The sequence below is a fragment of the Streptomyces lateritius genome, assembly GCF_014649715.1.
GTDB classification, from domain to species: domain Bacteria; phylum Actinomycetota; class Actinomycetes; order Streptomycetales; family Streptomycetaceae; genus Streptomyces; species Streptomyces lateritius.
Window position 1 is genome coordinate 20,416 of sequence record NZ_BMTO01000022.1, and the last position, 57,344, is coordinate 77,759.

The window sequence follows — 57,344 nt, forward strand, 5'->3', positions numbered from 1 at the left end:
GCAGCGTCCTGACGATGACCCGCTCGACGTCCGCATCGGTGATTTTCCGCGGAACACCCGGCCTGGGCTCGTCGGACAGGCCGTCCAGGCCACGTTCCAGGAAGCGCCGTCGCCAGGTGCGGACCGTGTCCGGAGAGACACCCAGGCGGCGGGACACCTCCATGATCGAGTGCCCCTGGGCACACTCCAGCACGATCCGCGACCGCAAGGCCAGCGCCTGAGCTGTCGAGCGACGACGCACCCACCCCTCAAGCACAGCCCGCTGGGCACCGGTCACCGACAACGGCGGAATCTTCGGACCCGGACGACTCATACCGAACCAACGACGAATCTCCGACTCAGGTCACTAGGCTGTTTCGTTCGGATCTTCCGCGGCTTGGCATACTTCCCGCATGGAGATGCAAGCCGAGGAGGCAGCGCGGTGTTGGCTGGCTGATCAGGGCGTCCGCCAAGTGGGCGACGGGTGGGTGAGCGACGAGAAGCCGGACGTGTTGCTCACAGCCAACCAGGTGGCGCAGTCCTGGGCCGGCGATGTGTTCGCCGAAGACCTGGATGCAGCCGACCAGCTGCGGTTGGCCTTCGGGCTGCTGAACCTCCTCGACGACTACTGGGTCACGTGCGAAATCCGGTTCGCGAACGAGAGCGCGGAAGGCCCCCTGCCGGCCGACGTACTGTGGGGCGGCTACCGTCAGCGGCTGGAGGCGGACCGGGACGCCGAGGCCGTCACCTACTCGCTGTGGGTGGACTGGTTCGAGGACCACACCACTTCCGCTATGGCCTTCGCCGAGGTCCTCGGTAACGACATCGACCGAGTGGTGGCCGAGGGATCGGAAACCCTGCTGCGCCGAGCCCGTAGCGTTCTGGAGTGTTCAGGCCCGGTGCGCTGGACGGTGAAGGAGCCGACGTACCGCACCGCCATGCGGCTTCCCGCCCTGCACTCGGCCGTCTTCCGTGGCCTCCTGGCGAGCTTCCACGACGTCTACGGCGACCTGGAACCGGCTGCCGCACTGGCCCTCCTCGACCAGCTGGATCTCCCCACGAACACCCAGCACCTTGCCCAACTGCGCCACGTACTCGCCGCCGGGCACAAGAACCTCTACCGCAGTCCCGGCGCCTGGGAAGATGCGGTTCGCTCCTGCTCCTGAGTCGTGGTCCTGGCAGACCAAAGAAAGATGCCGGCGACGTAGAGTCCGGCCAGGTAGATGGTTGCGGTCTTCTCGTAGCGGGTGGCGATGCCCCACCACTGCTTCAGGCCGCTGTCCCGGCTTTTTGCCCCGCCGGGATCTCTCTGGGTGGGGACGGGCGCTGGGCGGGTGAGAGACGGATGGGTCTCCCCTCTGAGGGGTGCCGGGGTGGGCCACTCGGCTCGGCTGGCTAGACCCGTTCGCCGACCTTTTGGTGCTATTAGGCTTCCGGGCGATGTCTGGATCTCGGATCTAAGGACGTGGGGGCAGGGTGGACGGGAGAGGGCCGCGGCCTGAGGGGGCGGAGGATGCCGGGCAGTTTGTGGCGTTGATGCGGCAGTTACGAATATGGGCGAATCTGAGTTTCCGTGAGCTGGAGCGGCGGGCGGAGTCCGCGGGGGATGTGCTTCCGCGTGCCACGCTGGCCGGCGCATTGAACAGGAGTGACCTTCCCCGGGAGGAGCTGCTGGCGGCATTTGTCCGGGCGTGTGGTGGTGAGCGGTCGGAGGTCGATGCATGGGTTGCTGTCCGTAAGCGTCTGGCGGTGGTGGCCGAGCAGCGCTCCAGTGCCGACGCGTCGGCAGGGCCTGCGGCAGCCGGGTCTTTGGCAGCCCCGCTTCCGTCGGACGGGAGCGACCCGCATAGTCCGACGCGGCCTGCGGCGCAGGACGACTCCTTCGAGGAAGCACGTGATCCTGGGGACGCCGACGCCGACGCCGATGCCGGCGTATCGGCAGGGCCTGGCACTTCTGCTGGCGTGCCGGGTGCGTCCCGCGTAGATTCTTTAGCGCCTGGGGCGGTGTATGCGGCCGCGGCATCGAAGACCAACACGGGTGTGGCCGCTGAGGATCCGGCGGTGCAGGAGGAATCGTCCACGACAGGACCGCGAGCTCACACCGCTGCGGCAGGGCCGGAGAGTGCTGCGGCGCGCCGTTCCGGTTCCGCCGGCCTGCCAGGCAGAGCGCTCGTGGCAGGCGTGGTGGCGGCGCTGCTGTCGGCCGGTGTCACCGGGATCGTTCTGGCGCCCGACGACCATCCCGGCGAGCCGCCCGCGCAACAGACACGCCCGCCTGCCACCGCGACGCTCTCCCCGCCGGCCACGCAAAGTCGGACACCTCACAGCCCCGCCGTCTCGAGCCCCGTGACAGAGCCCGGCGCCACGAACGTTCCCGTCCCGGGTGCCACGCGGCGGCCGCCGCGGTCGGCGCCGCCCTCCAAAAGCACGGCTCGTCCCGGCGAGCCGGGGCCTCGGCCGACTTCGAGGGCACCGGAATCGATCCCCCATGAACCGCCGCCACCCTACGAGCCGCCACCTTACGAGCCGCCGCCGTCCTTCCCGGCATCCTCGCCCCCGCCCGAGGGCGGTGGCGGTGACCCCTTCCCGGAGGAGACCTGCTGGGACGCCAACGACTGCGCCTGACCGGGAGTGCGGGATCCGGTCGAGTGCCGCGAGGCGGCGGTGGGGCAGGCGGATGTGGGGGCGGCCAGCTCTGGGCGCCTCCGTTGCCCACCGGCCGGCGAGCAGTGATCACCTGCAGATGTCGATCGGGGACGGAGTCCTCTCCGCCCCCGCCACAGCAGCATGGTCATGCTCGCACGGGTTCCGGTGACGACGGGCTGATCCAGGGCTGGGGGAGCGGGTGTCTGGAAAGGGTCAGACGGCCCTGTTCTCGTACTGGCTCTTCGCGGGGCCGGTCTTGGCGTCCTTGTGCTGTCCCCGGTCGCTTCGGTCGCCGCGGCTGCTGGTGGTGGTGTCCTTGCTCTTGCCGTTCGACGTCTTGCCGGAGTGCTGCGCCCGGTTGTCGTCCCGGTCCCGCTTGCCCTTGCCGGCGCGGTCCTTGACGGTGTCCTTCGCCTGCTCGGCCCTCAGCTTGCGGGTGCGTTCAGTCACGCAGGTGTCGTAGCCGCCGCATTCGGTGCGGGCTTGGCGGTAGGCGGGGTCGGCGTTGGACTTGCGTGCCTTCCGGGTGGATTCGGCGATGTCCTTGGTGTTCTTGTCCCGCAGGGTGCGGGTGCGTTCGGTCACGCAGGTGTCGTAGCCGCCGCATTCGGTGCGGGCCTGGCGGTAGGCGGGGTCGGCGTTGGACTTGCGTGCCTTCCGGGTGGATTCGGCGATGTCCTTGGTGTTCTTGTCCCGCAGGGTGCGGGTGCGCTCGGTCACGCAGGTGTCGTAGCCGCCGCACTCGGTCCGCGCCTGGCGATAGAGCGGGTCGGCGTTGGACCGGTCGGCCTTCTGCCTCACGGTGTCGAGGGTCTTCTCGACCTTGATCAGCTTGGGTCCGTTCTCCCTCATCTCACCGGGGGTGAACTCCTTTCCCTTGAAGGGCCGGGCGAGCTGCTGGAACGGTCCCTGCGTCTGGTACTCCCGGTGCTCGGCGATCAGCCGAGCCCGCATCTCAGGATCGCTCAGCGCCTTGTCCAGCACCTTCTGGTTCTTACGGCGCAAGTACGCATCGGTTTCCTGTCCGACCAGATCACCCACGGCCTCCGCGGCCACAGAGCCGCGGACCTGGCGCACTTCCCCCGGCGTCCTCACGCTCGGCCCGACAGGCTGCCGCGGTTTCACAGCGGTGATCGTCGGCCCCTTCCGCGGAATCTTCACGTTGGCGGTCGACGGGTCCTTCGTGGTGTTGCTGACCGGCGCCTTCGGCGGAGTCTGCACGTTGGCGGTCGACGGGTTCTTCGTCGTGTTGCTGATCAGCGGCGTCGGCGGAGTCTTCGCGTTGGTGCTTCCCGGCCCCTGCGACGGTGTCTTCGGCTTGGGCTTCACAGGGCGTGTCCCGCCGGTGTCGTCAGGGCCGTCCCCGAACTCCGCGCGCTGCGCCTGGGCCTTCGTGAGCCGCTCGCGCGCGGCATTGATGTTCCGCTGAACCCTGTTCTGCTCGCCCTTATGCTTGACCTTCGCCTTCTTGGTCTCCAGATTCGTGATCTTTTCCTCCAGATTCCGGATCTTGGCCTCGATTTTCCTTATCTCGGCCTTGGTGTCGGGATGCGCTGTCGCCTTGGACTCCCGGAGATTTGCGGCGGCCTCCTTGTTCCAATTCCGCGCCTTCTCTGTCGCCTTGTCTGCCTTCTCCTTCGCTTTGGGAGTCTGGGCCTGCTCGGCGTTCTTCTTCGCCTCATGGACCGCTTCCGAGGACTTCTTCACCTGCTCCCTGGCCCCCTTAGGGGTTTTCATCATGCGCTTCTTGACTTCGTGGTAGTCCTGGTGGAGCCCCGTCAATATGCTGCCGAAACCGGGCTCTTTGCCCTTGTTCATCAGCTTGAGGACGCGTGCGCCGGCGACCTGACCGATCGTCTTCCAGCGAAACCACTTGTCGTGAGTGTCGTGCGCGTCCGGGTTCAGAAATTCGTGCATCTTCCAGTACGCCCAGTCCCAGGGGTTGGGCTTCTTGCCGTCGGAGGAGTCGCCTGCCGCGGGCGGTGGCGGGGCGGTGGCCTCGGCGGCTGTGGTAGGACCGGCCAGCACGAAACTCAGCGCGGCCACGAGAGCCACGAAGGCCAGGCGCCAGGCCGTGGGCCAGCGTCGCTGTGCCCGGGACAGCCACGGAAGGGCAGATGGGTGTTGATGGGTGTGGGACGGAACGCTCATGGAGAATCTCCTTGATCGACTTGTAGGTGATTGCCGGCGGCCAGGGCAGGCCGCGGTAGCGGCGCTGACACGGGAGTCAGGCGCCGGGTGCGGTGCGGGGATGGAAGAAGCGTTGCGGGTTGTCGCGGTGTCCGGCAACGGATTCGGCGTCCGGGACGGTCCGAGCCTGTCCGGCCTGGTCAGCGGCCCTGTCCGGACCCTCCGCGTCTGGCGATGTCGTCACGCACCGTCCCTCGGACGCCCTTCAAGAACGCGCTGAAGCAGCCGGCGGTCGGGACACTCATCGTGCGTCGCACCCGAGAGCGACCTGCCGGCCCTGGGCCGTGTCCGTGAAGTCCCGCCTGGCCCGCGACGCCTGGCACGTACGCTCGCCGTGTTGTCGGGATCACCCGAGTACGCCCGGTACGAGGGCGACCCTCCGCCTTGCGATCGCACGCACCGGACGCCGCGGGCCCTGCCCTGCGGGCAGACGGCACTACTTTCCGGACCTAGCCAGCAGAGCCGCCGGCTCCGGGTGGGCGGCGTCCGGCGTTATGCGGAGCTGGTGCGTCCGGTGTGCCCGGCGCTCGAAGATCGCCAGACTGAGCTCGTTCGCCTCATGAATGAGCAGGAGGAGTCATGGAACCGGCACCCCAGCCGCAGTCGGTCACGACGTCAGCCGAGTTCATCGCGATGCTGCGAAGGCTGCGACGCTGGGCGGGCCTGAGCCTGCGGGATCTGGAACGGCGTGCTGCCGTCCACGGCGGGGCTCTGCCCCGTGTGACCGTCTCCGGGGTCCTCAACCGTACGGAGTTACCCCGCGAGGAGTTCGTCGCCACCTACGTCCGCGCCTGCGGCGGTGACGCGGACAGCGTCGGGATCTGGCTCGCCGCACGCAGGCGCCTGGCCGCCTCCGAACCCCTGCCCGCCCCGCCCACGATCACGGGGTGATCAACGGACGGGCAGACACCAGCGGAGAGCTCTCACAGCGACGGCCCGCTGACCTCGCCCGCCGAAGAGCATGCCACCTCCCTTGTCCCGGACAAGGCGCAGCCTCCCCATGCGGCACACCCCGCGCGGCACAAGCGGCCCCTGCTGATTGCAGGCGCGGCCACAGCCATCGCCGCCCTCACGTTCGGCACGCTGGCGGTGTGGGCGAACGGCGATGACAACAGGGGAAGGCACTCGCCGCCGGCAGCCGGGGCCCGGACGACGACGTCGGCCTCGAAGCCCGGTTCCCCATCACCCTCCTCCCAGAGTCCCTCTCCCCGGCCCCTGCTTGCGCCGGGCACATACCGCCTGCGCACGGCAGACGGCCGATGTGTCGTCGAGCGACGAGAAGAGTCAAAGGAAGTGAAAGCGATCGGCCTCTTCCTGACACCGTGCACCACGAGCCAGAGCGACACCGTGACCATGCAAGCAACGAGCAACGGTTCCTACAGGATCGTCTTCCCCGGAAGACAAGACGAAGATCAGCGATGCCTGCGGGGCTATGACGCATCCATAGAAGACGGAATGGCAGTGGTCATCGACTACTGCGGCACACAAGAGGTGATCGAGGCCGAGCAGTTCCGCCTTGAGAAGACCAACCTCCATGGAGGCGGGTTCCTCCTCAGACCAAACCACCCCCGCTTCGTACCGAAAGACCATAGAAAGGACCTCTGTCTCGGAGCACCGGAAGCAGACCACAAGGAGTGGGCATTCGTCTCGCAACTGCAATGCGTCACCGACTCGCCCCGACAGGTCTTCCGCTTCCTCAAGTAGCTCGACTCCCCGGCACAGCTGCCGCAGTCACCGGGCGCCCGGACTGCACGAAGGGGCAGCATCACCCCGTTGCTGGGCCACGACGGCACAACGACCCACTGGGTGCCGCACCCAGGCGCTTCTCGCCGACACGGCGGAACAGGCCTGAGTCATGGCATCGCCGGAGGGGCCACCACCGCTGACTCCGCAAGGCAACACGAACGCCCCTCATACCCCCGTCCAGAGTGCGGATCGGGGGCATGAGGGGAGGACCGACAGCACTCACCCGAGGGACGCAGCGCCCACTCGACAGAGATAGTCGAAGGCGTTGTCCAGCGCTTCAGTCCCACTGGCCGGATCACCGTTGACGTCCTTCGATCCTCCCGCCCGCGAGAGTCAGAAGCCGCCGCCATACGACGCCCCCGGGGAGGTGGGCCACGAGCCTCCCTGCCACGGGGAAGGGCTCGGCGGAGTGCGTTTCGGGAACGGGGGCGGTGGCGGAAGCGGGTTCGGGCGGCCGTTCTCCTCGGCGATCCGCTCGGCGCGACGGAACAGCTCGCGGTCGTCCTTCCGGGTCAGACCGAAAACGCGCAGGCGGGCACCGTCCGGGTCGAGCGCGTCGTACCGCTCCCACTGCTCGGTGAACCAGCAGAACGAGGCTTCGTCGCCGTCCCAGACCCAGCCGGTCTCCCGTACGATGCTCTGCCCCACCTCCGAGCCCCAGCGTGCCGCATGCCGGCACAGCTCTTCCCGGGCGGGGCCTGCAGGCAGCCCGCACAGGGCGCTGCGGCAGTCGGCTGCGAAGCCGGCCCGGCCGCTGGACTCCGCGGCCCCCTTCAGCAGGGCGCTCACCGTCGGCTCCGGGCCGTGGACGGCCAGATAGTCCGCGATCAGGTCCTCACGCTGTGAGAGGACGGCCAGCAGAGGGCCGGCGCATGCCTCCAACGGGCCGAATTTTGACGGGCCGTGAGGCGGGCGCAGGGGCAGGCGGGGGTTGGCCAGGTGCAGGCGGAGCCGGGGTGAGAGTTCGCCGCCGCTCCACAGCGGCTGCCACTCCCAGCCGGGGGGCAGGGTGTGCAGGGCCGGCAGGTAGAACGTCTTGCAGATGTCGAAGAGCACGACCCTTTCCAGCGCACTCAGCAAGTGCGGTTCGGCGGTCCCGCTCAGGAACGCTCCGGCACGCGCCCGCACTGTGTTGTCCCGGGTCGCGCAAGCCTCCTTGACGAACCAGAAGCTCACCGTCTCCGGGCTCGTCCACCAGTCGGAACGGGGATGGGCGGCGCCCAGGAACGACTCCAGACGGGTCTCGCCCGCCGGTGGGCCGAGGAGGAAGTCCAGGACGCGGACGCCCAGTTCGGCGTTCGCGCCGCCCCGATAGCCTGACCGGTTGATCATGGCGACGAAGGTTGACGCGAGAAGCTCCGGATCACCGCTGACCCGGGGGTCAGCCAGGGTCCGGGCGGCCTGGGCCGCGATGTGCGGGTCGGGTGCGGACCGCAGGATCCGGACCAACTGCTCGACGAGGCCGGAGTCCGACTGGCGGATGGCCTCCGGCCTGCACAGTCGGGCCGCGGCGCGGCGGGCCAGGAACCCGCCCCCGGGCCGTAGAGCCCGCTCCATCAGTACGTCGATTTGATAAGCCGTCAATCGCCGCTCCATGGCCCCATCGTCCGCCCGCCTCCGCCGCAGAGACAAGGGGGCGGCGATCACCGCTGAGCCGCGAAAACCCTCTCCGAGGGGATCCGGAGCCATGCCTCGTCGTGCTCCTTCAGGGATGCCTCGTCGAAGAAGCCGACCTGAGCTGGACGAGCTGCCGGTACTCCCGGACCACCTGGTCGTCGACCTCGTACGCCAGGGCGCCGACCAGCTCGCTCAGGTAGTCGAGGGAGCGCCTCGTTGTGATGCTGAAGGGCTGCGATGGCGGTCGCGGCGCTCCGGCGCGCCCTTCCAGCGGCGGGCCCGGAAGTCATCTGCCAGCGGCTGTCCGCCCGGGGTGTCCACGACGTGGACGACATGCAGCAGCTCCACGTCCGCGGGGGCGATGACCTGCCCCGCTTCTTTCCAGACCTCTCGTCCCATGCACGTGACAGCGGAGTCCTGCTCGCACCAGCCGGCTACGCACTTTAGGGACGACCCGGCCGGGCCGAAGACGGCCATCCAGCAGCCCTCCCCGGCGCCACGGCACGTGCCCATGTGCCTTCGGCGTCCTCGCTCCATGCGGGGTGGTCGGTCTTCAGGATGGTGGTCATCGCGATGCTCCTGGGCTGGGTCGGCGGTCGTTGCGCGACTCGGCATGCCGTTCCTGATCCGGAGGGACACCGACCGGGCCCTCCTGCGCCACAGCGCCGTACCGGAAGGACCGCCAGCGATGGCGGACAGGACCAGCGTGCCGAGTCGGCGTTCGGCGGCCCGGCGTGTGCCGTACTCTGCGCCGGGCGGGCAGCTAACCACCACCCGGCCGGTGCGGTACCGCCCTGAAGGCATGCTCTTGGGAGCGTCTCGCGGGCTGCCGACGGCTGCGGCCTTTCTGCCCGGTCGACGACGCGGACCATGACCAGGCCGTCACCGAGCCCCTGTCGAACGGTCGCGGAAGCGCCCGTCGTCATGGGGCGGATTCGGACACCTCCCGGATGTCGGTTCCATGGCCGAGGCCCTGGGTAGCGGCGGTCGCAGGTCTTGGAGCACGAACGACACACGCGGTTGCGGTCCCCGGTCGGCCGACGCGCGCGAGGGGTGTGGTTCAGGCCAATCGGCATAAGATCTATTGACGATTGATTGACCGTCTCTTTACTTTCGATGCCGATGGTTGATCACCACAAAACCATTTCCTCATGAGAAATGATGCATTCTTGCCACTCCGGGAGGTTTCACCATGGAACAGCTCATCAAGCGCATGACTGAGGAGTCCGTGTGGCGCAAGTGGGTCGCTGTCAACTCCGCCCAGGCCGCGAAGGACGGGTGCATCAGCGCCACGCCCAAGAGCGGCTGCATCAGCGCCGCCCCCAAGAGCGGCTGCATCTCCTGACCCGCTGATGTTCCGCGCTGCCGGCGCGGCTGTCGCCGCGCCGGCAGGTCCCGCTCGCTCCTCCCCGCAGTCGACCCGTCCCGGAGAGCTCCCTTGAACCGCCTGCCGAGCGCCGATGTCCTGGAAAAGGTGCGCGACATCCCGATCTACCGTTCTTCCGTCGAGCTCGGCCACTTCCCGATCCTGGAGAAGCCGGAGATCGCCCGGGGCTTCCCCGACAACTGGATGACCCCGGAGCTGGCCCGCGCACTGGAGGCCGGAGAAGCCGAGTTCGTACTGTCCACCGGTACCAACCACGCTCGCATGCAGCTCATCCGGCCGCCCTACTTCCTGCTCCGCTCCTACTACCGCCTGTGGAGCGAACACCCCGATCTCGGCGCCTCGTGGCACGCGGGCGCCCGGCGGGTCTCACTGACTACCGTCCTCGCCACCGAACACGTGGCGCGGGTGAACGCCCGCAAGCCCGGGGCGACTCCCGGTGAACGCTGGCTCGACGACCGTACGCTGTATCTCAACCTCCGGCTGGACCCTGCCGATTGGGGCCGTGACGAGGTCGAGCGCATGCTCGCCGAGATCCGCAAGGCCGCTACCACCCACTCCGGCGCCGGCTATCTGCTGGACTGCTCCGGTTACCACCTGGCGCACCTGATCCGGAAGGTCTCGGCATGGGGCCTCTGGGACGCGTTTCCCCGCCCGGTCGGCATCGTCCACGCCTATGAGTACACGCCGCTGAACGTCCGCGCCTATCTGCGCGCCCACTTCGACTGCCCGGTGGTCGACCTCTTCGGCAGCACCGAACTCGGCTACCTGTTCTATAGCGATACCGAAGGCGGTTACCAGCCCTACCTGGAGGACATGAGCGTCGAGCTGATCCCGGTGGAACCGGACAGCGGCATCCACAGCCTCATCGTCACCAGCGTCCGCAACCCGTACATGCCGTTGGTCCGCTACCGGTCCGGCGACTGTGTGCGCACCCGCGACGGCAGCGCCGACCCGGAGCGGATCGTCTCCTTCTGCGGGCGGGAGAAGGAACTGCTGCCCACTCCCGGGGGCCCCGTCTCCCAGGCCGACCTGGACGCCCGTATCGCCGGCATCTGCACTCGCGTCTTCCTGTACCAGTTGCACCTGACCGGCGAAGTCGGATCCCATCTGTCGTACGCGACCTTCGACGACGCGCCGCTGTCACCCGGCGAGACGGCCGAGCTGTCGGCGTCCGTCACCGCCTTGACCGGGCGCGCCTGCCAGGTGGAACACCGCACCGGAATCCCCATCGGGCGATCCGGCAAGTACGCCTGGCTGACCAGGTCCGACCCGTCCTGACCCCGTCCGTGCCGGCCCTGCCTGTGCGCGGGGCGTCCGACGCGCCCGGCGACGGCTTCCCGACAGGAGTCCCATGCCCACATCCGCAGCACCCGCCGCCCCCTTGGGCACCCCCGCCCAAGAAGTGCCCGACGTCGAGACATTGCTCGGCCCGGCTCTGCACGAGGAGGTGGTGCGGCACTTCACGGCCAAGCCCGACGCTCCGTCCGCGTCCGTCGTACGGCACCAGGTCCGCGAGTGCCTGCGCTACCTCTATCTCCTCTCCCGCCACCCCGACCGGCTCGGCGGTCTCTTTCTCCCCGTCGAGCAGGACATCGACGAGATATGGCACTACCTGATCCTGCAGACGCGTGAGTACCGCGACCTGTGCGAGCACCGGCTGCCCGGCGGTCACTTCATCCACCACCGGAGCATCTCCTACGACGCCTACCAGGAAGCCCCCGGACGGGAAACCGCCGTCGAGGAGGCCCTGCGCTGGATTCCCCTCTACACGGTCGCGTTCGGCCCCTTCGACGCCGACGCCCTGCCGCACTGGACGATCGTGCGTTTCCTGCACGACGAACTCGGCATGTCCTTGGAGGAGATAGCCGCCCTGGCCGACGACGCACGGACGCCCGACGGCACCGCGGCCCCGGTGGGGACCCACGCGTGACCCAGACGGCCCCGCCGACCCCTGTGCCGGACCTGTCCCGGGAACGGCGCCGCGCTCTGACGGTGCTCGTCGCCTCGCAGATCCTCGGCGGTGCCGGTATGGCGGCCGGCATCACGGTCGGCGCGCTGCTCGCGCAGGACCTGCTCGGCTCGACCAGCCTGGCCGGACTGCCGGCCGCGCTGTTCGCCGTCGGAGCGGCCCTCGGAGCGGCCGTCCTCGGGCGTGTCTGTCAGCGCTTCGGGCGCCGCCTGGGGCTGCTGCTCGGCAATGGAGTGGCCGCGCTGGGCAGCGCGGGCGTGGTCGCCGGAGCGGCGGCGCGCTGGCCCGTCCTGCTCCTGGCCGCACTCTTCGTGTACGGGGCGGGTACGGTCACAGGGCTGCTCGCGCGTTACGCGGGAGCCGACCTCGCCCCGCCCGAGGGACGCGGCCGGGCCGCCGGAACCGTGTTGTTCGCCCTGACACTGGGCGCGGTCGCGGGCCCGAACCTGATCGGCCCCACCGGCACCCTCGCCCACGCCTGGGGCGTTCCGCGGCTGGCGGGGCCCTTTCTGCTGGCGGCGGCGGCCTACACGGCAGCAGCCCTGGTGCTGCTGCCGTGGCTGCGCCCGGACCCGCTGGGCCCGGCCCAGCCCCAGCAACCCGGCAGTACTGTGGCCGAGCCCGGCGCTGGACCCCACGGTTCCGTACGCAGTACCCCTGGTGTCGTCGTCGGCGCCACCGTGATGATCACTGCCCAGCTGGTGATGATCGCTGTGATGACCATGACGCCCGTCCACATGACCGGCCACGGCCATGCGACGCAGGCGGTGGGTCTGGTCATCGCCCTGCACGTGGGCGCGATGTTCCTGCCGTCACCCCTGAGCGGTCTGCTGGCCGACCGGATCGGCGGGCGGCGGGTCGCCGCCACGGCCGGCGTCGTCCTGCTGGGCGCCGGCCTGTCCGCGGGCCTTGCCCCACCGGCCTCCGTCACGCTGCTGGCCTGCGCGCTCGTACTACTCGGCGTCGGCTGGAACCTGGCCCTGCTCGGCGGCACGGCCCTGATCACGGACGCCACCTCCGCCGAGAACCGCGCCGCGGTACAGGGCCTGGCGGACGTGGGGATGTCCGCGGCGGGCGCGACGGGCGGCATGGTCTCGGGCCTGGTGGCCGGCGGCAGCGGCTACCCGGTCCTGACGATGGCGGCGGGCGCCCTCGCCCTCGCGGTGATTCCGGCGGTGGCGCTGAGCAGGAGAGGCCGAAGCCCGTGAGAAGGGCCGGAACCACGCAGCGGCGCGGCCCGGCCATCCGTCACGGCGAGACCACCACCGTCCACGCCGCCTCCTTCGCACCGCAGGCCAGGCCTCTCCACCTGGTCCGCGAGGTGACGCGGAAGAACAAGGAGAACCCCGATGGTTACCACCACCCCCGGCCCGCCCTCCGCCCCTCGCTCGGTCGATGCCGTCGTCGTCGGGGCCGGACTCTCCGGTCTCTACCAGCTACACCGGCTGCGTGAGCTCGGCCTGACGGCGGTGGTCTTCGAGGCCGGTGACGACATCGGCGGAACCTGGTACTGGAACCGGTACCCCGGGGCCCGCTGCGACATAGAGAGCATGTCCTACTCCTACTCCTTCTCCCCGGAGCTGGACCAGGAGTGGGAATGGAGCGAACGGTACGCCCCCCAACCGGAGATCCTGCGGTACATCCACCACGTGGCGGACCGGTTCGACCTGCGCGGGGACGTCGTACTGGGCACCCGGGTCACCCGCGCCGTGTACGACGAGGACAGACACTTCTGGCGGGTCTCCACGAACACCGCACGGGTTGTCACCGCCCGGTTTGTCATCCTGGCGACGGGCTGCATGTCGGCCCCCAAAGCCCCGGAGATACCGGGCGCCGACAGTTTCACGGGCCAGATCCACCACACCGCCCAGTGGCCGCACGAGGGCGTCTCCTTCACCGGCCGGCGGGTCGCCGTGATCGGCACCGGGTGCTCCGGTGTCCAGGCCATCCCCATTATCGCCGCCGAGGCGGCCGCCCTCACCGTCTTCCAGCGCACCCCGGCCTACGTGCTCCCGGCCCACAATCGCCCGCTGCGTACCGTGGAGGTCGAGGAACTCAAGGCCCACTACCCGCAGTTCAGGCAAGCCCAGCGGTCGTCCAGGGGAGGAACCGTCTTCGAGCCACCGACCCGGTCGGCCCTGGAGGCGGACGAGGCGGAGCGCATGGCGTCCTACGAGGCAGCCTGGGACTCAGGCCTGCTGAACGGACTGCTGCGCACCTACACCGACATCCTGACCGACGAGACGGCCAACGAGACCGCGGCCGAATTCATCCGGTCCAAGATCCGGTCGATCGTCACCGATCCGGCGACAGCCGAACTGCTCTCCCCGCGCACGTTCCCCTTCGCGACCAAGCGGCCGTGCCTGGGCACCGGCTATTACGCCACCTACAACCTGCCGCACGTGACGCTGGTGGACCTCCGTATGACACCGATCGAGACCATCACACCCCGGGGCATCCGGACCTCGGAAGGGGAGCACATTGTCGACACGATCGTCCTCGCCACCGGCTTCGACGCCCTGACCGGCTCCCAGCTCGCCATCGACATCGTGGGCAAGGGCGGGGTGAGCCTCCGTACGAAGTGGGCGGACGGCCCCCGGAACTATCTGGGACTCGTCTCGTCCGGCTTCCCCAACCTCTTCACCGTCCTGGGACCGCTCAGCCCGTCCGTGCTCACCAACATCGCGGTGTCCCTGGAACAGCAGGTCGAGTGGATCACCGACTGCATCGCCCACCTTCGGGAGCGTGGGCTCACGGAGATCGACGCTACCCCGAGAGCCGAGGCGGAGTGGGGCACGCGGGTGGCAGAGCTCGCCGCCCGAACGCTCTACCCGGCGGTGGACTCCTGGGACACAGGAGCGAACGTTCCGGGCAAACCCCGAGTGTTCCTGGCCTATGCCGGCGGACTGGACCGGTACCAGGAGGAGTGCGACGCCGTGAGCCGGGGCGGCTATACCGGCTTCGTCCTCTCCGCCTCACCCTCCTGAGCGCGGGTGGGTGCGGCGCCGACCCAGTTGCGTGACGGGCCTCACCGGGTTCCGCCGGGCGCGGGCCGCCGGAACGGGGAACACCGTGGCTCTGGTCGGGGCCGGCCGCGCGGTTCCCGGTGACCGTCGTCGCTGGTCCGGGGGCCGGATCCTGCTGACTCAACCGGTGGGAGACACGCTGACGGCAGGTCGGCACTCCACGGAACGCTTCTCCGGCTGAGACTGCGAGGGCGGTGACGCAAGGCGGCGGAGTGCCGGGTGCGGGTGCCGACCCGATCCGGCTGTGCGGGCCCGCCGAGTCGCGGGAGTGCCACGCACTCCCGCGGGCACGCGCGGGTGCAACGCGCCCGGCCGCGAGTCGCACACGGTCGGGTCCGCGAAAGAGGGACGCGGCCCGCGAACCCGCCGTCCAGGCCATCGGCCGGCCCCGAGGCGGGCCGACAACCCACTCCACCTCGTTACCGACCACGTGCCTTCGTGCTGACGGCCGGACAGGCCGCAACCGCGCCCCTCTCGTGAAGCGCTCGCCGTACAGCGACGGCTCCCACTCCGCTCAGCCCCTGGGACCCCCGTTGTACACGGGAGGTGTCCCGCCTGCGGCCTTCTGCAACTCGCTTTGGGTCGCGGTGACCCCCACGGCTGCCGGGACCACGTCAGTTTCGGTGACCTTCACGGGTTCCGTACCGGCCTCGCTGTGCCGCTCGGCCCAGTTCTCCAGCGCCGTGCGGCAGGCGTGGTCCAAGTGGTGCAGCCCGGTGAGGTCCAGCTCGATCGGACGGTCTTGCGGCAGGGCCTCCAGGCTGTCGAGGATCTTCGGCAGCCGCAGGAAGGTCGCGTTGCCCGACAGGTACACCTGAACGGGACCGGCGCCCTTGTCGATGACCTCCAGCTTGGTGTGCGAGGCGTCCCAGGCGGTTTTGACCACGGACAGCGCCAGTCCGATCAGCACGCCCTCGAACATGTTCACCGCGACGATGGAGACGGCCGTGACCGCCAGGATCAGAGCCTCGCCCCGGTGGGAACGCCACAGCGCCGCGGTCTGGCGGAAGGGGATCAGCTTCCAGCCCGCGTGGATCAGGATGCCGGCCAGCGCGGGAATCGGTATCAGCGCCAGGGCGGACGGCAGCGCGGCGGCGAACAGCAGGAGCCATACGCCGTGCAGCACCCGGGATGCCTTGGTCTTCGCACCCGCCGCGACGTTGGCGGAGCTGCGCACGATCACGGCGGTCATCGGCAGCGCGCCGAGGGCACCGCAGATCGTGTTGCCCGCGCCTTGGGCGATCATCTCCTTGTCGTACTGGGTGCGCGGGCCGTCGTGCAGCCGGTCCACCGCGGCGGCGCTGAACAGGCTCTCCGCGGAGGCGATCAGGGCGAAGGCGACGATGGTGCCCCAGATGGCCGGGGAAGCCAGCTCGCCGAAGGCCCCGGAGCCAGGCGGCTGGATCACGCCGAGCAGCCCCTCCACTTCGACCGTGGCGACCGGCAGCCCGAAGACGAGCGCGGTCACCGTGGCCAACAGCACCGCCGCGAGGGCGCCGGGCACAGCCTGCGCTGCCTTCGGCATCCTCTTCCACAGCACGATGACGGCGATGGTTCCCGTACCGATCACGAGCGAGGTGAGGGCCGCGGTGCTGCTCAGGGCGTCGGTGACCGCTCCTGGCAGCCCTGCGATCTTGCCAAGGCCGGTGTCGGGCGCCTTCAGGCCGGCCGCCACGTAGATCTGACCGGCGATGATCACCAGGCCGATGCCGCAGAGCATGCCCTCGACGACGGAGACGGATATCGCGCGGAACCAACGGCCCACCTTTGAAAAGCCCATGGCGAGCTGGAGCAGTCCGGCGACCAGCACGATGACGCCGAGCGCGGACACCCCGAACTCGCTGACGGCCTCGAAGACCAGCACGGTCAGGCCGGCGGCGGGCCCGGACACCTGGAGGCTGCTGCCGGGCATGAGCCCGGTGATGATGCCCCCCACGATACCGGTGACCAGGCCCAGTTCGGCCGGGACCCCGGAGGCGACCGCCACACCGACGCACAGCGGCACGGCGACCAGGAAGACGACGAGGGAGGCGGTGAAGTCCTGCCGCCAGTAGGGGAACTTCGACAGTACGTTCATGGCGGTCACCGGTCCCCTCAGAGCCTCTCGAAAGTGTCGGACCCCGCCTGGTGCGCGTGCACGGTTCCGGTGTGCACCTCGTAGTACCAGGCGTGCAGTCCCAGCCGGCCGTCCGCCAAGCGCTTGTCGACGCACGGGTACGAGCGCAGCCGCAGCACCTGGGTCAGGACGTGGTTCTGCACCGCCTCGGCCACCGTCGGGTCGCCGCTGTCGGCGCACCGGGGTTCGTCGGCGGCGTACGTGAGCCACTCGCGCACAGCCGGTACGGGGGTCAGGTCATCACCGCGCACCAGCGCGCCCACCGCCCCGCAGTGGGAGTGGCCGCAGACCACGATGTCCCCCACCCCCAGCACCTCCACCGCGTACTCGATGGTGGCCGCCTCGCTGGTGGGGTGCGCGGAGGCGTACAGCGGGACGATGTTGCCCGCGGTCCGCAGCTCGAACAGCTCGCCGGGCCGGGCACCTGTGATCAGAGCCGGAACGACCCGGGAATCGGAGCAGGTGATGAACAGGACGTCGGGGGACTGCCCTTCGGCGAGGCGGGCGAACTCCTCAGGGCGCTGTCCGAACGTGCGGGCATTGTCGATGAGGGACTGCATGGTGTGGTAACTCCTCCTGGCGCGCAGTGGGGGCGCGTCGGGCCTGCATGACAGGGACGGGGCGGATTCTCTGTTGCTCAGCAGCGGAAGACCTGGAGCGCCGCCGGGGTGCGGGCCGGCGGCGGTCTCGGAGCGCGGTGGTGGCGGCGCCGGACCGGCCTGTTTCCTGTATCACCGACAGGCTCGGTGTCAGCGGCGGACCGGCGGGCGCTCCCGGGACGGCGTCCGCGATGCGGAGCCGGTCGCGGGTGCGCCGGAGGCCCGCCGAGGCCGTGGGAACGGCCGATGGCGCGGCAGAGGGCGACCTCGTCGCGCAGCACCTTCCCGGTAGAGCATGTTCCGGGGCGTCACGCCTTCGCGGCAGGATCACTTTCGGCCTGACTCCGGGCCTTTGGAGAGCGGACGGTGTGCGCGGATGCGAAGGACGCGAGGCGTGCGAAGAACCGGAGGCGAACGGGGCGGACGTCAGGTCCCCGGTCGTCGCCCGGGGCGTCATAGCACGGAACATGCGCCCCCCTGCCGGTAGTTCGCACCCATAGCGCGTGTCAACATCTGGTCAAACGCTGGTCAAGAAATACTTTACCCGGCAAAGTCGTTTGCAGGGTTAACTCAACGCTCTGAGGGTTAAGAGAGCCTGAAAACCGCAGATGGTTGGCGCGAATCGGCCCTTGGCGGACACGGTCGGACCGGGCGGCCGCGGTTGGACGCGGTCTGTCGGGCCTGGACACGGGTGCGGGCGCAGACGCCCGCACGGCGTGCCGACGATTCAGTGGACGTCGCGGGGGCAGGGCGGTGAGATGGGTGGGACTTCGTGTGGAAGCCGCCGCCCACCTTCTCTGCGCCGAACAAGCGACCTTGGGCCAAGAAGCTGGAGCTACGCAAGCAGTGGCGGCGGCTCCGGGACGCCGGACGGTGCCGCTTGGCCGCCGGGCAGTCGCGCCGTCCCGGTCTGGGCAGAACCGGATCGGTAACGCGGCCGCGCGCCGTGACGCGCGTGCTTTGTCCCGGGTGTGGCACTCAGGTGCCTGGTTGTGGTGACGATGCCGGGGCATCGTCCACTCAGTGGAGCCCACCCGATGGGCTCCACTGAGTTAATGCCACTCTGGTGCGCACCGTGACGATGGACGCCCCTCTGGTGCGCACCGCGATGTCCGGCACCGAGCCCGGTGCGCACCACCCGGCGATGGGCAGCACTCTCGTACGCATCTGGTGCGCCGCACCCGATGTTCCGCACCGCACCGGTGCGGGCACCGCCGACCGACCCCTTGACCAGGTTCGCCCTAGCTCGCGCCATTGTCACCCCCGAGCGCGGCGGACCTTGTCACCGCGCTCGGGAACGGCTACACCCAGTACGCCGACCTGAAGATGCGCGCCCCGGACGCGGGTGTGCCCGCGATGCTCCTCGAGGTCGACCGGGTCAATGAGAGCGTCGACGTCCTGGTGGCCAAGCTGCGCGAGGTGGTGGTCGCCGAGCGGCCGGCCGGCTCCTTCAGCCGTCAGCTGTTCCTCGGCGAGACCCTGGACACCGACCGCATCGACGCCTCCTACGACGCCGGTGTCCCGCGCCTGAGCATTCCGGTCGCCGAGCAGGCTAAGCCCCGCAAGATCTCCATCACCGGTGGCGAACGCCACAAGCAGCTCAGCAGCTGACAACCACAGCCAGCCCCAGCCCGCCGACGCTACGCCCGGGCCTGGGGCTGGCTGCCTGAGGCCTGAGCGCCCGCTTCCGCATCGCCAAGGTCAGGGAGCCTATGACGAGCGGCATCGTGGATAAGAACGGATGCGAGGTCCCGGCTTAGACTGCGGATCTCCATGCTCGCCGCGATGACGGAGGAAAAGCTCGGGTGATCCCGGGCAGGGCTGCGACCGTCCGGCCGTCCGGACGGGCGCAGCCCTGCACAGGCCCACGACCACCACCGGCCAGGTAGAAGGTCACGTGCCCCTCCTGCCTTCCTCCCTCACCGACCCTTTATGGGAGCAGTTTCAAGCGGATCCCACGCCGCCAGGTAATTCATCCGCTGGGCTGTCATCGGCCCCGCCTCCCGGAAGGGCCGTGCCCGACAAGGTTCTGGCCCGGCTCGTGCTGGGCGGCACCCACCAGCAGCACGCCGACCACCAGGTCTCCGCGACCACGCTGCGGTCCCGGCGGGACGAGCGGATCGCTGCAGGAGTCTTCGAAGCCCCGCACCAGGCCGCGCTGGATGCTTATGACCAGATCATCGGCCTGGGCCTGAAAAACCTCGCTGCGGATGAGTGCATCGTAAAAACCCCCAGCGGCGGGGAGAACACCGGCCTTCGCCCGTGGATCGGAGAAACAGAGATCAAACGGTCGTTGCTGGTCGAAGGCGGCGGGCTCCCAATCGGGTTCGCGCGCCAGCGCCAACCGGCACGACTCGCCGCTGTTACGCCCCACCTTGGAGGCCCTTGGGCGCTTCGGCTTCCATCTGCCCGACCGGATCACGGTGCACTTGGACTCGGGGGCGACTCGCACGTGACCCACAAACTGCTGACCTACCTGGGCTACGGATGGCAAATCCCAAAGGGCACGTTCCTACCGATCAACCACAGCCACCGATGCGTTGTCGAACGGAGAACTCCTGGCACACACGGGGCTGCTTCAAGTCACTGGCAATCGTCACTGACCGGCGTGCGGTGGTGCAGGGCGCGTGGGTAGCGCTCGCCAGCGCGGCCATCGCGGATCCGGCACGCCCTGGCAGCACCTCCCGACGAGGGGCTCGGACGATCCCGGGGCGGTCTCACTTGCAAGATTCATCTCGCCGGAGAGGGCGGGCGCCGTCCGCTGGCCCTGCTGATCACCCCGGGCCCAGTGGGGCGATGCCCCACAGCTCAAGCGACGCGGCGGTCGGCCCACCGGCTTCGACAAGACGATCTACAAGTGAAGGAATGAATCGAACGGACGATCAGCGCCCTCAAGAACTTCCGGACCGTGGCCCCGAGGTTCGACAAGTGCGCCTATGTCTTCCACGGCACCGTGACTGTCGTAGCGATCCGGCTCTGGCTTCGGGAGTAGATCCATTATCCCCGTGCCGGGAGGTGCCTGTCACCGTTCTCCGGAATGATCTTTACGCCTGATTTGCGCCTTTAGGGTTGCGGTCACCAGGCACAACGAAATGATTTAACCGAGGAGTTGAGAGTGGCGCACGACGTTGCCGCGCTGGCCGTGGAGCTCACAGACATGGCTGCGGCCGATCACCAGTCCGCAGTCCGCGCGCACAGCGATGACCCTGCTGAGCAGCTGGCCTGGCGGCGGCTGACCGCCCGGCACGGTGACCGGCTGGGCGAGATCATGGACGAATACGGCTGGCCGACGGCGCAACTGGTCGGTGAGGAGGCCGCACGTGCAGCATGGCTGATCGCCCAGCACGCCGACCGACAGCTCGATGTTCAGCGGCGCGCCCTCCATCTGATGCAGCAGGCGGTGTCGGCAGGCTCGGCCAGCCCGCGCGAGCTGGCCTTCCTGCGCGACCGCACGCTGGTCAATGAGGGCCGCCAGCAGGTCTACGGAACTCAAATCGCCGGCGTGAAGGACGGGGCACCGATTCCGTGGCCCTGTGAAGAGCCCGAGCGCATGAACGAACTCCGTGCAGAAGTCGGCATCGAGCCCTTCGACGAGTACGTTGCCAAGTTTTCCCTGGCCTGATGCGCTGCTCCCAGTCGCGTGCCATCGGCTCGGCCGCGTACGGACCGCCGACGTGTGAAAGCCGCTCCTGATGTTGCTGGCCGCGCTGGTCACCGCAGGACACCGTCCGTGCGGCGCAGGAAGAGCCAGAGCTCCTTGCTGCCGTGGTCGGCGAGGGTCGGCACGTGGACCCTGCAGCCCAAGCGTGCGACAGAGTCGCGCTCCTGGCCTGATGGAACCCGCGCGAGCCGGAAGGGAGAGGGCAATGCACCCCCGCGTTGCAGCTCCGCGTGGACACAAAGTCGTCCGAACAGTCGGCCCGGCCGACAGCTCGAGAGCCCGGGGCTTGAGAAGGTCCCCGGGGTCTCGTGCGATCCGGTTCATCCGGGTCGCACAAACGGCCGCCTCCCCGGAGGAGGCGGCCGTCTGGGCACCGAGTCGAGCGGGTCCTAGACCAGTCCTGGAGCGGGTCCTAAACGCGGTCCAGGAAGACGGTGTGCCAGGGGTATGTCCCCACCACGGCGCCCTCGGCCGTGACGGCCTCCAGCGTGTAGAAGTACGTGTTCCCCTTCGTCGCCGTGGCGTCCTCCCACGTCCGGGCGTCCGCCGGGAGCAGTCCGCCGTGCTGGGGCTCGTACGCCTTGGTCGCCGGGTTCCACCGGCTCACGCGGTAGCCGGTGACCGTGGCGCAGCGGGCGGTGTCGGTGCACTGCCAGTCGACGGACGGACGAGTGGCCGTCCGGTTGTGGCCCAGACTGCCGAGGCTCCAGTCCCGGGTGACGGGCACGGACGGGCTGACGTCGAGCTCGGTGGCCTCGATCACGGTGACCTTCGGATCGCTCGGGTGCAGCGTGTTGCCCCAGTGGTCCTTGGCCATCATCGCGTATACGTGCGTCTCGCCGTCCGGCAGGTTGCCGCAGAGGATCGCGAGCGGGTTGCTCGTGCCCTCCCAGCAGGTATCGGGGCCGAGCCACTTGACCGTGCCGTCGTCCTGCCGGACGCCCTTCCACACCACGTACTCGTCGATGTCGTCCTCGGGCGAGGCGGCCCAGCTCACCAGCATGCCGTCGTTGCGCGGGGTGACCTTCACGCCGGTGACCGGGCCGGGCGCCACGGTGTCGCCGGTGCGGACGACGAGCGGGGCGGAGTACGCCGACTCGTTGCCGTCCGGGTCCACCGCCGTGACGGCGTACGTCACGTACGTGTTCACGGGCATGTCCAGGTCGACGCACGCGCCCCCGTTGCTCGCCTCGTTGCTCCCCTCTTCGGCGCAGGTCACCTCGGTGCGGGCGGCCGGGTCGAAGGTCTTGCCGGGCGAGCGGTACACGCGGTAGTGCCCGCCGTTGTCGAAGTCCTCGAACCAGCGGCCGCCGGGCGCCGTCCAGTACACCGCGGTGTAGCCGGGACGGGCGACGGAGTTCAGGCCGGTCGGGGACCCCGGCGGCGTACGGTCGACGCCGTCGCCGGCGACTGCGGCATACGCCCCCGTGTTGCCGAGCGCGTCGACGCCACGGATGCGGTAGTACTGGTTCGCGTTCACGGGGGCGCCGGTCTGGTACGACGTCTTGGTCGTCGTGCCCAGCAGCTCGAACGGACCGGTGGCCGCGGAGGCCGCGTACACCTCGTACTTCGCGGCGTCACCGACGGCCTGCCAATTCAGGGTGGCCCACCAGGCGTCGCTGACGACCGTGAGGCTGGTGGGGGCGGCCGGGCCGGTGCGGTCGACGGTGGTGGCGATCACGTCGGGGCTGCCGGTGGACTCGCGGCCGGCCTTGTCGACGGCGCGGACCTCGTAGAGGAAGGTCTGGCCGGTGGCGGGCGGCGCGTCGACGAACGACGGGGATGTGAGCAGGGAGCTGCCGCTGACCTTGGCCCAGCTGGTGGCGCTCAGCCGGCGGTACACGCGGTACCCGGCGAGGTCCACCTCCTTGTTGGCTGCCCAGCGCAGGGTGGTCTTGGCGGTGGCCTTGTCGTACGCGGCGGTGAGGCCGGTCGGGGCGAGCGGCTTGACGGTGTCGACGGTCGCCTCGGTGCGCGGGGTGTACGTGAAGGCGGCGTTGGCGACGCCGGTCCATGCGACGTAGTCCACGCGGATCGTGTGCTTGCCGGCCGACAGGGTCAGGTCGACGGTCTTGCGGGTGGTGGTGGAGACGTTCTTCCACAGGTCGATCTTCCGCTCGCCGTCGATGTAGACGCGCATGCCGTCCTGGGTGGCGGCGGAGAGCCGGAAGGGGCCGCCGGAGCCGAAGTCCCGGGTGAGGGACCAGCGCACGGAGAAGTTGTCGTTGGGCAGTGTGACGCCGGCCGGGTCGCCGGACCCGTAGTTCTCGGCGATGGCCGAGTCGCAGGCGGTCAGCTTGGGCGTGCCGCTGAAGGTGGCGTTGCCGAAGTACTGCGCCGTCCAGACGGGGGAGGCGCAGGCGGCGGAGGCCGGGGTGGCGGTGAGCAGACCGCCGGCCGTGACGAGAGCGGCCGTCAGGGCCGGCGCTCCCACGCGGGTACGAGTCATCACAGAGAGTGGGGCCCTTTCCGGACCGACATGGAACACATAGGAGGTAGTGATGCCTGTGTGACCCGTGAGGCGGGGGAAGGGTTGCCCCCGCCGCCTCATTTTTTTGCACGGACGTTCGTCAGCTGTACCGGCGCGGCGTCCAGGTGATCGTGCGGCCCTCACTCCGCTCGACCGGCCCGCGTCTGCGAGGAGCCGATCAGGTGGCGAACACCAACGACGGGTCGCCTCCGCACGGGCGCGCGGCCGGGTCGGCGGGCGCCGGCCCAAGCTCACGGAGGACCTGGCCGCTCGCCCAGCAGCTCTACGATGTGCGGGAGAAGACGGACCAGCAGTTCGCCGACTTGTTCGGCCTGCCACGGTCGACGGTGTACAGACACCTCGACAAGACCAAGACCGTGCCTCGCCAACCAGAGAAGACCACGGCCACGAAGCCCTTACCGCTACTTTGCGCCTGGGGTCAGAGATAGGAGTCCGGGGCCGTCTACCGCAGCAACGGCTGCCCGGCGAAGGACGAGAGCGGGCGCTGGTACTACCTGTGGCGCGATCCCCGGCAGCGCGTCGGCGCTCCGCTCAGTCCTGGGGTCCTGTGCTGCACTGACGGGGCCGGTCCGGGTCAACAGCCGGACGACGGTGCGGTCACGCCCACTCCATACCTAGCTTCCGTAGTGCGTCCAGTTGTTCCTGGGTGAGTTTGTCGCGTCTGGTTTTTGTGTTGCTGTACCAGATGCCGAGGTTGGTCTCGGTTCCGTCGGGCAGGATCTCCACCGCTTTCCGCGGTACGGGCCGGTCCGTGCCTTCCCGTTCGATCCATTGTGTGAGGGCCGCGAGTCCGCGTTGGAATGCTTGCTGTGCCTTGTTCGGGCCCTTCGCGCGTGGCTGCCGGGGCGGGCGACGGAGGCTCAGCGGGTTGCACGCCCAGCTTCGACAGCCGCTCCTGCTGCTCAGGGAGGAGCTGGCCCAGGTGACCGGGTTCTTCTGCCGCTGAAGCCACCGCCCGAGGTCATCGCCCTCGAAGACCACTCCGGGTTCGATGGCCGGCAGGACGCCGTCGGCGTCGACCAGGTCCGCGAGGATGCGGTAGTGGCGCTGCCAGTTGAGTGGCCACGGGCAGTTCCAGTCCGGGTCGATCTCCGACAGCTGCGCCGCGCGTACGGCGGCCCGCTCCGGGCCCTTGCCCTTGCCGCCCTTGCGGCGCAGGTTGGCCATGTGTTGTCCGATGGGCACCATCGCCTCGCCCTCGCCCCATACCGTGTCCTGCCGGGGTGCGAGGTGTCCGGTGGCTCGCCGGTAGGACCGGAGCATGGCGAGCTTGTTCTCCCAGGCTTCTTCGCCTGGCTCCCAGACCATGCCGGCCTCGGGCGCGTCGAGCAGGGTCTTGCGCCGTTTCTCCAGCTCTCCGGCCCGCAGGGCTTTGCGCTGCTGGTGAATCCATCGGCCAAGCGGGAAGTCCTTCGTGACGCCGACTTCGACCTCGACGTCGTAGGGCACGGCGTAAAGGCCGGTGATCCCGTTCTCCGCCCTCCACCGCAGCAGGTCCTGGTAACCCTCCAGCCGCACCAGGGACTCCGGCCGGTAGACCCGGGTGCGCAGGAGCCGCGGATCGCACGAGGTACATACCCCACCCAGTACGGGATCTTCGTGCGATTCGTGCATAACCCCCTGAACAGGAACTACCTATTCCAAATCTGGACATAAAGAAACCCCGGTGGGGGTGCGGTCCGTCCGTCCACGGACCGCACCCCCACCGGGGCGAATGAGGGCTTCCGGCGTGCCGGTTACGCCAGGTCGGCCACCGCGGGCACCACCACGCCGTACAGGTCGGTGATGGTGGCCAGCGCGCCCTGGTGCATCTGCTCGGCGGACACCTTGCCGGTGGTGGTGGTCACGCCCCGGGTGGCGGAAGCGTTCGCGACCACGGTCGGCTGGTAGCCCTGGAGGAACGCCTCCGCCGTGGTGAACTGCACGCACATGTTGGTCATGAACCCGGCGATCACCACGTTCTTGTTCCCGGCCTTCTCCAGCTCCTCGGCCAGGCCGGTGTCGAGAAACGCGTTCGGCGCCTTCGTCTTAGTGATCACCGGCTCGCCCTCGGCCGGCGCGACCTTGTCGTGAATCTTCCCGATCTCGGCCTTCGTGTCGTACGGGCTGCCCTCACCGGCGTCGTTCTGGATGTGGATCACCGGGGCACCGGCCTTGCGGGCGGCGGCCAGCAGCTTCGCGCCTTCGTTCAGCGCGGGCTCCCAGCCATCCAGCTCCATCACGCCGCGGGTGTAGGTGTTCTGGTAGTCCACCATCACGACGGTCGAGTCCTTCAGCGACGGGGCGGAGTCGTTCAGCTTGTTCAGCTGGCGCAGCGTCGTACGTTCCACGGCGGTGTTCTCCTTCTTCGCGGGTGCGGTCTGCCCGGTGGTCGGCTTGGCGTCGGCCGCGTCGGTCCCGGACGAGCAGGCGGACAGCAGCACCACACCGGACAGGGCGACTGCTGCGGCGGTGGCGCGGAGTATTGGGGCACGCATCGGATGGTCTGCTTCCCTCGGGTACAGGTGGGCGGGCACACCGAACCTTCCGGAACACCCGACGTTATCGACGCTAACATGATACGTAAGCAGCTATCCAGGGAAGTGGGAGAATCGTTAACACACCCGAGGCGGAAGGCGTAAGCGCGACTACCATCGAGAGCATGCCCACCGCACGAGAGCGCATCCTCGACGCCGCCACCACCCTCCTCGCCGACAAAGACGCGCTCGCCATCTCCACTCGCGACATCTGCGCCGAAGCCCAGGTCGGTATGCCGGAGATCTACCGGCAGTTCGGCGACAAGCAGGGACTGCTCACCGCCGTAGCCGACCTCGGCTTCCAGAAGTTCCTGGCCAGCAAACGCGCCAACCCCACGACCGACGATCCGGTGGCCGACCTGAAAACCGCCTGGGACAGCCACACCACCTTCGCCCTGGCCAACCCTCACCTCTACCGGCTGATGTTCACGCCGGCCGGGAGCAGCAAGCCGCAGGGCATCAGCGAGGCCCGTGAACTGCTGCACGCGGCGCTGGGGCGCTGCCTGAACGCGGGGCGACTCCGCCTGCCGATCGAGACCGCAGGGCACGCCATCCTGTCCGCCAACGTCGGCGTCTGCCTCATGGCTCTGTCCTTCCCCGACCCCTACGCCGACCCATCCGTATCGGCCACCCTGCGCGACACCGTCATCGGCAAAGCCACCGGCGAGGAAGAAGACCCCCGCCTGGGCACAGCAACCCTTCTCGCCCAGCAGCTTCTTGGCACGCTCACCGGGCAGGGCGAGTAGCGGGCGGACCACCCCGGAACACCGCGAACCGGCCCGTGGCAGACGATCACCTGCTAACGATCACGTTCGAGAGCTCATTGAAGCGTCGTGGTAGCCGGTGCCGTACGAGGGCGGTATCTCCCGCACGTAGCACGGTAGGAGAGGCCAGTGCAGCAGTTCCGACTACCGGACGGCGATGCCCTTGAAGCCGGAGCCGAGTCCCCGCCGCTTGCCGCGTGAGGCGGCGCCAGGCCGGGCGGTGAGGGACGCGACCACCGCCTGGGCCGCCTGGGGGGTGAGGCAGGCGCTCACCTGCCCGGACGTCAGAACCCGTGCGTACGCGCCGGTGCAGTGGGTCCGGAGGGCGTCGGCGAGCGCGGCGGCCGCAGTCTCCGCCGGCCCAGCCCCCCAGCCGTCATGGTCCCCCTGCTGCACCTGCCGGGGGAGGGCGTCGTCTCGGCTGAGGAGCACAGCGAGGGCCTGCGCCTCGGGAGCGTCCAGCGGCACCGTGACCAGCACGGCCCCGAGCTGGTGAACGTGATTGCGGACCAAGCCATGAGCGGTGAGCGCCTGGCGCAGCGCCGCTCTTCTCCCGGCCGCAGCTGTGCCACCGACGGACTCGCTCGTCCCGGCTCCGGCCTGTTCGGCGCGCTCGACGATGGCGGCCGCCGCGACCGGCACGACGGAGAGGATCTCCGCGCACTCCGGATCGAGCTGGGCCAGGGCGCCGGCCAGGACCTCTAGGGCGGCGGCCACGTCCTCCACCGCGCCCGCGCCCGCGCTCCACCGCGACGGATCGGCGGCGTCGGCCAGCGTGCACGCCGCGACGACGGCCTCCTCCGCCAGCGCCTCCACCCTGCCCGGCCCGGTAGTCAGCTTCATGTCCCGCCATACGGGCCCGGACACCTGGCTCGCCGGGATCCCGACGCACCGGGCCGATGCCCGAGGTCGCCCAGCGCTCCTCCAGCGCGGTCATGACGGCCCGGACGGTGTCCTCGTCCCCGCCGGTGTGTCCAGCACAACCAGGCCGGGCTCCGCGATGTGCTGCTCGTCGATCGGCTTCATGACCCCTGCGACAACAGGAGGGAGGGGAGCGGTTCGCCGACGGTGGCGGCGCCACCCGTCCGGGGGAGCAGACCGCGGTTCTCGCTGTGACTGGTCGAGATAATTGACTCCACCGACTTGCGCCCGCCGTCCAGCAGCAGGCCCCGCAGATAGACCTCGCCCCACCGGCGTTGATCCGCCCGCGCGAACGGCTCGAACATCTCCGCCGCGAAGTCCTCCAGATCACACCGGACCGCAGCCAACTCCCCACCAGCACACCCGGTCAACGACACGACCGCTCAAGAAGGCACGCCACCACGGACGGCACATGACCAAGCACTACTAGCGACGCGACGAACGCACGAAGGCGTCAACGAAGTTCGTTGCACAACCGCTCCCGCGCTTCCCGTGAGGACACACGGTGGGCGGGTTGATTCGGGCGGTCGGCTCCGTCGGCAGATGTGACCACCCGCCGATGGGCACCGGTCGCGAGAGGTCTCGCCGCTACCTCGGCATCAGGGCTGTATCGGTGACGTGGACTGCCATGCGGGGCGGAGGAGCGCTGCCGCTTGCTCGCGTGCGTCGGCCAGCCAGGTGGCGCGTTCTTCGGGGAGCGAGCCGGTGACGGTGCGGAAGACGACCCTGCGTACGTCGGAGACTCCCACGTACGGCAGCACGCATGCCGCCCAGACACTCTGCAGTGGATCACCGAATTCGCTCTCCTCCCGGTCGGCGGGAGTATCGGAGGTGTTCAGCACGAGGGCTCGGCCGGCCTTCAGCAACCCGGCGGGTTCGCCCTCCGCCGTCTCCAGCTTGTACGCGACCCCCGGCGCCAGGACCCGCTGCACCCAACCCGTGAGGACAGCGGGCGGCATACCCCACCAGTTCGGGTGCACGAACACCATGGCGTCCAAAGTGGACAGCTCTTCCCGGTGCAGCGTCAGCTGCGCGTCGTGGGAGTGCCCTGCCGATTCGACCGTCCCCGTCTCGTCGGCGGAGAGCAGGGCCGGGAACCCTTCCGCGTAGAGGTCGTGCGTCACCACCTCGGCTCCTCCCTCACGCAGCTCTTCAACCACGGCGTCGAACACGGCGTGGTTGAAGCTCCCCGGACGCGGGTGAGCAAGATAAACCGCTACGCGCATGGTTCCCCCAGTCGACACAGACGACGTCGGCGCCCCGTCGGATGGGAGCCAGACACTAGAGCGCCACAAGGCGCCTACTCACCATTATCCGTATCCCCTTTGCCGACGAGGCCGGTGCGGAGACCACCTCGAACTGCCGACCAAGATCGGCAAGTGTAAGGGCCCAACCTCAGGTACCGCTCGGCTGGATCATTCTCCGGCCCGCGGTGCTTCCGCCGTCCACGGTGACCGACGCACCCGTCATATAGGGGAAGTCGTCGGACGCGAGCCCGAGCACTGCGCGCGCGATCTCCTCAGCCTCGGCCATCCGCTCGAGCCCATCGACGTTGAGCGGCCCCCATGCCTGTTTGTACTTGGTCCATTCCGCATCCGGGATTCCCGGCGGGCGGACGAAGGGGGTGTCGGTGGTGCCGGGCAGCAGGGCGTTGATCCTGATTCCCTTGGGTCCGTACGCGAGCGCTGCGGATTTCACCATGCCCTGCACCGCCCGCTTGCTCGCGGTGTAGGCGGCGCCGTTCGGCCGCGCCTGTTCGGCTGCTGACGACGAGGTGCAGATGATGACGCCGCGCTGCGCCCTGAGCATGTGCGGGATCTCGTACTTGATCGCGAGGAACACGCCTCGGGCGTTGGTGGCCTGGACGTCGTCCCACTCCTCGACGCTCATCTCATGGGGTAGTTTGCCGCTGCCGATGCCGGCGTTGTTGAAGGCCACGTCGATGCCGCCGTAACGGCTCGCGACCCGGTCCACGAAGCTCTGTACCTGGGCGGCTATCCGGACGTCGGCCTGGATGTACGTGGCTTCGCCGCCCGCGTCCCGTATCTCGCGTTCCACCTGGCGCCCCAAGTCGGCTCGCCTGCCGCAGAAGCCGACATGGGCACCCTCCCCGGCGAACGCCTTCGCCGCCGCCCTGCCGATACCCGATGTGGCACCCGTGATGAGGACCGACTTTCCCTGGAAGCGGCCGGCCTTGGTGCGGGACCTGGACTGGGCGCCGACGGCATGGGCGGTGGTGCCGGAGGCCGCGCTCGCCAGGGCCAGGGCGGCAGCACCACCGAGGAGGGGCCGCCGCCCCATGCCCGCAGGACCCGCACTCTCGTTGGTACTTGTGTCAGTGTTCGCATTCGCATCCATGACGACCACACTGGCAGCCCGCTCCGGGCACACGACTCCGTCCTCGGGCCGGACATCGCGGCCGGCAGGAGGAGTCGCCCTCCTCCCATGGAAGGACCCCAGGCGCACAGGCGCCCGTCTATCGTGGGCCGCGTGAACCGATCTTGGATCGAGCTTGCGTTCGACAGGAGATTCGCCGTCATACGGGTCTTTGCGCTCGCCGGCATCCTGATCGGCGACTTCCTGCTGCTGCAGCGGCCGTCCGGAGCACAGGACTGGGGCTTTGCCGCAGCCGGACTCGTGGTGTGCCTGGCCGCAGGTAAGTGGGCGTTCGGCGCGCTCCTGGCGCAGTCGCTCCTGCTCGTCGCCGCACACGCGCTGGGCGTGAGCACCGTTTCTTCGTTGAAGGTGCTGGCCGCCGTGACTCTCTTCGAGCTGGCGGTTCGGCAGTCCGGGCGCCGCCTGGCCGCCGGGGCGGCGGTACTGGCGCTTGCCGTCGCCTTCAACCGTCTTGAGGATCTGCCCGGCGAGCTTCTTCCGGTGCTCTACAAGATGGGCATCGTCGCAGGCTTGCCACTGCTCCTGGGCGCGTACGTGCGCGTGACCCGCGACGCCGCGGTTCACGCCCGTCAGCGGACAGAGCAGCAGGAACTTCGTGCCGAACAGAAGCTGCTGGCCGCCCGGGCAGCGGAGCGCACCACCATCGCACGCGAGTTGCACGACCTCGTGGCCCACCACGTCTCCTCCATGGTGCTGCGCGTTGGTGTCGCCCGGCATGTCACCAGCACCACCGATCCTCGGATCACCGACGTCCTCGACGACCTGCACTCCAGCGCCGGCGCGGCACTGACTGATCTGCGGCACCTGGTGGCTGTACTGCGTGCCCCGGACCGTACCGGTCCCGACACCGGTTCCCTGGTCTCGTCCGGGGCCCTGCCGGCGGCATTGGAGTCGGTGGCGGAACACAGCCGCCAGACCGGCCTGGCCGTAACCGCTTCCGTGGATCCCCGTCTCGTACGACTCGACGCGGTACGTGCGCTCGCGGTCCTCCGCCTGGCCCAGGAGGGCTTGGCCAACGCGGCCAAGCACGCTGGGCCCGGCGCACACGCCGAGCTGACCGTGCGGGTTACCGATGACGCCATACACGTGACGATCCACGACGACGGAGCCGGAAGAACCCGGCCGCCAGCCCCGGGCCCACCCGGACACGGCTTGATCGGCATGCGCGAACGCGTGGACCTGCTCGGCGGCCGACTGGATGCGGGTCCCGCAGCTCGAGGCTGGCGACTTACTGCCGAACTGCCCGCCCCCGCACCCGACATGGAGCCCAGCTGTGATCCGCATCCTCGTCGTCGACGACCAGCAGCTCGTCCGCATGGGGCTGCGCATGCTCTTCGAGCAGGCACAGGACATCGAGATCCAGGGCGAGGCGGACAACGGAGCGGAGGCAGTACGACTGGCTGAACGTCTCACTCCCGACGTCATCCTCATGGACCTGAGAATGCCCGGCGTGGACGGCATCACGGCCACCCGCCGCATCCTGGCGGCGCGCCCTGCCATCCGTATCGTCGCCCTCACCACGTTCGACGACGACGACCACTTGTATCCGGTGCTCGCGGCCGGAGCCTGCGGTTTCCTCGTCAAGGACACCCCACCGGCCGAACTCCTGGACGCCGTACGCCGGACCGCCAACGGAGAGGCCCCCTTCAGCAGGGACATCCTTAACCGCCTCGTCGCCCAGGCCCTCCATGCCCGTTCCACCTCTTCCGACACCCCTAGGGACCTCCCGATACCGGGCATCACCCCGCGCGAGCGGGAGGTACTCGGCCTGCTCGGCGGGGGCCTGTCCAACAAGGAGATCGCCGACCGGCTGCATCTTGGGGTCACCACGGTGAAGACGCACGTGGCGAACCTGATGGCGAAGACGGGCCGAGACAACCGCATCCGTCTCGCCGTTCTCGCTGTCCTCACCGGCATCACTCCGGACTGACCCGCCCCTGCTCCGAGAGAGCCGCCACGCTGAGACGGCGCAGCGCTGCTCGGCCACATCACGCACCTGTCTGCGCCATCGAGGGCCAGAGCTGCGCGGGCGGTGCGCGGACTGCACAGGCACACTCCGCCAGCGGCTGGTCACGAGGGGGTTGGGCAGCGTTGATGTCGGTGGTGGCCAGTACGCTCCGGGAATGCGAGTTTCAGGAACGTTCAAGGTCGTCGACTTCACGCCCGCCTCGGTGCCGAGCCCGGCGATTGAGACCGCGGTGCCTGTCGGGGTCGCCACGATGGACAAGCGGTTCGAGGGCGAGGTTGTCGGGCGCGCGACCACGTTGTTCACCTCCGCGTTCGACCAGCCCACCAATACGGGCACCTATGTCGCCATGGAGTCGTTTGAGGGGGTGCTCCATGGGCGGGCGGGGGCCTTCAACTTCGCGCACTCCGCCACGATGTCGGGTGGAGAACGGCAAGGCGGCTTCTTCGTCATCATCGTTCCGGGCAGCGGAACGGGTGAGCTGGCCGGGATTACAGGGACCGGGGGCATCGCGATCGACTCTGACGGCACGCATCGGATCTGGTTCGATTACGACCTCGGCCAGTAGCTCAGCAGGTCACAGGCGGAGCCACAGCCGGATCGCCGCGACCGTGACGGTGCGGATCCGGTGGCCGCCGCCGTCGGGGATGTTGCCCAGCTTCCGCCGCTCCGGCCAGCTCTCCGACGGCCATGCCTGCCTGGTGTCGGCGTACACGTGAACGTGCACAGCCGAGTACGGATGGACGTGCCCAGCCTCGGGCATGGCCGGGCGTCTTCTTGACCTGAAGCAGGATTGAGGTTCTAGCGTGTCGCCCACTCGATCATCTAGCGACGGGAGACACGCTCGTGATCCTCGTGACCGGAGCCACTGGAAACATAGGCAGTGCCCTGCTGAAGGAGCTGCACGCACGCGGTGTCGGGCCGCTGAGAGGGCTCACCCGTGACGCCGCACGAGCCGTCTTCCCCCAAGGGGTCGAGGTCGTGGAGGGCGACTTCGCAGATCCGGCGTCGTTGAAGCCCGCGCTGAAGGGGGTGCGCTCGCTGTTTCTTGTGTCGCGTCTGGGCTCGGACGCCGACATCCTCGAAGCCGCCCGGCAGGCGGGAGTGGAACACGTCGTGCTGGTGTCGTCCATAACCGTCCAGACCCACCCGCACCTCGGCCCCGCCGACGAGAACCTGGCGGTGGAGCAACTGCTCAAGGAAACCGGCATGGCCTGGACGATCCTGCGGCCGACGCAGTTCGCGTCGAACGCCCTGATGTGGGCTGCGTCCATCCGCGGCCGCGAGACCGTCCGCGCGCCGTACGCCGAGACCGCGCTACCGACCATCCACCCCGCGGACATCGCATCGGTGGCACGGGTGGCACTGACCGAGCCCGGCCACCACAAACGCACGTATGTCTTGACCGGGCCAGAGCCGATAACCGCCCGACAGCAGGTCGAGGCCATCGCGGCAGTACTGGGTCGGGAGGTGCCCTTCGCCGAGATCAGCCGTCGGCAGGCCCACGCGCAGATGGTCGCGGTCTTCGGGGCCGAGGCCGCGGACGCGGTGCTCGACGTCACTGGTGGAGACGTGAACCCCGAGCTGCTGATGGTGCGCGACACGGTTTCTCAGGTCACCGGAACGCCGGCTCGCCCGTTCCGGCAGTGGGCTTCGGAGAACGCCGGCGCCTTCCGTTGACGACATCCTCGATCACTGCCTGGTGATCCTGCTGGTCAAGCCCGGTGCGTTCGCCGGGGCGGCCGCGCTGGCGCAGGCCCGCGCGCAAGGGGTCTTCAGCAAGACGCACGAGGTGTTCTGGGCGGCGGCGAAGGCCGAGTGCGGTGACCGCGAGGACACCTAGTGTCCTGCGCCGGGAGTTCGTTTAATAAGTAGGCTGCTTCTACTTCGAACTCCGGCGCAGGACGCTAACTCATCCGGTCGACAACCTCGCAGAGCTTGCCGGCAGAGGTGATCTCCGCCAGGTAGCCGCGCAGTGCGGCCACTCGACGCTCAGCCTCGTCCATCAATTCGCAAGCGATCTCGGCCCAGTCGTCAGGCTGGGGATCAGGGGACAAGTTGGCGAGCAGTTCTGCGATCTCGCGAACGGTCAAGCCGACACCCTGGGCCAACTTGGCCACCTTGATCCGACACGCCGCCGACTGATCAAAAACCCGGTGGTTGACGCTGGTTCGTTCTGCCTCGATCACGCCGTACCGCTCATAGAAGCGCACTGCCGAAGTGGCAACTCCTGACTCCCGAGCGACGTCGCCAACAGTCAAGCCAGCTTCGCGTGGACCAGCGGTCGGCGGCGCATCAGTCAGATTCCTGGTGTCTGTCATGACAGCACTCTCCCACCACCGAGGCCTTGCCTTCAACAAATGTTTAACATCCAGAATGGAAGCATGACCGATCAGCAGAACCAAGCCCGAGCGATGCGGCCAACACACGTTGCCACTCACCATGATGATGCCAAAGCCCGAATTGACAGCTGGTGGCGGTTGCCCACGGCAGCAGAGGCGAAAAAATCCGCTCGCGGCGCACTGGAGGCGATGCCCTGGTCTGACGGGCTGATCCAGTTCTCGGTTCTTCACTCGCCGGCAGAACCGACGCTGTTCCTCCAATCGCTATGGACCACCGCCGCCGCACGCGACCACTACGTTCACCACGTCGCGTCGATCCCTCGCGCGGCGATCGACGACCGGGTCCCCGATATCGAGCGGGATCGGTCGCTGACCGAGATTGTCGCTGTTGTTGCGCACGTCGACGCGGTCGCCGAGAAGTGGATAACACGGCGGCTTCCCGCCACGGACGACGCGGACGTCCAAGCGCTGGTGAAACAGCAGACAGCCCGGCTGCGCGGCGAAAAAACGCCGGGTCTGGTCCGCGCCACGCTCGGAGTCGGCCGCGACGAGGACGGAAATCCGATCGAGGTCATCGTCATCGAAGAATGGTCTGACTCGACTCACTCGGACGTTCTTGCTTATGAGCCGTTCGGCGCCATCGCTCCGACGATCTAGCGTCCTGCGCCGGGAATTCGATCAAGATATGGGGCGAGGCGCTGCAGGATCTCGTCCGCGTCCTTCGTCCAGACGAAGGCCTTCGGGTCCTCGTTCCACTGGGCGATCCAGGAGCGGATGTCGCGTTCCAGGGCCTGGAGGTTCTTGTGGACTCCGCGCCGTATCTTCTTGTCGGTCAGGAGGCCGAACCACCGCTCGACCTGGTTGAGCCAGGATGAGTAGGTGGGCGTGAAGTGCATATGGAAGCGGGGGTGGGCTTCCAGCCACTTTCGGACCGTCGGCGCCTTGTGGGTGCTGTAGTTGTCGCAGATCAGGTGGACGTCAAGGCCGGCGGGGACCTCCTTGTCCAGCTTGACCAGGAACTTCTTGAACTCCGCGGCCCGGTGGCGGCGGTGGATGGAGCCGATCACCTCGCCGGTGGCCACATCCAGGGCGGCGAACAGCGTGGTGATGCCGTGGCGGACGTAGTCGTGGGTGCGGCGCTCGGGCATGCCCGGCATCATCGGCAGCACCGGCGCGGAGCGGTCCAGCGCCTGGATCTGGGACTTCTCATCGACACACAGGACCAGCGCCTTCTCCGGCCGGTCGAGGTAGAGGCCCACGATGTCGCGGATCTTGTCGACGAACTGGGGGGCATTGGACAACTTGAACGTGTCCACCTGGTGCGGCTTGAGGCCGAAGGTGCGCCAGATCCGCCCCACGGTGGACTTGGACAGTCCACTCTCGGCCGCCAGCGACGCGCGTGACCAGTGTGTAGCGTCTTTCGGGGTGCGTTCCAAGGTGGCGACGGCGACCGCCTCCACTTGCTCATCGGAGATCTTCCGGGGAGCGCCGGGGCGCGGTTCGTCGCCCAGTCCGTCCAGGCGCGACTCCAGGAAACGGTGACGCCACTTGCCCACCGTCTGCGGCCAGATGCCGAGCTCGGCGGCCACCTGCTGGTTCGATTTCCCCTCCGCACAGCCCAGCACGATCCGGCACCGCTGCGCCAGAGCCTGGGCGGACGTCGGCCGTCGCGACCAGCGCACCAGCGTCTGGCGCTCGTCGTCGGTCAACGTCACCTCGGCCACCGGCCGTCCCCTACGCGCCACGCGGACAGTCTAGAAATGTTCATTGAACTTCTGGCGTAGGGCACTAGGTGCTGATCGAGGTGCTGTTGCTGCACTGGACCCTGCCCGCCGAGGCGGTTGTCGCCGGGATGTCCACAGTGCTGAAGGTCGGCGCGATCAGTACCGACCTGGTGACCATCGAGGCCCGCAAGGCCCTGGAGAACGCAGCGACCGAGCCGGAGGACGAGCCGGCCGACGATCCGCTCGACTATGACGGCGACGGTTGCGGTGGTGAGGACACCGCCGCCGACGGAGCCAAGGTGATCTCCCTGCGCACCAAGCGGCTGCCGCCCGACCTGCGGCCCGGGCTGCCGGACATGAGCAAGCACGACCGGCTGCTCAAGCCGGTTGCCACCACCACGAGTACGGCGGCGACGCCGAAGAAGGGCACCAGCGCATGATTCCCACCGCCACCTCCGAGCAGCACGCGGTCGAGGTCCCGGCCACCAAAATACTGCTGCCCGGCGACCCGGAGGACGCCGCGATCGGCGAACTCTGCCGGGACCTGAGGTAGCAGTTCCTGCTGGACCTGTTGCAGCTCGAACGCGATGACCGGGAACTTCGCCGCCAGCAGCGGCTGATCAGGGCCGCACGTCCCCCGCCCCAAGCGGCGAGTCATCGGGAGGGGGACGTCGCGGGCGTAGAGCTGGGCGGCGGGGAGGAGGGGGATCGGGCCCTCGGGCCAGGGGCGGCCCTGGAGGATCCGCTTCTCGGTGGCCAGTTCCTCGGGAGTAGGCCGGGACGCCGAGCTGGGTCGTCCGGGGCGCCTGCGACCTGTGAACACACCTGCTCGCGTCCGATTCGACGACGTTCAGGTCCGGTCAAGGAGTTCACCCTGATCGAGGACGCCGGTCACTTCGCCGCCTGCACGCGGCCCGAGCTCTTCCTCGACTTCCTCCTGACCCGCGTCATGCCCACCCTCCACAGCACCCCGATAAGGGCCGTGTCCTGTGCCGTGAGGCGACCGAGTGCGAGACGCTCTTCCCCCGTGGCAAGGGCCGGGCAGAACGAGGCGCAGCCGGACGGGGGACCCAACACGCACTCAGCAACGTGGTCATCCCTGACTGCCCGTCGGGGGTCGGAATCAGGGGTGCTTCGGGGGCGACCCGGTAGTCTGGCCGGGTCGCTGGACCAGAGAATACAGACCATGATCACACCAGGACGCCGCGCCTTCAGCCCCTTACTCGCCCCGACAGTCTGGACCGCCGTCGCTCTGGCCGTGGGCGCAGCCTTGTGGTCCCCCTCGGACACGGACCCCGACCTCAGTCCGTTCTTCCTGACCGTCAGCGACTTCGCTGCCCTGGACCGCGGTGGTCCGATCGAAACCACCATGGCCCTGCTGGGTGCGGTTTCGTTGGTACTCCTGACGGTGGCGAGGGGGCGATGCGTGCCCGTGCGCGGTCTTCCCTCAGCCCTGCTGACCGTCTGGGGCCTGGGACTCGTGGTCGCGGCTGTGGTGCCGACCGATCCGCTGACCACACAGTTGAGCGGGTCCGCGTACGTGCACCGCTATGCCTCCATCGCGGCGTTCGCCGCACTCCCGGCCGCCGGGCTCCTTCTCGCCCGGCGGCTCTCCGCCGAACCGCATGCGGTGCGAACAGTTCGATGGCTGCGCGTCCTGTCGTGGATCGCCCTGATCGGGGCCGCGCTGATGGCCTACTCGGCGGGCCCCGGTGGCCGGGAGCTGATCGGCTTGGTCGAACGCCTGCTGCTCGGCAGTGAGGTGACCATGCTCGGCGTACTCGGCCGGTACGTACAAGAATGCGCACCGATCACAGCCCAAGCCCCCGCGCGGCCGCACGCAGGCGAGTGAGCACCTGGCGTTTCTCCGCTGGCTCGGACATGGTCGTTGTGCCGCGAGGGAGTGCTGATGCTGCTGCCTGTTCTCGGCCGGGGCGAGACAGCCTGGAAGTTCGGTGCATGCGCAGGCGACGGCGGTAGTTGAAGGTCTCGATGAGGCAGAAGACCTCGGCTCGGGCGGTGCGCAGCCGAACGGCCTGCACTGGGGCGGAGCGGTGGCTGAATGTTCGGCGTGCTCGGCGACGGGGTGGCCGTCACCCGGCCGACGTGCCGAGGTTCGGGGAAGGCGTGCAGCCCTCCAGCGGCTGACCCGCCCGCCGCCCGCGATGGCGGCCGTAGCCCAAAGCGGCACCTGAGCGTGAGCAGCAGCGTCTTCGCCTCGTTCGTCTATCGGGACAGCCCGGAGCGGGCGACGCACGCGCGGGCGCTCGGGGCGGCCTCCCCAAATTGCCGCGTTTGACCCGCGGGCCGCTGTGGCGCTCGCCGCCTGACTGGAGACGATGGCCTCGTTCTAGGACCGGGCCGAAGAACTCGAGAACGAGGAGGGCGCGGCGCCGCTCGTTGAGCCGGCGGCCCGTTTCACCCGCGTCTACCTGCGGACAAGGGGGTCGGCTGCACGCTGCTCCTTCGCAACGGCCACCCCGGCCGGGGCAGCGAAGGAGACGAGACGATGACGACCACCCACCCGAGGGCCGGTCAGCGGCACCGCTCGGGCCGATCACACTGGAAGGTCGGCCCGTGGCGGGCAAGCCGAAGGGGGTTCCCTGGGTGCCCACTTCGGAAGGCACTCAGGAACCCCCTTTGGTGCCCGGCACCCGAGGTCGGAGGAAAACTCCTTGTCAGGGCTGCAGTCGGCGTGAAAACTGCGCCGTCACAACCCTCTTCTCTCCTCAATATGTCCGTAGTGGAGGAGAGCATCGGGTTCTGGGGGGCCCGGACGTCCTCCCAGGCCGGACGCGGCCAGCGGCAGCGGCAGCGGCGGCGGTCGGCCGGCGGCGGGTCGCGAGCAACGAGGGGGCAGAGCTGATGGTGGGGAAGCGGAAGAACAACCCGGCGGGGTCGACGAACAGCTACCGCGGCGACGTGCTGCGCGTGCTCGGGGCGCTGAAGGTGGCGACGGCTGATCAGATCCAGCGGATCGGCGCTCCGCATCTGAGCTTCCGGCACGCCGACAAGGAACCGCCGTCGAAGCAGAAGCAGGCCCGCACCGCCTCGCACACCGGCGCACTCTCCGACATGCGCAAGCACGGCCTGTCCGAGAACGGCGGATCCACCGAGACCGGCGACTCCCTGCGTAACCAGACCACCAAGGGCCTGCAGGCCGCCTCCTACGAGCTGCGGCGCCCGGCGGGGGAGATGGGCTCCACCGCACGCGGCGCCGGCTCCAGCGGCGCGTCCCACCCGATGTCCGTCAACGAGACCGTCATCGCCCTGCTGCGCCCGAAGCCGAACATGGCCAGGCTCACCGTCGACTCGCCACACGTTCAGGCCGCCGCCCAGGCCGCCGTCGACTCACCGGACGGGATCGGCACGATCGCCTCGTTCTGGACCGAGGTATCGCTGCCCGCCACCGGCACCTGGAACGCGCCCGGCAAGGGCGGTGCCCAGGCCGACCTGGTTCTCACCGCCCCGCAGGACGGGGTGCCGCTGCTGTTCATCGAGGTCGACAACTGCCACGAGACCGCTGAGGAACTCGCCGACAAGCTGGAGAAGTACGCGCGGTTCTTCCGGCGGAAGGTGAAGGACACCGATGGCAAGGAGCGCCCGATGTGGCGCACCCGCTGGATGGTCCCCACCGACCCGCGTGCGGACCAGCCCTATCCGCCGGTGCTGCTGGTGTTCAACCGGCTTGGCGAGCGCAACCCCAACCGCACGGTCCCGCGGCTCATGGAGCTCACCCGGCACCTGTGGCAGGGGGAGCGGGACGAGGGAGGCCATCACCGCTACACAAGAAGATCCCGATCGTCGTGGTCGGGCTGAACCAGCTGCGTGAGCATGGCCCGGCCGGCCCGGTGTTCGCCCGCTTCGGACGCAGCGGCCCGCAGCCCCTGCTGGAGGCGATCGGCAACCCACGCCTCGACGCTGCCCGCGCCTGCGCGCAGGCGCAGTACCGGGCCTGTGAGGAGATGTACCAGGAGCAGATGCGGCGGGCGGCGCAGGAGCAGGCGGCGAAGCAGGCAGCCGAGCGTGAGGCGCGCCGTCCTGTGTGCGCCGGCTGCGGGGCGAAGTTCACCGACGAACGGTGGGCGGCACAGGCGACCGACTGGGGCACCCCGAAGGACTGCCACCCGCAGCTGTGCGAGGGCTGCAAGCAGACGGCCACCGCGGCCGCCGCCAGCCCGGCGGCCCGCACGCTGGAGCACCGAGAACCGGAGCGCGGGGGAGCGGGGTGGGACGACTTCCGGCGGAACACCCGGCGCCCCGTCTGCACCGAGTGCGGTGCCGAGTTCACCGACGAACGGTGGAGGGCGACCGAGCGCGTCGGTTGGGGTACGACCCAGGAATCCCGACCGACGCTGTGCGGGGACTGCGACCAGCGGCACGAGAACGACTGGGAGGAAACCTGGCCGGGCGCGATCCGCCGGGACCAGGACCAGGACCAGGACCAGGAGCAAGAGCAGGCCGTGCCCGAGCAAAAGGCCGGCTGGCTCTCACGTCTGCGCCGCTGAGCCGGGCACGCCGCCGGCGGGCGCGGGCAAGCCCAAGGTCACCCTGGGCAAGCCCGCGCTCGACTTCGGCTGACCCGACGACAGCGGGGCCGGACGGGATCACCCTGCCCGGCCCCGCTGGTCGTTCCCGGCTGCTCACCGGCTGAGCCGGATAGTGGCCCCCACGCGAACTCGAGGTCGTCCAGGAAGACGGTCACCAGCTCCTTCTCCTACAGCCCGCGCAGGAGCATCGGAACGGCCTCCATCCGCTCCAGAATGAACAGGGTCTCGGGCTGCCCCATCAGCGCGTACCGGCCGTGGGAGGCGGGTGTGTTGCCCGGCCCGTACGCCCGCAGCAGCTCCTCCAGGCGGGCGCGGTGCTGATCCACGAACGCCTCCAAGCGCTCGATGTACGGACTGGATCGATGGAACCGTGGTTGGCGCTGAGATTGATCATGGTCGCTGAGGCTGGTTCGAATGGTGGGCGCAGCAATCAGACGGCCCGGACTATCCTGCCCTGCAGCGCTGGTCATCGGACCGGCGCGCAAAGAGAGGCAAACAATGCCGCAAGAGGGACACGCGGCCGTCCACGGCGGTAAGCCGGGGCGGTGGGCGCCCAGCGCGGCGGGAGAAGCCTCCCGCATCGAGGCGGTGCGCCGCTACGACATTCTCGACACCCCGCCGGACGGCGCGTTCGACCGTGTTGCGGCGATGGCGGCCCGGCTGTTCGCGGTGCCGGTGGCGAGCGTGACGATCGTGGATGAGGACCGGATCTGGTTCAAGGCCGCGCACGGGCTGGAGGGTGTGAGCGAGATCAGCCGGGAGCCGGGTCTGTGCGGCTCGGCGATCCTGTCGGACGAGACCCTGGTGATTCCCGACACGCTCACCGACCCGGTCGCCTGCTCCAACGGTCTGGTCACCGGGCCGATGGGGGTGCGCTTCTATGCCGCCGCTCCGATCATCACGCACGACGGGCACCGGCTGGGCACGGTCAACATCCTCGACACCCGCCCGCGCCTGATCACCGAGGACGACACCGCCACCCTCGCGGACCTGGCCGCCATCGTCCTCGATGAGATGGAGATGCGCCTGTCGGCGCTGAACGCCCTGCGCGTGGAGCAGGAACGGCGCCGGGAGCAGGAGGAGGCCCGCGAGCGCGCGGAGCGGGACACGGCCGCTATCCAGGCTTTCGCCTCCACCCTCCAGCGCACCCTGCTGCCGCCGGCTCTGCCGGTGGTGCCGGGTCTGGAGCTGGCTTGCCACTACGCCACCGCCTCCCCCAGGGACGTGGGCGGCGACTTCTACGACGTCTTCCCCCTCGGCGGGGGGAAGTGGGCGTTCTTCCTCGGGGATGTGTGCGGCAAGGGCCCCGAGGCCGCCGCAGTCACGTCCCTGACCCGCTACACGCTGCGCGCCGCGGCATTGATAGACCCGGACCCCGACATAGTGCTCACCTCGCTGAACACGGCGCTGCTGCTGGAGCCGGCCGTCGGTACCCGCTTCTGTACGGCCGTCTTCGGCATCCTTGAGCCGCACGAGGAGGAAGGTTTTGCCGTCACGGTGGCCACCGGCGGGCATCCCCCGGTGTACCACCTGCGCGGCCACGGTGTGGTCGAAGCGGTGCGCCCCAAGGGCGGCATGCTCATCGGGGCGCTGGCCGAGGCGCACTTCGCCTCCCACACCTTCCGTCTCGCCCCGGGCGAAGGTCTGCTGCTGTACACCGACGGGCTGACCGAGGCCCGCACCGCCGATGGGCAAATGATCGGGGAAGAGGGCCTGACCGGCTTCCTCGCCGCCCGCACCGCACCGGTCGGCGCGACGGCGGTCATCGAGGACACCGTCGCCCTCATCGACGCCACACCCTACGGCGCCGGGGACGACGTCGCGCTGCTGGCCCTGTCCGTTCCCTTCGCCGACGCCTCTGTGGACGGCGTCACCGCCAACGCCCACACCATCGCCCCCGCCGGCGAGATGCCGGAGAGCCGACCGTGACCGACTTCCGCCTCACCACGCAGCACACCGACGGTGATCTGGTCCTGGCAGGAATTGCCGGTGATCTGGACATCGCCACCGCCCCCCACTTGCGCGCGCAGGGGCTGACCCTGATCGGGCAGGGCCACCGCCACCTGATCCTGGACCTTGCAGCCGTCACCTTCTGCGACTCCTCCGGATTCAACGCCCTGGTCGGCATCTTCCGCTGCGCCAAGGAACCAGGCGGCAGCCTGACCCTCGCCGCCGTCCCCGACCGGCTGGAGCGACTGCTCAGCCTCACCGGGCTCGATGCCCTGCTGCCCGCCTACCCCACCGCCGCCGACGCCCTCGCCGCGCACGCCCGCAGCCAGGACACGGCCACCGCGCAATAGGCCGTGGCGGGGCGCCTGCGGTGCACGGAAGCCCGGATCTCTTATGTGGCGATTACATCGCGCATTTGGGGTAGTCGCCAGGGTGGGACGGCGCTGATCTTGGCGTGATCCTGACTCGTGGAGTGCACTACGTGCTTCGCACAACGGATTGGACACCTGCCATGACCACTGCGAACCCGGCCGGCACCCCTGGCCACCGCACCGGTGGCGACGTCACCGGACAGCGGACCCGCCGGCTGTCGACCGAGACGAAGTCGGCCCTGAAGACCACGGAGTTCTTCGTCTACATCGCCTCCGTCATCGCGGTCCTGATCGCCTCCATGCTGGTGGGCACCGAAGAAGGCCACACCGACTACTTCCGCGCCGACAAAGCCTGGCTCTACATCGTGATCCTCACCGTCGGCTACATGATCAGCCGAGGGCTGGCCAAGTCCGGCAGCCGCGATCACTACGACGGCTCCTGACTTCGCACAGCACGAAGGAGAGCAAGCCGCCAAGAGGCGCAGGGCTTCACCGCGGCCTGGGGTGCTGGGCGTCGTGTGGACGTGCCAGCAGCCCGCATATGGGTGATCCCGGGACTTGCGTGGTCATGCCCGTCGGCCCCAGGGGAATATTCACCGTGTGAGGCGGACCGCCGGGATCTGCTGCTGGACCGCCGCGGCCCCTTGCAGCGAGCCGCCCCCCAACCGGACGTGAGACCGGGCAGGGGGCGGCGCAAAGCCAGACGGCGGCTCCCGGTAGGGCGGGAGGGGCCGTCAGTCCTTGGCGATGGCCATTCCGAGGAAGATCCCGACCAGCAGTGCGACACTGCCGGTGGCCATCACCGCCCACGTCCCTGTCTGCGTCGCGGTGAACGTCGAGGTCATCCCCGCCTGCGCCGCCGCCTGTGTGGACTGCGCCCCGGCCATGGCCGCCTCCTGGACGGCCAGACCCGTCTCCAGCTTCTGGATCTTGCTCTCCAGCTCAGACTGCTCCATCGTGCGGTTCCTCTCTGAACGGTGATGCCGGCCGATCCCGGCATCACCGTCCATCGGTTCCCCACCGCGCGGACACAGTCGCGTGATCTTGGAAGGGGCCGTCCTGGTCCGGGAGGGCTCCTAGCACGGGAGCGCCTTTCGCTCGGTGCAGATAGCCGGCCGCGAGCGCGGCGGCCGCGGTGACGACGACGTCCATCAAGCGTTGCGGCTCTGCTGCGCTGGTTGCCGACCCACGCTCCGAGCCGGAGCTCCCGCTCCTCCTGGTCCTCGCCGACGATCCGCTCGACGTGCTTCCTGGGGACCTGAAGATGCCCCTCACGCTCGTAGAACTGCTTGGCGGCCTCGTATTCATCGCCCACTTGTCGGCCTGTGTACGGCGCGGCTGCGGCTTCTCCTCCTCGGCCGCGGGCTCGATTCCGAGGACGTGTTCGCACATCCACTGCTGCACGGTCGTGAGCTTGTCCCAGCCCAGCCGCTGAGCCCGCACCCACCGCCCGAGGTCCTCGCCCTGGTGCATCACCTTGCCGGGCTCGGTCGGCAGCGTGCCGCCGGCCTCTTCCAGGTGGAGCCGGACGAGGTGGAAGGCGCGCTGCCATTCCACCGGCCAGGCCGGGCACCACGACGGGTCGATGTCCTCCAGCTGCTCGCGCCGCTCGTCCGACAGGGCCCCGGCCGACGACTCCACCGGCAGGCCCTCGGCACGCCGCTGCTCGATCTCGGCGGCCTTCCGGGCGGCGGCCCGTGCGTTCTTCAGCCAGATGCCGACCTTGTAGCCCTGGTAGGTGGCGTCGAGCGGGGCCAGGAGGTGCCCGTTCACCTCGGCCCACCCGCGCGCCGCTGCGAGACCTTCCTCCCATGCGACGTCGAAGTGGCTCCAGACCATGCCCAGCTTCTCCAGCTGCGCGATGCGGTCCTCGTCCATGTCCCCGTGTGCCTCCGTGGAGGACACCGCCGGGGAACGTCTCCTCGCCAATGGGGACCACGGACGGCACCGTAGTCGTCGGCCGGGAGTGGCCCCCGCCCGACAGGCGGGGGGCGGGGCGTGAGAACCCGTTCGGCGCAGACGCCGTCCGCGGCCCCCAGAGCGCGGGTCACATCGTGGGCGCCGCGCCGACCGCCTGGTCGGTGGAGGTCGACGAGGTGTCGGTCGGGTACGGCTGGTCGGTGGAAGGCAGCGGCTGTCCCGCCGAGGTGGGCGGCTGGCCGGTGGAGGTGCCGCCGGTGTTCGGGGCGGGCCCCATGTCCACCCCCGCCACGGGCTCGGGCCGCGGCACCGGCGGAGGGCAATCCTGGGAGGATGGCTGCTCCGCGGCGCCGTCGATCTCGATCGTGATGCGCGGCGAACCGGCCCTCGAATGCGACCGGGACGGGGGTGAGGTTGGTGACGGAGACCCAGTACGCGACGTACTCGGCGTCCCCTCGTTCCACCTGGACCTTCCAGGTCACCTCCTCGGCACCTGGGCGGATCGTGGTGGGCATGACCGTCCACAGGACGTGCCAGGTGGCGGGCCAGCCCCAGGTGAAGTAGCGACGGGTCGAGTTGGCCGCGACTGTGCCCGTCCACTGGACGCCGCACACCGGCTGGGTCATCCAGCCGTCCACCGGGATCTCCCAGACGCCCCGGTTGCGCAGGCCGGCGCGGAGCGTCCTGGCGTGCCGGTGGTACAGCAGGTCGCCGACGAAGGCGTTGGGTAGGCCGTTGGAGAAGATCTGCCAGGAGGCACCGCCGTCCACGGACTGGTAGACGCCCAGATCGGCGGCGACCCAGACGCGGTCGCGGTTGCCCGGGTGCACCTCGATGGCGTTCAGGGGCAGATTCGGGAGTGCGGCCGTGCGGTCGGCCCAGTTCGTGCCACCGTCGGTCGACCGCCAGACCCGGCCGCCGCCGCGCGTCGTGTGGGTCACCCAGATGCGGTTGGTGTCGGTCGGGTCGACGTGGATGTCACTGACCCAGGCGTTGGCGCGGGGTGTCGTGAGCGCGGTGAGTGTGCCCCACGCGGTGCCGTTCCATCGTGTGACGTAGAGCCGGCCGTCGGTGGTGCCGACGTACACCTGGTCCGCCGTCGGGATGTACATCGCGGAGGCGGTCCCGGCCGTCGGGTAGGCCAGCCGCGTCCAGTTGGTGCAGTTGTCGCGGGAGACGTAGAGGGCCGCGCCGGCCTGGGCGACCGTATTGCCGTTGGTGGCGCTGGACTCGAACGGCGGATAGAAGAGCGAACTTTCTCCGGAGGGGACCGGCGGCGGCAACCAGGACCAGCTGCCCCAGTCGCCCCGGGAGGTGGAACGTTCGACGCCCATGTTGTAGAAGCTGTGGAACACCGTACGCGGGTCGGTGCGGTTGACCCCGCAGTCGCCGCCGTCCTGCGAGTGCAGCCAGGTGGGCGAACCGGTCCACCGTTCGGTGCCGTTGTCCTGGGTGCCGCCGATGAGCCAGCGGGAGGAGCCCAGGTCCTGCGCAATGTACTCGAACTCGGTGATCTCCAGGCCGTTGTTGAGGTGCTGCCAGGTGACGCCCCGGTCCGGGCTGCGGTAGAGGCCGCCGTCGTTGCCGATGTAGACGACCTGCGGCTGGCCCGGTTCGAAGGCGATGGCGTGCTGGTCGGGGTGGATGGACTGGCCGGGCGATGCCTTGCTGGCGATGTCCGTCCAGGTCCAGGTGGTGCCGGAGAGGTCTCCCCGATGGGCGCTGATGGCTCCGCAGTAGATCTGGCCGGCGTTGTCCGGTGCGACGGCGAGGAACCAGTCGTACCAGGCCTGGCCGATGTTCACCCCGGTGGGTGCGCCGATCGAGGTCCAGGTGCCCCCGGCGCGTCGGGCCAGATAGCCGGTGGTCCCGGCGCCCCACGCGTAGGCGACGGTGGGGTCGGAGGGGGCGAGGGCCACGGCGAACCTGCTGTAGGTCGCGGGCGCGCTCGGCAGGGTCACGGCGTTCCAGGTGACGCCGCCGTCGGTGGCCCGGAACAGGCCGTCCCGGCAGGCGGCGAGTGCCTCGGCGCCGGACGGGGCCACCGCGACCGACCAGGTCGTCGCGGTGCGCCGCTGGGTCCAGGTGGCTCCGCTGTCCGTGGAGACGTAGAGGCCGCCCGTCGTCGCTGCGTAGAGCCGGGTGGGGGTGGCCCGGTCAAACTCCAGGTCGTAGAAGCCCTGGCCGACGAACGGGGCGGTGCACAGGCTCGCCCAGCTGAATCCCCCGTTGGTGGACCGGAGGATGCCCGTGCCGAAACCGGACCACCAGTCGCCTTCGCCCGTGCCCGCGAGGACGGTGGCCGGAGCGGTCGGGTGGAAGGCTATGGCACCCGTGGTGAGGGTCGCCGCGTGGTCGGTGCGCGGGGCCCAGGACTGCCCGCGGTTGTGGCTCTCCCAGATGCCGCCGTGGGCCGCTCCGACCAGGAGGTGGTTGGCGTTGCCGGGGTCGACGGCCACGGAGGAGACGCGTCCGGAGGCGTTGATCCGAGCGCCGCTGCCGGAGCCGTAGGTCTGCCCGTTGGGTATCGTCCAGGGCCCGAGCGAGCGCCAGTTGGGGCCGGCGGGGCTCGGTGGGGTCAGCGACAGCGTCTCGGCCACGGCCATGTAGTTCGCGGCGAGCTGCTCCGTCCCCCCGCCAGGCTGGCTGCCGCCGCCGGAGGGCGGGGGCTTGGCGGACTGGGCGTTCCCTTGGCCCGCTCCCTCGCCGTCGCCTTGGTTCCCGCCTTCGTTGCCTCCTTCGTTCCCGGCCTCGGATCCTCCCTCGCCCGCCGGCTCGCCGTCGTCTCCGTCGCCTTGGCCGCCGGAGGGTCCGCCCTGGGGGCCCGTCACGCTTTCGAGCAGGTCCTGGGCCGCCGCATGGTCCAGGTCCGGGCGGGCGTGGACGGCCGCTTCCACGGCCGCGTCCGCGTGGCCGGTGCGGGCCAGTTCGAGCATGAGGCGCGCCAACGCCTTGCCGCCGGGGAACTCTTCGTGATCGGCCTTCGTGACCGTTCTGTCCTGGGGATTCCCACGCATCGTCGTTCTCCTCGTGCCGTCGACGTCCCGCGTCACGGTTCGGTCGGCCGGCCCTCGGGGGGACCGGGGGAGGCCTCGGGGTCCGACGCGGCCCTGGAGGTGTCGGTCTCTTCCTCCGGCGCCGCGTCGTCCTTTTCATCCGCTTCGGCGGTCTCATCCGCTTCGGCGGTCTCAGCCGTGTCGGCCGTCTCAGCCGTCTTGTCCGTCTCGGCCTCGTCGCCGGTCCCTTCGCCCTGGGGCTCTCTGGCCCGCTGGAACTCTTCCAGCCGACGCGCCGCGCGGTCGTCTTCCGAGTCGTCCGGGACACCGGCCGGTTTGCGTATCAACTCGACCTCCCCGCTGAGGTGCGGATGAAGGAGAAGGAAGCCCTTGAGGAGAACGCCCCGGGGAGCGCGGCCAATCGGCGCTCGTACACGTGGCGTTCTGGGGGACGTCGGCGCGTTCGCGGACCGGAAGGGCAGCCGCTCAGCGCCGTGTGGCCTCTCGGTCGTCCAGATTCATTCTTGGTCAGGGTGCGTGCTCTGCCAAGGCCCTAATCGCCCCGTGTCGGGTGGGTAGATCTACCCCGGCCGGGTGTGGGCGGAACGAGGCTGTACTCGATGGCGAAGCGGGTGAGATCGGCCCTTCGACGGACGCCGATCTTGTCGCGCAGCCGGTCCAGGTGCGAGTGCACCGTGTGCTCGCTGATGCCGAGCAGGGCGGCGATCTCCCGGTCGGTGTCGCCGCTTGCGACCCGCCCCAGGATCTCCCGTTCGCGGTCCGTGAGAGGGAGGGGCGTCAGGAGCAGGTGGACGGCGAGCGGGCCCGGCACATAGGTCTCGCCCGCCGCGACGGCCCGGACGGCCGAGAGCAGCTCAGCCTACTCGGCCTGGCTGTCCAGACAACCGAGCGCACCGGCGCGGATCGTCGGGGCGAGGTCGATGTGTGCGGCGGCCGAGACGACGACGACCGCGTAGCCGCCGGCGCAGAGCCGGGAGACGGTACGGGCCAGTTCGAGAGTGGCGAGGCGGAGGTTGAGCACCGTCATGTCCGCGTTGACGGGGTGCGCGTCGAGCTCCTCGACGGAGGACACGGCCGCGACCAGGAGGAGATCCGGTTCTCCGTTGATCAGTTGGACGATGCCGAGACGTATGAGCGGGCAGTCTCCTACGACGACGACCCGCCTCGGGGCAGCGTCGACACGCCTCGGGTCAGCGTCCATCTGGAACCTTCGGTGGCAGGGATGGCAGGAGCAATGCGTCGGATTCCCTCGCGGCGGAGCGTTCGACCGGCGTGACACTTGTGCCCCGGATCGAGCCGTACGCTGCGTGATCGAGGGGACGGGTCACCCGTGCGGGTAGGCCGAAACGATTCCCCAGGACCGAGTGGAGCATGGGCCGAGGCCATCCGCCACAGACGTGCTACGGGCGGAACAGGGTGCGGCCCCAGGGGATTTGGTTGCCTCGGACGATCAAGTGCCGGACTGCCGCCCTGTGGCGCGTCGGCATGGGCGGTTCCATCGTGGAGGAAGAAGGTCCCACCGCGCGCGCCGCCGACGGCGACGACGGGACTGCCTGTACGCGGCACGGGGGTGTGGTGGTGGGAGGCCGACCGACTGAGGAGCGCCGATGGAGCCGTATCTGCTTCTGGTCGTGTTCGTGGCGGTCTTCGCCGCGTTCGCGCTGTCCGCCTCCGCAGGGTTCGGAGGCAGTCTCATCCTCGTACCGACACTGGCCCTCACGCTCGGCACCAAGTCCGGGGTGGCCCTGGCGGCGCTGCTTCTGGCCGCCAACAACGTGGTGAAAGTCTTCGCGTACCGGAGCAGCCTGCCCTTCCGGAAGGCGGTGCCGGTGATCGTGCTCGTCGCGGCCGGAACCTTCCTGGGGGCCAAGTTGCTCGTCTCGGCACCGGAGCGGTGGGTGACGATCGCAGTCATCGTGGGTTTCGTGCTCGCGTTCCTCGTCGAGTCCCTCGACCTCACCCGCTTCCGGCGGGTCGGTTCCCCGCTGCTGGCGTTCGCGTCCGGCGCGACCTCCGGGTTCAGCGGCACGTCGGGGCCCTTGAAGGGACTCGCCGTCCGTGCGCTGGACCTGGACCGCATGCACCTCGTGGGCGCCCTGTCCCTGGTCTCGCTCGTCGGGGACGTGACCAAGACGGCGGTCTGGACGGACGCGGCCCTGCTCACCGGCGGGGACTACCTCGTCGCCCTGGCGTGCGTGCCCCTCATGCTGATCGCGACGTTCCTGGGCCGGCGGTTCAACTACAAGGTCGGCGAGCGCGGGTACACCGGTCTGTTCTGGACCGTCATGCTGGGCTACACCGGGCGTCTCGTCGCTGGACTCTGAGACTGGCGGGCGTCCTGCGGCTCTGCATCGAAAAGGACGTCCCGCTGGCCTTCCTCTGACGCCCACCGACCACGGAACCCTACGGGACAGTGAGCGTTTTCAGCGTTGCCGCTCCAGGGTGAGGACAGCTTTGGCGATGACGGTCATGCGATGGGGACTGATGCGGGAACTGCGGAAGATCTGCCATGCCTTCAGCCGTGCCATGCCGTGTTCGACCGGTGCCCGGCCGCGGCCAGGGCCCGGTTGACGGTGCGCTGGGTGATGGTGAGTTCACCGTGCGGTGGGCGTTTGAGTCCGGTGGTGACCCAGGAGCCGGCGCCCTGGTAGGCGCGGTCGGCGAGGACCGGGACACCCTGGCGTTCGCAGATCCGGATGATGCGGTGGGTGCGGGCCGCGGTCAGGTCGTGGGTGCGGCACGGCAGCGCGGGTGAGATCCACAGCACCTCACCGGCAGGATTGGTGACCACCTGGACGTTCCCGCCGTGTCGGCGGTGTTTGGCCGAGTGCCAATCCCGTGTCGGCCCAACCGGTGGACCGGCGGAGTCTTTTCCCTCAGCGGGTGGTGTTCACCCTCACCAGGACGTCACCGATTTCACCGGATCGGCGACGAACGCCTCCCCCACGATGACGGAGCCGTCCTGGGCACGCACGTCCACGTGCACCCGGGAGACCCCGGCTTCACGCAGAAGAGCCGCGACTTCGGTCTCGTCGACACCCCAGAGGTAGAGGAACGCCGGGCTCTCGAAGAAAGTCCGGTCCGCGTCCGCCATGCGTCCTGGGTAGACGCACTCGTCGAACCGCGCCCTCTGTGCCCCTGTCCACTTTTCGACGATCCCCTCGAACCGCGGCTTGTCCGCCGCGTCGAGGACGAGGATGAAGTCGGCGGTCGCCGCTTCCGAAAGCGCACACCGCAGGGCGTCGATGTACTCCCCTGCAACCTCCCGGGAGAATGCGGTCAATTCCCTGTAAGTCTCGTCCTCGCTCCCGGAAAGCCGGGCATGACGCAGCCACAGTGTCCGCTCCAGCGCCTGGAACGGGTCCTGGGTTCCGGTCGGGATCCGGCTCTGACGCAACTGCCAGTCGACGTGCCCCGCATAGCGCAGGGCGTCCTCCCAGAGCCGCCCGAGGAACTTGGGATGGCCCACGCCTTCCCCGAGCCCCCAACAGACGCCGCTCACGAAGGTCGTGGCCTGGTACGGGTAGTACAGCTCTCCCGCGGGGGTCTCGTCGACGAGCGCGATGGCCTCGGCAGCGAGGCTTTCCAGGCGTGCGATCGCACGTGCGTCCGGCACGGCCTCGCCCCAGTGGATCGCCTCGGTCATGGCCTCACGGAAGCCGTGCGGCAGCGACTCCTGCCACCAACCGGGCCCCGGGAGGAGGGCGAACCGCGCGTATCGGGAGATGGCCAGCCTGGCCGTGAGGGAAGTTTCGGCCTCATTCAGTGAACCGAGCACTTCATCCACCGCAACCACAATCGTCTCCGGACGTAAAGATCCGATGCCCTTTGGGATACTTCTGATGTATCACGTCGCCCAGCAGGAAGAGTACCCGCTGCCTGTTCAGGGCCGGGCCGACCAGTGAGCTCTTTCAGAGTGGTCACACTGATCAGGTGACGGGCTGACGTGCCGCAACACACGAGGCCCCTGCGCCGTTAAAAGAGGTGTTCGGCGTCTCAACTCATCAGCGCAGGAGCCTCGTTGGTTCCCTATTCTGCCGTACTCGATCTGCCGCACACCCTGGTCGAGTGGGTATCGATGCTCATCGTCACCCGTGAGGGGGATCGACGCTGCAAGCTCCCGCCCCACCAGCGTGCCCTCGTCGGCCTGGTCTACCTTCGCCAGCACGACACGCTCGCGCAGATCGCCGCCGGCTTCGGTATATCCGTCGGCACCGCCCACGCCTACGTCTAGGCCGTCGTCCAGCACCTGTCCGGCCGGGCACCCGGACTGCTGCGTGTCCTGCGGGAGGCCGATCCCGATCACGTCCTGCTCGACGGGACGCTCGCCGAGTGCGACCGCGTCGGCGACAGCCGGGCCGACTTCTCCCAGAAGCACCGCCGTCACAGCGTGAACGTGCAGGTCGTCGCCGACCCCACGGGCAAGCTGCTGTGGATCTCACCCGCGCTGCCGGGCCGCACCCATGACCTGACCGCGGCCCGCACCCACCGCATCATCCGGATCTGTGAACGCCAGGGCGTTCCCGTCCTCGCCGACCGCGCCTACATCGGCGCCGGCCCCTGGGTGACCACACCCATCAGACGGCTTCCCGGCCGGGACCTCACCACGACCCAGCGGACGATCAACCGGGCCCTTTCAGCGGCGCGGGCACCGGTCGAACGAAGCATCGCAAGGCTGAAGTCCTGGCGAATCTTCCGCAGAGCCCGCTGCAGCCCCAACCGCATGACCGCCATCGCTGCAGCCATCCTCACCCTGGAGCGTCAACGCTGAAAATGCTCAGTTATTGGTTCCAGTTTCACTTGTTTATGTGCTAATTTTCGACCGATCAACCACATTTACTCCATTTGCACCCCATATGTTGGGTGTGATGCAGTGAGAGATGTTCGGTGCGCCATCCCGATTCGATCGTTGTCGTGGCGATGGCCGACCTCGTAGACGCAATGGATCTCGCCTTGAGCTAGGAACGGGGCGCCATGACTGCTGCGACAACGTATGCAACGGAGTCATCCCTTAAATAGGACTGCATAATCAGCGCATGGCCACAGGTTTGGAGCCCCACTTTTATGAGGGGCTCACTAGGAGTCCCCGATGCCTGGAATCGAAATAGATGTGACGGTACAGGCCCCCAGAACCGCAAACCGCAGTGACTACTGCCGGACATGCCTTTCCGACCAGGAGTAGCCACCCCGATAGCTGTCCAGGTCCCGGGTGCCGCGACCCGCAAGAACGGACGCCGAAACATGACAATCACCACCACCGACCACGCGGTACCCCACATCTCCAAGCTCCCTATCAATAGTGGCCAGACCGTGAATCTCTTCGTGCGGGAGCGCGACGGCACCCGACCGGGCGGCGACCGGACGGCCGTGCTCATGCGGCACGGCCGCAGCATCCCTGTGTTGCCCAGCGCCGATCTGGCACGGGGAAGTACAACTGGATGCTGTCGCTGGCCAGGGCGGGCTTCGATGTGTTCGCCATGGACCTTCAGGGAAACGGCCGCTCGTCCCGGCCGGATGTGATGCAGCAGCCCTGCAACACATCTCAGGCCCAGCAGCAGGTGCTCCTCGGCGGCAACCCGCTGACGTCGGTCTGTACCCCCGTCCACGACAGTCAACTCGGCGATTCGCGCAGCGACTGGTCCGAGGTGGACACAGTCGTCAAGTACATCAAGAAGCGGCACGGCGTCTCGAAGGTCGCGCTGATGGGCTGGTCCGCGGCGGTCATCGCGCTCGGTCCGTACGCCATCGAGCATTCGGGAAACGTCAGCAGCCTGTTCCTGCTGACGCCGGTCTTCGGCCCGAACTACCAGGAGAGTGCCCCGGGTACCGACTGGGACCCACCCTTCCCACTGCCCCTGTCGGCTAGCACGGACGCCAGGTGGGGCTTCCCCATGAACCTGACCAGCAGGGAGGGCTTCGAGAGGGCCTGGAACAGGGAGCTTGGCTGCCCGGAGCAGCGGGAGGACGGCATGGTCGACACTGTCTGGGACGCGATCATGGACAGCGACATGTTCGGCAGCAACTGGGGCGCCAAGAAATACGGGGTGCCCCACGGAGTGCTGCGCTTCCGGAACGCCTTCTGGTGGGGCTGGAACAAGACCGGCGTGAAGGTGAAGAACATCCTCGGGGACAAGGTGCCAGTGCTCATCATGTACGGGGAGCACGACAAAACGGTGAACAGCGCACCGGGAACTGTCCCGTTCCCATCGGTCCCAGACCTCTACAAGGCCATTCCGGGCACGCGGAAGCTGATGTTCAAGGTGGCCGGCTCCGGCCACCAGCTCCAGTGGGAGGAGCCGGCGGCCGCACATCTGCACGCCCTTGCGGGCCACAAGCCTGATCGCCCGGCAGGCATGGCCGGCCGTTATCAGAGCGTCCCCGCTCCTTCCAGTAGCGAGTCGATGACGTCAAAAGCGAAAGGATGCCGCGCCCGCGAGTTCCGGCAGCAGTCAGCTCGGCTCACTGGCCTTACGCGGGAGTTAGGTCGGGCTCCGTCCATCCGAGCGCACCGGCCGTGACTACGGCGAGAGCGCAATATCTGAGGAGGGAACATGCAGAAGCGAGCAAACCATCGGCTGCCCACGGAGGCGGCCACATCGCTGGCGTCCGCGTCCGGAACCGCCGGTGAGGCCGAGGCCGCCACCGGTATCCGCGTCAGCAACGGACGTGTCGTCGAGGCCAATGGCAACGACTTTGTGATGCGCGGCGTCAACCATCCTCACGCTTGGTACACCGACCGGACTGGCTCCCTCGCCGACATCAAGGCGAAGGACGCCAACACCGTCCGTGTGGTGCTCTCCAGCGGCCATCATTGGCCGATGACCAGCGTCGCTGAGGTCTCTACCATCGTCCGGTTGTGCAAGCGGAACCGGCTGATCTGCGTGCTGGAGGTGCACGACACCACCGGTTACGGCGACGTGAGCGGCGCCGCCACGCTCTCCGAGGCCGCCGATTACTGGATCAAGGTCCAAAGCGCACTGCAGGGCCAGGAGAAGTACGTCGTCATCAACATCGGCAACGAGCCGCACGGCAACAGGGATTACGAGCGCTGGACTTCCGACACCAGCGCCGCTATCCGGAAGCTGCGAGGCGCCGGCTTTCGCCACGCCATCATGGTCGACGCCCCCAACTGGGGTCAGGACTATTCGGGTACCATGCGCAACCACGCCCACACGGTCTTCGACGACGACCCCAACGGGAACACGATCTTCTCGATCCACATGTACGGGGTCTACGAAGCCGCCGATACGGTGCGGGACTACCTCAACTTCTTCGTCAGCGCCGGGTTGCCGATCCTGATAGGTGAGTTCGGCGACTGGCACACCGACGGCAACCCCAACGAGGACGCGATCATGGCCACCGCGGAGGAACTCAGCCTGGGATACTTGGGCTGGTCCTGGAGCGGCAACACTGGCGGCTACCTGGACATGGTCGACAACTTCAAGGCCGACACCCTGACCGACTGGGGCAAACGCATTTTCAGCGGCACCGACGGCATCGCAACCACCGCGAAGGAGGCCACGATCTACGCCAGCGGAGGTATCACCGGCGGCAACGGTGGGAGCTCCCCGAGCTCCTGACGGCGCCCTGCGTGGCTACGCTTGTGTACGTGTTCTAAACGAGCTCTTACGGCACCGCCTGGCACGCCGAGCCGTACTACATCGAACTCATCAAGCGGTTCGACGGGTCGCAGGCCGCATATGCGCTCCGGTCCTTCGCGTTCCAGTCGATCAGGAGAACGACCATTCGCAGCCTCTGGTGGTCGCCGGCCGCCCCTACGCCCGGCCGGTCGCCGACGCCGTCCTGGCGGGGCGCGTCCGTATTCGTTGGCCGGTACAAGAACTTGCATAACCTATCAAAGCACTGACCCAAGCACACCAAGGTAGACGGCAAGACCCAGGGCCTCTTCGACATGGTAGAGGACGGCACCATCAGCCCCGTCCTTAAGTAAGAGGGGCGCCGACTTGAGATGCCAGGGCTGATGGCCCCATGGCAGAACATCATCGGTCAGATGATTGGCGGGCACGCAAGTGCGGCGGTCTGCGCATGGCAGGACGAGGCCTGGCGTAGCGAGTAGCGTGGAATGGGATGCGCTCGGAAGCTGGTTCGGGTTATCGAAGCTTCGGGCTCTCCGACGTCGAGGCGTTCACAGCGCTGCGGTCCAGTCACGAAATCGCCCTTCGCGAACTGAACGGCTTCGCACTGCCGGGAACGGTTTCCGGGCTGACCTGGATGTGCCGGTTCAGCAGGCCCGGCAGGCCCCAGGTCGTAGAGGAGCACCGGGCTGACCCCGATGCTGGTAGAAGGTCCGCACCGGGTTCGGTACCCGGCGGGGCACGTTTCTTGGGCGACCAGAGCACCGCCGTCGCGATCGGCCGCTGGACAGCGACGCAGTGGTTCTTCGACTGGAAGTCCCACCTGCCTGCTGCACGAGACTCGCGACGCGCTCGACAACCGGAACACGGCAGCGGCTGGGAGAGCGAGTTCCCGCGCGACGTGTGGGAACTGCGCCGACTCGGCATCGAGGGCACCCGGGCTCGGCTGCGGTTCGACCGCATCACCCAGCTGTGGCTGCGCGAGCCGGCCAAACGGTTCGTGCGCTGGCGGCTGAGCATCGGCCCGCAGCATCAACCAGGCCGTCATCGACATCCTGGCCCTCAACCGCTTCTCCGGCTTCCTGGCCAATCCCCGCCTCGCCGTCGACACGCTCGCCCGCGTGGACCGGACCGTGCTGGAGCGCTACCTCGCCGACCTGGCCCTGGATCCGCGCTCGACCCATTCCCGCAGCCGGGACATCGGCTCGCTGAACGCGTTCTTCCACGCCGTGCGCCGCCACGGCTGGGATCCCAGCCTCCCGGCGAACGCGACCTTCTACCCGGACGACTTCCCCCGACCCGACAAGCGGCTGCCCCGGGCGCTGGCCGACCACGTGATGGCCCAAGTCGAACAGCCCGCCAACCTCGACCGCTGGCACAACCCCGACGGCTGTGTGCTGACCTTGATTTTTATGCGCTGTGGGCTGCGGGTCGGCGATGCCTGCAACTTGGCCTTCGACTGCATCATCCGGGACGCTGACGGCGCCGCCTACCTGCGCTACCTCAACCGGAAGATGAAGCGCGGCCCTGGTCCCGATCGACGAGGAAGTAGAGAACGAGATCATCGCCCAGCAGCAGCGTGTTCTCCACCGCTGGCCCGGCGGCAGCCGGTGGCTGTTCCCGGCACCTCGGATGAACCCCGACGGCACGAGGCCGCTGACCACGCACTCCTACCGCGGGTAGCTCGACCTCTGGCTGGAGCGGTGCGACCGGTGCAGTAGTCACACGCAGGTGGCAAGTGCGAGGCGTAGGGCTGTTCCTTCCAGGGCTGCCAGGTGATCGGCCGGCCGTGGTGCTCGGGCGGCAGGTGCGGCAAAGCGGAAGACGAGGGCAGCACCGGCTCTGAACCGGGCAGCATCTGCGAGATAGCAGGTTGCGGGAGGC

The 57,344-nt window shown here is 68.9% G+C and carries 49 protein-coding genes and 7 pseudogenes; 30 read left to right on the forward strand and 26 right to left on the reverse strand.

Annotation, left to right across the window (positions count from 1 at the left end):
- Positions 1-277 (reverse strand): helix-turn-helix domain-containing protein (locus tag IE136_RS32535; protein ID WP_229819403.1); only part of this gene is annotated, 277 nt, incomplete at its 3' end.
- A 115-nt stretch (positions 278-392) separates the two neighbouring features.
- Between IE136_RS32535 and IE136_RS32540 the strand changes: the two genes are divergently transcribed.
- Positions 393-1,145 (forward strand): hypothetical protein, encoded by a 753-nt coding sequence (locus IE136_RS32540; protein WP_189602189.1) that lies wholly within the window; start codon positions 393-395, stop codon positions 1,143-1,145.
- A gap of 1,693 nt (positions 1,146-2,838) precedes the next feature.
- Here IE136_RS32540 and IE136_RS32545 read toward each other — a convergent pair.
- On the reverse strand, positions 2,839-4,776 hold the full coding sequence (locus tag IE136_RS32545) for a hypothetical protein (protein ID WP_189602191.1): 1,938 nt from the start codon (positions 4,774-4,776) through the stop codon (positions 2,839-2,841).
- Positions 4,777-5,394: 618 nt separating this feature from the next.
- On the opposite strand from IE136_RS32545, the gene IE136_RS32550 reads away from it, so the two are divergent.
- Positions 5,395-5,706: a helix-turn-helix domain-containing protein gene (locus tag IE136_RS32550; protein ID WP_189602193.1), complete on the forward strand. Its 312-nt coding sequence runs from the start codon at positions 5,395-5,397 to the stop codon at positions 5,704-5,706.
- 402 nt (positions 5,707-6,108) lie between these two features.
- Positions 6,109-6,519 carry an RICIN domain-containing protein gene (locus tag IE136_RS32555; RefSeq protein WP_189602195.1) on the forward strand — a complete coding sequence of 137 codons (411 nt, stop codon included), beginning with the start codon at positions 6,109-6,111 and terminating at the stop codon, positions 6,517-6,519.
- A gap of 375 nt (positions 6,520-6,894) precedes the next feature.
- Here IE136_RS32555 and IE136_RS32560 read toward each other — a convergent pair whose 3' ends face one another.
- Complete coding sequence (locus tag IE136_RS32560; protein ID WP_189602197.1) at positions 6,895-8,145, reverse strand: hypothetical protein; 1,251 nt, start codon at positions 8,143-8,145, stop codon at positions 6,895-6,897.
- A 1,225-nt stretch (positions 8,146-9,370) separates the two neighbouring features.
- On the opposite strand from IE136_RS32560, the gene IE136_RS32565 reads away from it, so the two are divergent.
- The 5 genes from IE136_RS32565 to IE136_RS32585 all read left to right on the forward strand — a co-directional run bounded on the left by IE136_RS32565 (position 9,371) and on the right by IE136_RS32585 (position 14,521).
- Positions 9,371-9,523, forward strand: a complete 153-nt coding sequence (locus IE136_RS32565) for a hypothetical protein (protein WP_176710352.1) — start codon at positions 9,371-9,373, stop codon at positions 9,521-9,523.
- A gap of 93 nt (positions 9,524-9,616) precedes the next feature.
- Positions 9,617-10,843 (forward strand): phenylacetate--CoA ligase family protein, encoded by a 1,227-nt coding sequence (locus tag IE136_RS32570; RefSeq protein ID WP_189602199.1) that lies wholly within the window; start codon positions 9,617-9,619, stop codon positions 10,841-10,843.
- Positions 10,844-10,916: 73 nt separating this feature from the next.
- Positions 10,917-11,495, forward strand: coding sequence for a glycine-rich domain-containing protein (locus tag IE136_RS32575; RefSeq protein ID WP_189602201.1), 579 nt, complete (start codon positions 10,917-10,919; stop codon positions 11,493-11,495).
- Complete coding sequence (locus IE136_RS32580; RefSeq protein WP_229819393.1) at positions 11,492-12,742, forward strand: MFS transporter; 1,251 nt, start codon at positions 11,492-11,494, stop codon at positions 12,740-12,742. Before IE136_RS32575 ends, IE136_RS32580 begins: the two co-directional genes overlap by 4 nt.
- A 141-nt stretch (positions 12,743-12,883) precedes the next feature.
- Positions 12,884-14,521 (forward strand): flavin-containing monooxygenase, encoded by a 1,638-nt coding sequence (locus IE136_RS32585; protein WP_189602203.1) that lies wholly within the window; start codon positions 12,884-12,886, stop codon positions 14,519-14,521.
- A 553-nt stretch (positions 14,522-15,074) separates the two neighbouring features.
- On the opposite strand, the gene IE136_RS32590 is transcribed toward IE136_RS32585, so the two are convergent.
- Complete coding sequence (locus tag IE136_RS32590) at positions 15,075-16,637, reverse strand: SulP family inorganic anion transporter (protein ID WP_189602205.1); 1,563 nt, start codon at positions 16,635-16,637, stop codon at positions 15,075-15,077.
- Between the two features lie 17 nt (positions 16,638-16,654).
- Positions 16,655-17,236 carry a carbonic anhydrase gene (locus IE136_RS32595; RefSeq protein WP_189602207.1) on the reverse strand — a complete coding sequence of 194 codons (582 nt, stop codon included), beginning with the start codon at positions 17,234-17,236 and terminating at the stop codon, positions 16,655-16,657.
- A gap of 1,293 nt (positions 17,237-18,529) precedes the next feature.
- Here IE136_RS32595 and IE136_RS36630 point away from each other — a divergent pair.
- Entirely contained in the window at positions 18,530-18,886 is a 357-nt protein-coding gene (locus tag IE136_RS36630) for an Hsp20/alpha crystallin family protein (protein ID WP_308432507.1), read from the forward strand.
- A 376-nt stretch (positions 18,887-19,262) separates the two neighbouring features.
- Here IE136_RS36630 and IE136_RS32605 read toward each other — a convergent pair whose 3' ends face one another.
- Positions 19,263-19,649 (reverse strand): hypothetical protein, encoded by a 387-nt coding sequence (locus tag IE136_RS32605; protein ID WP_189602209.1) that lies wholly within the window; start codon positions 19,647-19,649, stop codon positions 19,263-19,265.
- A gap of 321 nt (positions 19,650-19,970) precedes the next feature.
- Here IE136_RS32605 and IE136_RS36900 point away from each other — a divergent pair.
- Positions 19,971-20,078: pseudogene (locus IE136_RS36900) on the forward strand (IS5/IS1182 family transposase); the annotation flags it as partial.
- 312 nt (positions 20,079-20,390) lie between these two features.
- Positions 20,391-20,897, forward strand: coding sequence for a DUF6624 domain-containing protein (locus IE136_RS32615; protein ID WP_189602211.1), 507 nt, complete (start codon positions 20,391-20,393; stop codon positions 20,895-20,897).
- A 451-nt stretch (positions 20,898-21,348) separates the two neighbouring features.
- Here the strand turns inward: IE136_RS32615 and IE136_RS32620 are convergent, their stop codons facing one another.
- The 3 genes and pseudogenes from IE136_RS32620 to IE136_RS32630 all read right to left on the reverse strand — a co-directional run bounded on the left by IE136_RS32620 (position 21,349) and on the right by IE136_RS32630 (position 25,757).
- Entirely contained in the window at positions 21,349-23,385 is a 2,037-nt protein-coding gene (locus IE136_RS32620) for a fibronectin type III domain-containing protein (RefSeq protein WP_189602213.1), read from the reverse strand.
- Positions 23,386-24,024: 639 nt separating this feature from the next.
- Positions 24,025-24,978, reverse strand: a pseudogene (locus tag IE136_RS32625) (helicase associated domain-containing protein); the annotation flags it as partial.
- Positions 24,979-25,163: 185 nt separating this feature from the next.
- Complete coding sequence (locus IE136_RS32630) at positions 25,164-25,757, reverse strand: isochorismatase family protein (protein WP_189602275.1); 594 nt, start codon at positions 25,755-25,757, stop codon at positions 25,164-25,166.
- 311 nt (positions 25,758-26,068) lie between these two features.
- On the opposite strand from IE136_RS32630, the gene IE136_RS32635 reads away from it, so the two are divergent.
- Positions 26,069-26,689: a TetR/AcrR family transcriptional regulator gene (locus IE136_RS32635; RefSeq protein WP_189602215.1), complete on the forward strand. Its 621-nt coding sequence runs from the start codon at positions 26,069-26,071 to the stop codon at positions 26,687-26,689.
- Positions 26,690-26,851: 162 nt separating this feature from the next.
- Here the strand turns inward: IE136_RS32635 and IE136_RS32640 are convergent, their stop codons facing one another.
- The 4 genes from IE136_RS32640 to IE136_RS36635 all read right to left on the reverse strand — a co-directional run bounded on the left by IE136_RS32640 (position 26,852) and on the right by IE136_RS36635 (position 30,742).
- A complete protein-coding gene (locus IE136_RS32640; RefSeq protein WP_189602217.1) occupies positions 26,852-27,550 on the reverse strand; it encodes a hypothetical protein in 699 nt (232 codons plus the stop codon).
- Positions 27,551-27,729: 179 nt separating this feature from the next.
- On the reverse strand, positions 27,730-27,933 hold the full coding sequence (locus IE136_RS36905; protein ID WP_444545726.1) for a transposase: 204 nt from the start codon (positions 27,931-27,933) through the stop codon (positions 27,730-27,732).
- Positions 27,934-28,227: 294 nt separating this feature from the next.
- A complete protein-coding gene (locus tag IE136_RS32650; protein ID WP_189602219.1) occupies positions 28,228-28,854 on the reverse strand; it encodes an NAD(P)H-dependent oxidoreductase in 627 nt (208 codons plus the stop codon).
- Positions 28,855-29,023: 169 nt separating this feature from the next.
- A complete protein-coding gene (locus tag IE136_RS36635) occupies positions 29,024-30,742 on the reverse strand; it encodes an SDR family NAD(P)-dependent oxidoreductase (RefSeq protein WP_308432508.1) in 1,719 nt (572 codons plus the stop codon).
- On the opposite strand from IE136_RS36635, the pseudogene IE136_RS36910 reads away from it, so the two are divergent.
- The 3 genes and pseudogenes from IE136_RS36910 to IE136_RS32670 form a co-directional block, all read left to right on the forward strand.
- Positions 30,713-31,213, forward strand: a pseudogene (locus tag IE136_RS36910) (sensor histidine kinase); the annotation flags it as partial. The gene IE136_RS36635 and the pseudogene IE136_RS36910 sit on opposite strands and share 30 nt — an antisense overlap.
- An 85-nt stretch (positions 31,214-31,298) precedes the next feature.
- Complete coding sequence (locus tag IE136_RS32665; RefSeq protein WP_189602223.1) at positions 31,299-31,955, forward strand: response regulator transcription factor; 657 nt, start codon at positions 31,299-31,301, stop codon at positions 31,953-31,955.
- A gap of 193 nt (positions 31,956-32,148) precedes the next feature.
- Entirely contained in the window at positions 32,149-32,559 is a 411-nt protein-coding gene (locus tag IE136_RS32670; protein WP_189602225.1) for a DUF3224 domain-containing protein, read from the forward strand.
- Positions 32,560-32,568: 9 nt separating this feature from the next.
- Here IE136_RS32670 and IE136_RS32675 read toward each other — a convergent pair whose 3' ends face one another.
- Positions 32,569-32,754 (reverse strand): hypothetical protein, encoded by a 186-nt coding sequence (locus IE136_RS32675; protein WP_189602227.1) that lies wholly within the window; start codon positions 32,752-32,754, stop codon positions 32,569-32,571.
- An 83-nt stretch (positions 32,755-32,837) separates the two neighbouring features.
- Here IE136_RS32675 and IE136_RS32680 point away from each other — a divergent pair, with 83 nt between their 5' ends.
- Both IE136_RS32680 and IE136_RS32685 read left to right on the forward strand, forming a co-directional pair.
- Positions 32,838-33,671 (forward strand): NAD(P)H-binding protein, encoded by an 834-nt coding sequence (locus IE136_RS32680; RefSeq protein WP_189602229.1) that lies wholly within the window; start codon positions 32,838-32,840, stop codon positions 33,669-33,671.
- Positions 33,672-33,693: 22 nt separating this feature from the next.
- Positions 33,694-33,834: a hypothetical protein gene (locus tag IE136_RS32685; protein ID WP_189602231.1), complete on the forward strand. Its 141-nt coding sequence runs from the start codon at positions 33,694-33,696 to the stop codon at positions 33,832-33,834.
- A 64-nt stretch (positions 33,835-33,898) separates the two neighbouring features.
- On the opposite strand, the gene IE136_RS32690 is transcribed toward IE136_RS32685, so the two are convergent.
- The gene (locus IE136_RS32690; protein WP_189602233.1) at positions 33,899-34,312 is read right to left on the reverse strand and encodes a MerR family transcriptional regulator; all 414 of its coding nucleotides are present in this window, start codon (positions 34,310-34,312) and stop codon (positions 33,899-33,901) included.
- 63 nt (positions 34,313-34,375) lie between these two features.
- Here IE136_RS32690 and IE136_RS32695 point away from each other — a divergent pair, with 63 nt between their 5' ends.
- Positions 34,376-34,990: a hypothetical protein gene (locus tag IE136_RS32695; protein ID WP_189602235.1), complete on the forward strand. Its 615-nt coding sequence runs from the start codon at positions 34,376-34,378 to the stop codon at positions 34,988-34,990.
- Here the strand turns inward: IE136_RS32695 and IE136_RS32700 are convergent.
- Positions 34,987-36,078: an IS630 family transposase gene (locus IE136_RS32700; protein ID WP_189602236.1), complete on the reverse strand. Its 1,092-nt coding sequence runs from the start codon at positions 36,076-36,078 to the stop codon at positions 34,987-34,989. The two genes, IE136_RS32695 and IE136_RS32700, sit on opposite strands and share 4 nt — an antisense overlap.
- A gap of 47 nt (positions 36,079-36,125) precedes the next feature.
- On the opposite strand from IE136_RS32700, the gene IE136_RS32705 reads away from it, so the two are divergent.
- The 4 genes from IE136_RS32705 (at position 36,126) to IE136_RS36195 (ending at position 40,565) form a co-directional block, all read left to right on the forward strand.
- Entirely contained in the window at positions 36,126-36,497 is a 372-nt protein-coding gene (locus IE136_RS32705) for a hypothetical protein (RefSeq protein ID WP_189602238.1), read from the forward strand.
- A gap of 746 nt (positions 36,498-37,243) precedes the next feature.
- Entirely contained in the window at positions 37,244-37,909 is a 666-nt protein-coding gene (locus tag IE136_RS32710) for a DUF998 domain-containing protein (RefSeq protein WP_189602240.1), read from the forward strand.
- A gap of 1,013 nt (positions 37,910-38,922) precedes the next feature.
- Positions 38,923-39,876 (forward strand): replication-relaxation family protein, encoded by a 954-nt coding sequence (locus tag IE136_RS32715; RefSeq protein ID WP_229819397.1) that lies wholly within the window; start codon positions 38,923-38,925, stop codon positions 39,874-39,876.
- The gene (locus tag IE136_RS36195) at positions 39,864-40,565 is read left to right on the forward strand and encodes a hypothetical protein (protein ID WP_229819399.1); all 702 of its coding nucleotides are present in this window, start codon (positions 39,864-39,866) and stop codon (positions 40,563-40,565) included. The genes IE136_RS32715 and IE136_RS36195 overlap by 13 nt, the downstream gene beginning before the upstream one ends.
- Before the next feature lie 209 nt (positions 40,566-40,774).
- Here IE136_RS36195 and IE136_RS32720 read toward each other — a convergent pair whose 3' ends face one another.
- Positions 40,775-40,933 (reverse strand): hypothetical protein, encoded by a 159-nt coding sequence (locus IE136_RS32720; protein WP_189602242.1) that lies wholly within the window; start codon positions 40,931-40,933, stop codon positions 40,775-40,777.
- A gap of 172 nt (positions 40,934-41,105) precedes the next feature.
- Here IE136_RS32720 and IE136_RS32725 point away from each other — a divergent pair, with 172 nt between their 5' ends.
- From IE136_RS32725 to IE136_RS32735, 3 genes are all read left to right on the forward strand, one after another.
- Entirely contained in the window at positions 41,106-42,536 is a 1,431-nt protein-coding gene (locus IE136_RS32725; protein ID WP_189602243.1) for a PP2C family protein-serine/threonine phosphatase, read from the forward strand.
- Positions 42,533-42,907, forward strand: coding sequence for an STAS domain-containing protein (locus IE136_RS32730; RefSeq protein WP_189602245.1), 375 nt, complete (start codon positions 42,533-42,535; stop codon positions 42,905-42,907). The genes IE136_RS32725 and IE136_RS32730 overlap by 4 nt, the downstream gene beginning before the upstream one ends.
- Before the next feature lie 161 nt (positions 42,908-43,068).
- Positions 43,069-43,371, forward strand: coding sequence for a hypothetical protein (locus tag IE136_RS32735; protein ID WP_189602247.1), 303 nt, complete (start codon positions 43,069-43,071; stop codon positions 43,369-43,371).
- Positions 43,372-43,662: 291 nt separating this feature from the next.
- On the opposite strand, the gene IE136_RS32740 is transcribed toward IE136_RS32735, so the two are convergent.
- The 7 genes and pseudogenes from IE136_RS32740 to IE136_RS32770 form a co-directional block, all read right to left on the reverse strand.
- Positions 43,663-43,884: a hypothetical protein gene (locus IE136_RS32740; RefSeq protein ID WP_189602277.1), complete on the reverse strand. Its 222-nt coding sequence runs from the start codon at positions 43,882-43,884 to the stop codon at positions 43,663-43,665.
- Between the two features lie 239 nt (positions 43,885-44,123).
- Positions 44,124-44,480, reverse strand: a pseudogene (locus tag IE136_RS36995) (hypothetical protein); the annotation flags it as partial.
- Positions 44,481-44,560: 80 nt separating this feature from the next.
- A pseudogene (locus IE136_RS37000) lies at positions 44,561-44,806 on the reverse strand (helicase associated domain-containing protein); the annotation flags it as partial.
- Complete coding sequence (locus IE136_RS37005; RefSeq protein ID WP_189602249.1) at positions 44,698-47,865, reverse strand: WD40/YVTN/BNR-like repeat-containing protein; 3,168 nt, start codon at positions 47,863-47,865, stop codon at positions 44,698-44,700. The gene IE136_RS37005 and the pseudogene IE136_RS37000, both read right to left, overlap by 109 nt.
- Before the next feature lie 32 nt (positions 47,866-47,897).
- A complete protein-coding gene (locus IE136_RS32760) occupies positions 47,898-48,191 on the reverse strand; it encodes a hypothetical protein (RefSeq protein WP_189602251.1) in 294 nt (97 codons plus the stop codon).
- A 206-nt stretch (positions 48,192-48,397) separates the two neighbouring features.
- Positions 48,398-48,676, reverse strand: coding sequence for a response regulator transcription factor (locus IE136_RS32765; protein WP_189602253.1), 279 nt, complete (start codon positions 48,674-48,676; stop codon positions 48,398-48,400).
- A 48-nt stretch (positions 48,677-48,724) separates the two neighbouring features.
- Positions 48,725-49,066, reverse strand: coding sequence for a helix-turn-helix domain-containing protein (locus IE136_RS32770; RefSeq protein ID WP_189602255.1), 342 nt, complete (start codon positions 49,064-49,066; stop codon positions 48,725-48,727).
- 406 nt (positions 49,067-49,472) lie between these two features.
- On the opposite strand from IE136_RS32770, the gene IE136_RS32775 reads away from it, so the two are divergent.
- Entirely contained in the window at positions 49,473-50,189 is a 717-nt protein-coding gene (locus tag IE136_RS32775; RefSeq protein WP_189602257.1) for a sulfite exporter TauE/SafE family protein, read from the forward strand.
- A 99-nt stretch (positions 50,190-50,288) separates the two neighbouring features.
- On the opposite strand, the pseudogene IE136_RS32780 reads toward IE136_RS32775, so the two are convergent.
- A pseudogene (locus IE136_RS32780) lies at positions 50,289-50,698 on the reverse strand (transposase family protein); the annotation flags it as partial.
- Between the two features lie 63 nt (positions 50,699-50,761).
- Positions 50,762-51,511 carry a hypothetical protein gene (locus IE136_RS32785; protein WP_189602259.1) on the reverse strand — a complete coding sequence of 250 codons (750 nt, stop codon included), beginning with the start codon at positions 51,509-51,511 and terminating at the stop codon, positions 50,762-50,764.
- 375 nt (positions 51,512-51,886) lie between these two features.
- Between IE136_RS32785 and IE136_RS32790 the strand changes: the two are divergent.
- The 4 genes and pseudogenes from IE136_RS32790 to IE136_RS32805 all read left to right on the forward strand — a co-directional run bounded on the left by IE136_RS32790 (position 51,887) and on the right by IE136_RS32805 (position 57,181).
- A pseudogene (locus IE136_RS32790) lies at positions 51,887-52,636 on the forward strand (transposase).
- 667 nt (positions 52,637-53,303) lie between these two features.
- Entirely contained in the window at positions 53,304-54,383 is a 1,080-nt protein-coding gene (locus tag IE136_RS32795) for an alpha/beta fold hydrolase (RefSeq protein ID WP_189602260.1), read from the forward strand.
- A gap of 33 nt (positions 54,384-54,416) precedes the next feature.
- Positions 54,417-55,445, forward strand: a complete 1,029-nt coding sequence (locus IE136_RS32800) for a glycoside hydrolase family 5 protein (protein ID WP_189602262.1) — start codon at positions 54,417-54,419, stop codon at positions 55,443-55,445.
- A gap of 1,136 nt (positions 55,446-56,581) precedes the next feature.
- Complete coding sequence (locus IE136_RS32805; protein WP_189602263.1) at positions 56,582-57,181, forward strand: site-specific integrase; 600 nt, start codon at positions 56,582-56,584, stop codon at positions 57,179-57,181.
- Positions 57,182-57,344 lie beyond the last annotated feature (163 nt).

What these genes read in the sequence shown, in the direction of transcription:
- IE136_RS32800 (WP_189602262.1), top strand. Translation starts at nt 54,417, where the DNA reads ATGCAGAAGCGAGCAAACCATCGGCTGCCCACGGAGGCGGCCACATCG.
- IE136_RS32585 (WP_189602203.1), top strand. Translation starts at nt 12,884, where the DNA reads ATGGTTACCACCACCCCCGGCCCGCCCTCCGCCCCTCGCTCGGTCGAT.
- IE136_RS32740 (WP_189602277.1), bottom strand. Translation starts at nt 43,884, where the DNA reads ATGGAGCAGTCTGAGCTGGAGAGCAAGATCCAGAAGCTGGAGACGGGT.
- IE136_RS32590 (WP_189602205.1), bottom strand. Translation starts at nt 16,637, where the DNA reads ATGAACGTACTGTCGAAGTTCCCCTACTGGCGGCAGGACTTCACCGCC.
- IE136_RS32575 (WP_189602201.1), top strand. Translation starts at nt 10,917, where the DNA reads ATGCCCACATCCGCAGCACCCGCCGCCCCCTTGGGCACCCCCGCCCAA.
- IE136_RS32595 (WP_189602207.1), bottom strand. Translation starts at nt 17,236, where the DNA reads ATGCAGTCCCTCATCGACAATGCCCGCACGTTCGGACAGCGCCCTGAG.
- IE136_RS32550 (WP_189602193.1), top strand. Translation starts at nt 5,395, where the DNA reads ATGGAACCGGCACCCCAGCCGCAGTCGGTCACGACGTCAGCCGAGTTC.
- IE136_RS32725 (WP_189602243.1), top strand. Translation starts at nt 41,106, where the DNA reads ATGCCGCAAGAGGGACACGCGGCCGTCCACGGCGGTAAGCCGGGGCGG.
- IE136_RS32775 (WP_189602257.1), top strand. Translation starts at nt 49,473, where the DNA reads ATGGAGCCGTATCTGCTTCTGGTCGTGTTCGTGGCGGTCTTCGCCGCG.
- IE136_RS32675 (WP_189602227.1), bottom strand. Translation starts at nt 32,754, where the DNA reads ATGCCCGAGGCTGGGCACGTCCATCCGTACTCGGCTGTGCACGTTCAC.
- IE136_RS32690 (WP_189602233.1), bottom strand. Translation starts at nt 34,312, where the DNA reads ATGACAGACACCAGGAATCTGACTGATGCGCCGCCGACCGCTGGTCCA.
- IE136_RS32770 (WP_189602255.1), bottom strand. Translation starts at nt 49,066, where the DNA reads ATGGACGCTGACCCGAGGCGTGTCGACGCTGCCCCGAGGCGGGTCGTC.
- IE136_RS37005 (WP_189602249.1), bottom strand. Translation starts at nt 47,865, where the DNA reads ATGCGTGGGAATCCCCAGGACAGAACGGTCACGAAGGCCGATCACGAA.
- IE136_RS32670 (WP_189602225.1), top strand. Translation starts at nt 32,149, where the DNA reads ATGCGAGTTTCAGGAACGTTCAAGGTCGTCGACTTCACGCCCGCCTCG.
- IE136_RS32565 (WP_176710352.1), top strand. Translation starts at nt 9,371, where the DNA reads ATGGAACAGCTCATCAAGCGCATGACTGAGGAGTCCGTGTGGCGCAAG.
- IE136_RS32795 (WP_189602260.1), top strand. Translation starts at nt 53,304, where the DNA reads ATGCTGTCGCTGGCCAGGGCGGGCTTCGATGTGTTCGCCATGGACCTT.
- IE136_RS32785 (WP_189602259.1), bottom strand. Translation starts at nt 51,511, where the DNA reads ATGACCGAGGCGATCCACTGGGGCGAGGCCGTGCCGGACGCACGTGCG.
- IE136_RS32715 (WP_229819397.1), top strand. Translation starts at nt 38,923, where the DNA reads ATGGTGGGGAAGCGGAAGAACAACCCGGCGGGGTCGACGAACAGCTAC.
- IE136_RS32710 (WP_189602240.1), top strand. Translation starts at nt 37,244, where the DNA reads ATGATCACACCAGGACGCCGCGCCTTCAGCCCCTTACTCGCCCCGACA.
- IE136_RS32695 (WP_189602235.1), top strand. Translation starts at nt 34,376, where the DNA reads ATGACCGATCAGCAGAACCAAGCCCGAGCGATGCGGCCAACACACGTT.
- IE136_RS36905 (WP_444545726.1), bottom strand. Translation starts at nt 27,933, where the DNA reads ATGTTCGAGCCGTTCGCGCGGGCGGATCAACGCCGGTGGGGCGAGGTC.
- IE136_RS32650 (WP_189602219.1), bottom strand. Translation starts at nt 28,854, where the DNA reads ATGCGCGTAGCGGTTTATCTTGCTCACCCGCGTCCGGGGAGCTTCAAC.
- IE136_RS32545 (WP_189602191.1), bottom strand. Translation starts at nt 4,776, where the DNA reads ATGAGCGTTCCGTCCCACACCCATCAACACCCATCTGCCCTTCCGTGG.
- IE136_RS32540 (WP_189602189.1), top strand. Translation starts at nt 393, where the DNA reads ATGGAGATGCAAGCCGAGGAGGCAGCGCGGTGTTGGCTGGCTGATCAG.
- IE136_RS36635 (WP_308432508.1), bottom strand. Translation starts at nt 30,742, where the DNA reads ATGCCGGGCGACACCAACGCGCAGCACCATGGAGGAGACGTGGTGGGC.
- IE136_RS32640 (WP_189602217.1), bottom strand. Translation starts at nt 27,550, where the DNA reads ATGAAGCTGACTACCGGGCCGGGCAGGGTGGAGGCGCTGGCGGAGGAG.
- IE136_RS32635 (WP_189602215.1), top strand. Translation starts at nt 26,069, where the DNA reads ATGCCCACCGCACGAGAGCGCATCCTCGACGCCGCCACCACCCTCCTC.
- IE136_RS32735 (WP_189602247.1), top strand. Translation starts at nt 43,069, where the DNA reads ATGACCACTGCGAACCCGGCCGGCACCCCTGGCCACCGCACCGGTGGC.
- IE136_RS32620 (WP_189602213.1), bottom strand. Translation starts at nt 23,385, where the DNA reads ATGACTCGTACCCGCGTGGGAGCGCCGGCCCTGACGGCCGCTCTCGTC.